At 59.1% G+C, this 57,671-nt stretch carries 52 protein-coding genes and 1 pseudogene (1 of these 53 running past the window's edge); 23 read left to right on the top strand and 30 right to left on the bottom strand.

The genetic code is table 11. The features are described 5' to 3' along the window. The 5 genes and pseudogenes from NKI61_RS16165 to NKI61_RS32910 form a co-directional block, all read left to right on the top strand. Positions 1 to 283, top strand: partial view of an ABC transporter substrate-binding protein gene (locus tag NKI61_RS16165; RefSeq protein WP_352840046.1) — the 3' end only. It extends 917 nt beyond the left edge of the window; 283 of the gene's 1,200 nt are visible here — the last part of the coding sequence; its start codon lies off the left edge, out of view; it ends in the stop codon at positions 281 to 283. Positions 284 to 296: 13 nt separating this feature from the next. Beyond that, complete coding sequence (locus NKI61_RS16160) at positions 297 to 1,010, top strand: thermonuclease family protein (protein WP_352840045.1); 714 nt, start codon at positions 297 to 299, stop codon at positions 1,008 to 1,010. Between the two features lie 165 nt (positions 1,011 to 1,175). Beyond that, complete coding sequence (locus tag NKI61_RS16155; RefSeq protein ID WP_352840044.1) at positions 1,176 to 1,928, top strand: GGDEF domain-containing protein; 753 nt, start codon at positions 1,176 to 1,178, stop codon at positions 1,926 to 1,928. A 418-nt stretch (positions 1,929 to 2,346) separates the two neighbouring features. Continuing rightward, positions 2,347 to 2,607: an SOS response-associated peptidase family protein gene (locus NKI61_RS16150; RefSeq protein WP_352840043.1), complete on the top strand. Its 261-nt coding sequence runs from the start codon at positions 2,347 to 2,349 to the stop codon at positions 2,605 to 2,607. Positions 2,608 to 3,298: 691 nt separating this feature from the next. Continuing rightward, a pseudogene (locus NKI61_RS32910) lies at positions 3,299 to 3,473 on the top strand (sunset domain-containing protein); the annotation flags it as partial. On the opposite strand, the gene NKI61_RS16145 reads toward NKI61_RS32910, so the two are convergent. From NKI61_RS16145 to NKI61_RS16130, 4 genes are all read right to left on the bottom strand, one after another. Beyond that, positions 3,401 to 3,592 (bottom strand): hypothetical protein, encoded by a 192-nt coding sequence (locus NKI61_RS16145; RefSeq protein WP_023670919.1) that lies wholly within the window; start codon positions 3,590 to 3,592, stop codon positions 3,401 to 3,403. The pseudogene NKI61_RS32910 and the gene NKI61_RS16145 sit on opposite strands and share 73 nt — an antisense overlap. Positions 3,593 to 4,739: 1,147 nt before the next feature. Then, positions 4,740 to 4,985: a hypothetical protein gene (locus NKI61_RS16140; protein ID WP_023714697.1), complete on the bottom strand. Its 246-nt coding sequence runs from the start codon at positions 4,983 to 4,985 to the stop codon at positions 4,740 to 4,742. Positions 4,986 to 5,022: 37 nt separating this feature from the next. After that, the gene (locus NKI61_RS16135) at positions 5,023 to 5,172 is read right to left on the bottom strand and encodes a hypothetical protein (RefSeq protein WP_023815062.1); all 150 of its coding nucleotides are present in this window, start codon (positions 5,170 to 5,172) and stop codon (positions 5,023 to 5,025) included. Between the two features lie 107 nt (positions 5,173 to 5,279). Beyond that, entirely contained in the window at positions 5,280 to 5,576 is a 297-nt protein-coding gene (locus tag NKI61_RS16130) for an ATP-dependent DNA ligase (protein WP_023701099.1), read from the bottom strand. Between the two features lie 179 nt (positions 5,577 to 5,755). Here NKI61_RS16130 and NKI61_RS16125 point away from each other — a divergent pair, with 179 nt between their 5' ends. After that, entirely contained in the window at positions 5,756 to 6,268 is a 513-nt protein-coding gene (locus NKI61_RS16125; RefSeq protein ID WP_023753040.1) for a response regulator, read from the top strand. 1,128 nt (positions 6,269 to 7,396) lie between these two features. Here NKI61_RS16125 and NKI61_RS16120 read toward each other — a convergent pair. Continuing rightward, the gene (locus NKI61_RS16120; protein WP_352667421.1) at positions 7,397 to 7,660 is read right to left on the bottom strand and encodes an aminotransferase class I/II-fold pyridoxal phosphate-dependent enzyme; all 264 of its coding nucleotides are present in this window, start codon (positions 7,658 to 7,660) and stop codon (positions 7,397 to 7,399) included. Between the two features lie 685 nt (positions 7,661 to 8,345). Between NKI61_RS16120 and NKI61_RS16115 the strand changes: the two genes are divergently transcribed. Then, entirely contained in the window at positions 8,346 to 9,776 is a 1,431-nt protein-coding gene (locus NKI61_RS16115; RefSeq protein WP_023744441.1) for a coiled-coil domain-containing protein, read from the top strand. Between the two features lie 289 nt (positions 9,777 to 10,065). Here NKI61_RS16115 and NKI61_RS16110 read toward each other — a convergent pair whose 3' ends face one another. The 9 genes from NKI61_RS16110 to NKI61_RS16070 form a co-directional block, all read right to left on the bottom strand. Beyond that, a complete protein-coding gene (locus tag NKI61_RS16110) occupies positions 10,066 to 11,403 on the bottom strand; it encodes an HlyD family type I secretion periplasmic adaptor subunit (protein WP_023701101.1) in 1,338 nt (445 codons plus the stop codon). 26 nt (positions 11,404 to 11,429) lie between these two features. Continuing rightward, on the bottom strand, positions 11,430 to 13,142 hold the full coding sequence (locus NKI61_RS16105) for a type I secretion system permease/ATPase (protein ID WP_023737037.1): 1,713 nt from the start codon (positions 13,140 to 13,142) through the stop codon (positions 11,430 to 11,432). 335 nt (positions 13,143 to 13,477) lie between these two features. After that, positions 13,478 to 14,392 carry a class I SAM-dependent methyltransferase gene (locus tag NKI61_RS16100; protein ID WP_023805942.1) on the bottom strand — a complete coding sequence of 305 codons (915 nt, stop codon included), beginning with the start codon at positions 14,390 to 14,392 and terminating at the stop codon, positions 13,478 to 13,480. A gap of 72 nt (positions 14,393 to 14,464) precedes the next feature. After that, positions 14,465 to 15,724 (bottom strand): polysaccharide biosynthesis/export family protein, encoded by a 1,260-nt coding sequence (locus tag NKI61_RS16095; RefSeq protein WP_023697137.1) that lies wholly within the window; start codon positions 15,722 to 15,724, stop codon positions 14,465 to 14,467. Then, the gene (locus NKI61_RS16090) at positions 15,711 to 16,988 is read right to left on the bottom strand and encodes a hypothetical protein (protein ID WP_023697136.1); all 1,278 of its coding nucleotides are present in this window, start codon (positions 16,986 to 16,988) and stop codon (positions 15,711 to 15,713) included. Before NKI61_RS16090 ends, NKI61_RS16095 begins: the two co-directional genes overlap by 14 nt. Continuing rightward, on the bottom strand, positions 16,985 to 17,989 hold the full coding sequence (locus NKI61_RS16085) for an SDR family NAD(P)-dependent oxidoreductase (RefSeq protein ID WP_352840042.1): 1,005 nt from the start codon (positions 17,987 to 17,989) through the stop codon (positions 16,985 to 16,987). Before NKI61_RS16085 ends, NKI61_RS16090 begins: the two co-directional genes overlap by 4 nt. Positions 17,990 to 18,033: 44 nt before the next feature. Beyond that, positions 18,034 to 18,708: a sugar transferase gene (locus tag NKI61_RS16080; RefSeq protein WP_023681043.1), complete on the bottom strand. Its 675-nt coding sequence runs from the start codon at positions 18,706 to 18,708 to the stop codon at positions 18,034 to 18,036. Beyond that, complete coding sequence (locus NKI61_RS16075) at positions 18,705 to 19,856, bottom strand: DegT/DnrJ/EryC1/StrS family aminotransferase (RefSeq protein ID WP_023670904.1); 1,152 nt, start codon at positions 19,854 to 19,856, stop codon at positions 18,705 to 18,707. The genes NKI61_RS16080 and NKI61_RS16075 overlap by 4 nt, the downstream gene beginning before the upstream one ends. 49 nt (positions 19,857 to 19,905) lie before the next feature. Next, entirely contained in the window at positions 19,906 to 20,634 is a 729-nt protein-coding gene (locus tag NKI61_RS16070) for a nucleotidyltransferase family protein (protein ID WP_352536730.1), read from the bottom strand. Between the two features lie 620 nt (positions 20,635 to 21,254). Here NKI61_RS16070 and NKI61_RS16065 point away from each other — a divergent pair. Beyond that, positions 21,255 to 21,932, top strand: coding sequence for a LuxR C-terminal-related transcriptional regulator (locus NKI61_RS16065; protein ID WP_023681040.1), 678 nt, complete (start codon positions 21,255 to 21,257; stop codon positions 21,930 to 21,932). A gap of 101 nt (positions 21,933 to 22,033) precedes the next feature. Here NKI61_RS16065 and NKI61_RS16060 read toward each other — a convergent pair whose 3' ends face one another. Next, a complete protein-coding gene (locus NKI61_RS16060) occupies positions 22,034 to 23,752 on the bottom strand; it encodes a sensor histidine kinase (RefSeq protein ID WP_352536729.1) in 1,719 nt (572 codons plus the stop codon). A gap of 193 nt (positions 23,753 to 23,945) precedes the next feature. Between NKI61_RS16060 and NKI61_RS16055 the strand changes: the two genes are divergently transcribed. Continuing rightward, positions 23,946 to 24,683 (top strand): helix-turn-helix transcriptional regulator, encoded by a 738-nt coding sequence (locus NKI61_RS16055; RefSeq protein WP_352536728.1) that lies wholly within the window; start codon positions 23,946 to 23,948, stop codon positions 24,681 to 24,683. Positions 24,684 to 24,843: 160 nt separating this feature from the next. Then, on the top strand, positions 24,844 to 25,980 hold the full coding sequence (locus NKI61_RS16050) for an NAD-dependent epimerase/dehydratase family protein (RefSeq protein ID WP_081725364.1): 1,137 nt from the start codon (positions 24,844 to 24,846) through the stop codon (positions 25,978 to 25,980). 49 nt (positions 25,981 to 26,029) lie between these two features. On the opposite strand, the gene NKI61_RS16045 is transcribed toward NKI61_RS16050, so the two are convergent. From NKI61_RS16045 to NKI61_RS16020, 6 genes are all read right to left on the bottom strand, one after another. Continuing rightward, complete coding sequence (locus tag NKI61_RS16045; RefSeq protein WP_352840041.1) at positions 26,030 to 27,235, bottom strand: acyltransferase family protein; 1,206 nt, start codon at positions 27,233 to 27,235, stop codon at positions 26,030 to 26,032. A gap of 215 nt (positions 27,236 to 27,450) precedes the next feature. Next, positions 27,451 to 29,622, bottom strand: a complete 2,172-nt coding sequence (locus tag NKI61_RS16040) for a polysaccharide biosynthesis C-terminal domain-containing protein (protein WP_352840040.1) — start codon at positions 29,620 to 29,622, stop codon at positions 27,451 to 27,453. Between the two features lie 69 nt (positions 29,623 to 29,691). Further along, complete coding sequence (locus NKI61_RS16035; RefSeq protein ID WP_023733255.1) at positions 29,692 to 31,893, bottom strand: GumC family protein; 2,202 nt, start codon at positions 31,891 to 31,893, stop codon at positions 29,692 to 29,694. Between the two features lies 1 nt (position 31,894). After that, positions 31,895 to 33,892: an asparagine synthase (glutamine-hydrolyzing) gene (gene asnB / locus NKI61_RS16030; protein ID WP_352840039.1), complete on the bottom strand. Its 1,998-nt coding sequence runs from the start codon at positions 33,890 to 33,892 to the stop codon at positions 31,895 to 31,897. A 1-nt stretch (position 33,893) separates the two neighbouring features. Then, positions 33,894 to 35,153, bottom strand: coding sequence for an O-antigen ligase family protein (locus tag NKI61_RS16025; protein ID WP_023681031.1), 1,260 nt, complete (start codon positions 35,151 to 35,153; stop codon positions 33,894 to 33,896). Then, a complete protein-coding gene (locus NKI61_RS16020; RefSeq protein WP_352840037.1) occupies positions 35,150 to 36,376 on the bottom strand; it encodes a glycosyltransferase family 4 protein in 1,227 nt (408 codons plus the stop codon). Before NKI61_RS16020 ends, NKI61_RS16025 begins: the two co-directional genes overlap by 4 nt. A 1,009-nt stretch (positions 36,377 to 37,385) precedes the next feature. Between NKI61_RS16020 and NKI61_RS16015 the strand changes: the two genes are divergently transcribed. Both NKI61_RS16015 and NKI61_RS16010 read left to right on the top strand, forming a co-directional pair. Beyond that, entirely contained in the window at positions 37,386 to 38,864 is a 1,479-nt protein-coding gene (locus NKI61_RS16015; protein ID WP_352667348.1) for a M10 family metallopeptidase C-terminal domain-containing protein, read from the top strand. 87 nt (positions 38,865 to 38,951) lie between these two features. Next, positions 38,952 to 39,164, top strand: a complete 213-nt coding sequence (locus NKI61_RS16010; protein ID WP_023670889.1) for a DUF768 domain-containing protein — start codon at positions 38,952 to 38,954, stop codon at positions 39,162 to 39,164. Between the two features lie 79 nt (positions 39,165 to 39,243). Here the strand turns inward: NKI61_RS16010 and NKI61_RS16005 are convergent, their stop codons facing one another. Then, positions 39,244 to 39,969: an AAA family ATPase gene (locus NKI61_RS16005; protein ID WP_352667344.1), complete on the bottom strand. Its 726-nt coding sequence runs from the start codon at positions 39,967 to 39,969 to the stop codon at positions 39,244 to 39,246. Positions 39,970 to 40,307: 338 nt separating this feature from the next. Between NKI61_RS16005 and NKI61_RS16000 the strand changes: the two genes are divergently transcribed. From NKI61_RS16000 to NKI61_RS15980, 5 genes are read left to right on the top strand one after another with little or no spacing between them, the layout of a single operon-like run. Then, the gene (locus NKI61_RS16000) at positions 40,308 to 43,058 is read left to right on the top strand and encodes an AMP-binding protein (RefSeq protein WP_502899898.1); all 2,751 of its coding nucleotides are present in this window, start codon (positions 40,308 to 40,310) and stop codon (positions 43,056 to 43,058) included. Continuing rightward, positions 43,055 to 44,035, top strand: coding sequence for an NAD(+) synthase (nadE, locus tag NKI61_RS15995; RefSeq protein ID WP_280790896.1), 981 nt, complete (start codon positions 43,055 to 43,057; stop codon positions 44,033 to 44,035). Before NKI61_RS16000 ends, nadE begins: the two co-directional genes overlap by 4 nt. 6 nt (positions 44,036 to 44,041) lie before the next feature. Next, the gene (asnB, locus tag NKI61_RS15990; RefSeq protein WP_352840034.1) at positions 44,042 to 46,069 is read left to right on the top strand and encodes an asparagine synthase (glutamine-hydrolyzing); all 2,028 of its coding nucleotides are present in this window, start codon (positions 44,042 to 44,044) and stop codon (positions 46,067 to 46,069) included. Next, complete coding sequence (locus NKI61_RS15985) at positions 46,059 to 47,615, top strand: class I adenylate-forming enzyme family protein (RefSeq protein ID WP_352840032.1); 1,557 nt, start codon at positions 46,059 to 46,061, stop codon at positions 47,613 to 47,615. The genes asnB (NKI61_RS15990) and NKI61_RS15985 overlap by 11 nt, the downstream gene beginning before the upstream one ends. Before the next feature lie 55 nt (positions 47,616 to 47,670). Then, positions 47,671 to 47,937: an acyl carrier protein gene (locus NKI61_RS15980; protein ID WP_023670883.1), complete on the top strand. Its 267-nt coding sequence runs from the start codon at positions 47,671 to 47,673 to the stop codon at positions 47,935 to 47,937. A gap of 54 nt (positions 47,938 to 47,991) precedes the next feature. Here NKI61_RS15980 and NKI61_RS15975 read toward each other — a convergent pair whose 3' ends face one another. Beyond that, positions 47,992 to 48,684 (bottom strand): N5-glutamine methyltransferase family protein, encoded by a 693-nt coding sequence (locus NKI61_RS15975; protein WP_023689767.1) that lies wholly within the window; start codon positions 48,682 to 48,684, stop codon positions 47,992 to 47,994. 486 nt (positions 48,685 to 49,170) lie between these two features. On the opposite strand from NKI61_RS15975, the gene NKI61_RS15970 reads away from it, so the two are divergent. Beyond that, positions 49,171 to 49,542: a response regulator gene (locus NKI61_RS15970; protein WP_023670881.1), complete on the top strand. Its 372-nt coding sequence runs from the start codon at positions 49,171 to 49,173 to the stop codon at positions 49,540 to 49,542. A gap of 748 nt (positions 49,543 to 50,290) precedes the next feature. On the opposite strand, the gene NKI61_RS15965 is transcribed toward NKI61_RS15970, so the two are convergent. Next, positions 50,291 to 50,476: a hypothetical protein gene (locus NKI61_RS15965; RefSeq protein ID WP_023681021.1), complete on the bottom strand. Its 186-nt coding sequence runs from the start codon at positions 50,474 to 50,476 to the stop codon at positions 50,291 to 50,293. A 638-nt stretch (positions 50,477 to 51,114) separates the two neighbouring features. Continuing rightward, positions 51,115 to 51,306 (bottom strand): hypothetical protein, encoded by a 192-nt coding sequence (locus NKI61_RS15960; RefSeq protein WP_352840030.1) that lies wholly within the window; start codon positions 51,304 to 51,306, stop codon positions 51,115 to 51,117. Positions 51,307 to 51,967: 661 nt separating this feature from the next. Between NKI61_RS15960 and NKI61_RS15955 the strand changes: the two genes are divergently transcribed. Continuing rightward, positions 51,968 to 52,132, top strand: a complete 165-nt coding sequence (locus NKI61_RS15955; protein WP_352840049.1) for a KTSC domain-containing protein — start codon at positions 51,968 to 51,970, stop codon at positions 52,130 to 52,132. A 450-nt stretch (positions 52,133 to 52,582) separates the two neighbouring features. Next, a complete protein-coding gene (locus NKI61_RS15950) occupies positions 52,583 to 52,741 on the top strand; it encodes a hypothetical protein (protein WP_023707392.1) in 159 nt (52 codons plus the stop codon). A 7-nt stretch (positions 52,742 to 52,748) separates the two neighbouring features. Here NKI61_RS15950 and NKI61_RS15945 read toward each other — a convergent pair whose 3' ends face one another. Continuing rightward, positions 52,749 to 52,880 carry a hypothetical protein gene (locus NKI61_RS15945; RefSeq protein WP_023707393.1) on the bottom strand — a complete coding sequence of 44 codons (132 nt, stop codon included), beginning with the start codon at positions 52,878 to 52,880 and terminating at the stop codon, positions 52,749 to 52,751. Positions 52,881 to 53,193: 313 nt separating this feature from the next. On the opposite strand from NKI61_RS15945, the gene NKI61_RS15940 reads away from it, so the two are divergent. Next, entirely contained in the window at positions 53,194 to 53,349 is a 156-nt protein-coding gene (locus tag NKI61_RS15940; RefSeq protein WP_023744425.1) for a hypothetical protein, read from the top strand. Positions 53,350 to 53,554: 205 nt separating this feature from the next. Here the strand turns inward: NKI61_RS15940 and NKI61_RS15935 are convergent, their stop codons facing one another. The 4 genes from NKI61_RS15935 to NKI61_RS15920 all read right to left on the bottom strand — a co-directional run bounded on the left by NKI61_RS15935 (position 53,555) and on the right by NKI61_RS15920 (position 55,082). Then, positions 53,555 to 53,779 carry a site-specific integrase gene (locus NKI61_RS15935; protein WP_023707394.1) on the bottom strand — a complete coding sequence of 75 codons (225 nt, stop codon included), beginning with the start codon at positions 53,777 to 53,779 and terminating at the stop codon, positions 53,555 to 53,557. Positions 53,780 to 53,797: 18 nt separating this feature from the next. Further along, a complete protein-coding gene (locus tag NKI61_RS15930) occupies positions 53,798 to 54,109 on the bottom strand; it encodes a hypothetical protein (protein WP_352519624.1) in 312 nt (103 codons plus the stop codon). A gap of 43 nt (positions 54,110 to 54,152) precedes the next feature. Continuing rightward, on the bottom strand, positions 54,153 to 54,314 hold the full coding sequence (locus tag NKI61_RS15925; RefSeq protein WP_352840029.1) for a hypothetical protein: 162 nt from the start codon (positions 54,312 to 54,314) through the stop codon (positions 54,153 to 54,155). 210 nt (positions 54,315 to 54,524) lie between these two features. After that, the gene (locus NKI61_RS15920) at positions 54,525 to 55,082 is read right to left on the bottom strand and encodes a hypothetical protein (protein WP_352840027.1); all 558 of its coding nucleotides are present in this window, start codon (positions 55,080 to 55,082) and stop codon (positions 54,525 to 54,527) included. Positions 55,083 to 55,712: 630 nt separating this feature from the next. Between NKI61_RS15920 and NKI61_RS15915 the strand changes: the two genes are divergently transcribed. Further along, a complete protein-coding gene (locus NKI61_RS15915; RefSeq protein WP_352840025.1) occupies positions 55,713 to 56,186 on the top strand; it encodes a hypothetical protein in 474 nt (157 codons plus the stop codon). A gap of 10 nt (positions 56,187 to 56,196) precedes the next feature. Beyond that, the coding region (locus NKI61_RS15910) for an Ig-like domain-containing protein (RefSeq protein ID WP_352840023.1) at positions 56,197 to 57,671 on the top strand (1,475 nt) is incomplete at its 3' end.

The following is a 57,671-nucleotide window of genomic DNA, read 5'->3' as shown; positions in this document are numbered from 1 at the left end:
CGAAACCGGCCCGATCGCCGACCGCTTCAAGACGACCTACAATTATCCAGCCGACGCCAATGTCGCCTACGCCTATGATATGGTCGCCCTGACAGCAGGAATTGCAAGTTCGGCCGGGCCGGACGGCTTCAGCAAGCAGGTGCTCGAAAATCGGAGCGGATTTCGCGGATCGACCGGCCTGTTCCGGTTTCGGGCGGATGGCTCCAGTGAGCGATCCATGCCCTTCTACCAGGTTCGAAAAGGTGCACTCAAGCTGGTCGCCAAATCGACATCGGGGTATTGAGGGGCAAGGAACCTTGCTTGAGTTGATGGGCTGGCTGAGGCACAATCGCTTGATATTGCTCGGAAGCCTGCTGCTCCTGTCCGGGGTCTTGTTGATCATCCGGGCCGCCGATCTGCTTCCCATCGATCGGCCGATACCAGCGCCGCGTCAATCCATCGACGATAGCCAGCCAATGCGACCAGTTGCGACCGTCGCCAATACGCCATGGCGAGGACGGGCACGCAAGATTGCTCAGGACCTTATCGCGCCGCCACAGCTTGATCCGGCGCAAATCGAACGGGTCGAGCCGCGCCTGCCGCTCAGCGACCTTGGTCTGGCTTCGCCTGCAGGGATGCGGATGCCAAAGGATTGGAAAGAGGTCCTGCTGTACCAACCGGTTGCCACCTCGTCGGCAACCTTCGAATCGATGGGGCGCAAGGTAGCCATCAGCGGGATCCAAGGCATTGACCTGGATGAGACCTGTTCGTTTCGTGGCATCGCCTGGCCTTGCGGCCAGCGTGCGCGCGCGACGTTCAATTCCTGGCTGCGCGGCCGGGCGCTGAAATGCGTCGTGCCGCCGGAAATCGATCGTTTTGCCATTGCGGCACCGTGCAGCTTGAGCAAGCAGGATGTCGGCGCCTGGCTTGTTTCCAATGGCTGGGCGACGGCCCTGGCGAGTGGCATCTATGGCAAGGCGGAGGCAGTGGCCAGAGACGCGCAGATGGGGATATTCGGCCCGCCGCAATAGCCGATAATTCGGTGTCGTTGCTTTTGCCGCCGTAGCCTTGCTTTTGAAGGGCTGATTTCGGGCCGATGGTAGGTGATTGCGCCATTACTAAAATTGTATGTTTCCTCGAAACTGAAAGTGCAGCACCTTGGCCTTATGACAGCCGATCAGGCGGGAGATTGGCTAATGATGACACCAATGGCGAATAGCTCGCCCCGGCAATGGAAAGATATCGCATGGCTGACTGCCCTGGGATCGGCGGGAATTCTGCTCCTCTCGGTTGGCCTAAATTATCTGCTTCTGTTCTCGGAAGCCTTGACGCCGTTCGGCCGCAGCATGGTCACAGCGATCCTGTTGCCGGTCATCGTCGGTGGCCCGCTTTTGCTGTTCATTGGCCTGCAGCGGACCGAGCTCGTCCGTTATCGAAGAGAACTCAACAAGTCGGCGACCTTTGACAGCCTGACAGGCTGCCTCAACCGGACAGTCTTCACGTCGATGGTCGAAAGGAGAGCAACCAGGCCGGAATCGTCTGGTCCAAGATCTGGCGCCTTCCTGGTCATTCATCCCGAACACATCAGGTCCATCAATCTGCGCTTCGGCCTTGGCTGGGGTGACGAAGCCTTGCGGCTCATAGCCTCGACCATCCAGTCATCGGTACGCAAGGAAGATCTGGCGGGCCGGATCGGAACCTCCATGTTCGGGGTCTTTCTGCCCGGCGCGACAGAAGAAGACGCCAGGGAGATCGGCGAGCGTATCCGGGCGCGCGTGGCCCAAGCCTATTTCGCGCCAAAAGGAACCGCGGACACGCTGACCATCAGCGTCGGCGGCGTGGTGTTTGAAAACGAGTTGGAATTCGAGGACATGTTCCGATCGGCGGAATCGCTGTTATCCGGCATGGAGCACCAGCCTGGACTTCAACTGTCGCACCTCCACAACTAGCTGAGACGACTCGTTGCCGGAGGAACACCGCCGCAAATATGTCTTGCCGCGCGGCTGCGACAGCGATCATCTTGCCCTTGTTGCCAAACCGGACGATTGGCCCATGGGGCGGTTTCAACCCGTGGGAGGTCTGGCTCCTGACGGTGCTGATGGCATCGGCCGCGCATCGCTGGCAGTATTGCCGGACCGATCAAGTTCTGGTTGCCGCTGGTTGCAGCAACCTTGATCGCCTTGATGGCCGGCTATGGGACCATGCTCCTGCCGCCGAACTCCTGACAGGCCGAGACACCCGCCGCGCGAGTAGCATCAGGTTCGGCGCTCAGGGTACGAGCTTGCCGGCCGAGCACCCGCCGCGTGAACGTGCTGCTCAGGGAGAACAATAGCGAACGCGCTCATTGCCTCTCCTTCGCTGCGCGTTTTGCCCCAGCCAGGCCACGCGCCTTTCTCGTTCGCCGGACTTTGGGCTTACAATTCCAATCTCGACACAACCAGCTGCACCATCATCACAAAGCCTGCCGCAGAACCGATGAAGCAGTTGCATGATCAACAGCCTCTCATTCTCTACCAGGCATACTATGACGCCTGGCTGGACCAGGGGACCAAAGGACCAGCCTCAAGGACATTCTCAGCCACGACATCGACGGTCAGCTGCAGTTCAACCGCGTTGGACGTGAGGTGAACACGAGCGCCGTCAACAAATTTCCCAACGACCATCCCGGCCTGGTCGGGCGGAGCCGGCGACTTTTTCTGTTCGCCGAAATCGTCAAGCACGCCCCTGCTGGGGCGAAGCTTTCTAAAGCACGCTCCGACCACATATTTTAGGAGGGCGGGATGACAGAGCGTCAGCAAGAGATCGTCGCGAATGCATGGGCACTGGCTACGGGCGCACAACAAATCCTAGAGGCGCTTCTCATCATGCTGAAAAAGTCGGGAACGTCGCGCGACCTTCGATTGCCGGGTAGCCGGGAAGTGGACCATCAGTTAGGGGTCCGTAGCTAGAGCGTGATAAAGCAGCAAACACACTATCATAGAAACGGCGCTGCCTAGCAGCTGGTCTGCCGTCAGGCCGGAAAAATAGACAAGATGAAACGCCACCAACGCTCTACCAATCACGGTTCGGAACACTGCCGAACTAACCGTTAGTCGGCGCTAATGTTCCGGTCGGGACTCGCTACCGCTTTGGAAGCATTCTGCACTCGGGGGAGAGGGCGTGGGCAAAGTCCAGCGTCATCAAGGTGCGGATCAGGCCGACCGCTGGCGCAAGAACGCAAAGGGGCGGTGGATGTGGCGACGGCAATATCTGCCGGCGCTGGTGATGGTTCCCTGACCGGCTCATCCCAGCTGGCTGGCTGAGTGGCACCCGCACGGCCGGCGCGGGGAGCTGCGATATCAAGGGCAACATTTCCACCAGTACCGATGAGCGATTTATCACGTTCCAGGGCATGAGCATTACTGGAAGACGACGATCAGTTTCAGTACAGCGAGCGCTGGCTGTGCAGCGAGGCAGAGGCATGGGCCGCCGGCTGGCGCAAAGCAAGGCGGTAGCGCGGTAGCCACCACCATGTGCAGGCCCGCCAGCCCGTCATCATGGTCCGAACCTGATCGCACCCGCCGACCTTGGTCTCAACGTCGTTGATTGGCACTGCCACGCGGCTTTCCTTCATTCGCATGGTTCGCAGAGATTAGCACGATCGCATACTCTCATCATCCGGCGTCGTCTCCCTCACAAAGCAGCGCCGGTAAGGCTCGGCGCCCTTCTTGTTTGTCCCCGTGTGCCAAAGGAGGTCGCCGGGCCTGCCGTTGCTCATCTTTGCGGGTTGCTCCTGATGGCTCCGCTTGGCGCCGTGGCCCTGCGTCTTCCTTCGGGTAAGGCCGGCGAGGCGCTTGTCAGACGGCCTGGCATGTAGAATTATGGTCCTCGTTGCGGCGACGCCCTCAATGGAGAGCGCCAATGGCCAGAACAAACCTTCCGAACAGCTTTCCCGGGCTGAAATCGAGCGCTTCCTGGCGGCAGCCGAAGCGCTGCACAAGAGCATCGCCGGGCCGCTCCTGGCGTACCACAGGGAGCACTGCCAAGCTCTACCTGAGGCCCATGGACCCCTGTTGAAGTCGATTGAGACGGTCACCGGTCAGAAGGCGCAGTTCATCCGCTGGAACGGGACAGGACCGGCACAGCCCCGGAGAAGCCTCCGGGCTGGTTCTCCTCGCGCAACTCTCGCGCCGCATCACCTCTAAGAGCAGTTCGAAGACGCTTTCGATTTCGCCGTTGATTTGGTCGGCAGGGATGCCAGGCTTCTCGGCCGCTGTCGTCAATTGGTCTGCTAAGTCGCTGGCGGCGATCGGATCGCCCTGCGTCACAATCGCGGCGCGGAGGGGTTTTATTAGCTCCCCCTCATCTTGACGCCGGCGCCGGCTGCTCCAAAGTCTTGGGCATGGCTCGGGGAAGTATCAAAGTTGGCGACGAGGTCGCAGTCACGGCGATTGTGCGCGGCCGGGTGACGCCCGATCGCATAAGCGTGACGATCCCCTCCTACGACTTCCCGCATTCTGTTGTCGATTCGACTTGGAAGGCTGTGATTGGCCAGCATATGGAATTGATCGGCCCTGTCACACGCATCGACGGGGACAAGGTAACCGTCAGCCTCCGGCCATTGGTGACTGTCGACGCCGAGCACGTGCGCCTGGTCGAAAGCAACGTGGCGCTTCCGCGAGCGCGAAAAAGGCCGCTCGTTGACAAAGTTTAACTTGCCTGCCCACCCAAGGAACGGCCAGTGAAACTTTCCCCATCACATCGGCTCTGGTCGCCTCCCGCTAGCTGCCGGCGCGTTGCGATATCGGCGCAGTAGACGGGTCGGCATTTTCCGAACTTTCCGACATCTCGTCGCGATGACGTTGGCGAAGGCGCTTCAGCAGTTCGCGTGAGGCTTGGATCGCCCTGCGCGATTGATCCATGTTCTGGCGAAACGTGGCGCGTTCCTCCATGGACTTCTGCCACTTCAGCAAGGTAGCCGTAGTCGCAGTGGCCGCTTGAGCGATATCTATGGGCGTTGCAACCATCGCATCCTCCCAAAAAAGGCAATGGTAAACGCAATCTTTATAGGCCCGCCGAAACCCTTTCTTCAATCAAAAACGACCGTACAGATTCATACACCAAATGGTATTCGTCGGGGCGCTCGACGGCGGCTTCGTCGACCTCGGCCTCCATCTCGTCGTTGACGGTTTTGGTCTTGCCAAAACCGTCCATCGCCACACCGTCAAGCCCTGCAGCCAGCTGGCACCTCACGCTCCTTGCCATCCTTGCGCGCTTGGGCGCCGTACATCCAAGCGTAGGTGGCGCGTTCCTGATCTTTCTTAGGCATGGCCATTTGCATCATCCTCCCGGAAATCCAGCAGCCTTGCGTGCCCCAGCTTCTCTTCGCCTTTGAGGGTCTTGACCCAGCCAACCAGTCCGGGCTTCAGCCACTCGGCCTTGTCCTTTTTATGCCCCTTCGGGACCGGGCCGCCAACCTTGCCCTGGACGCGATCCCAAAGCGCTTGCCGCTCATCGGCACTGAAGTTGACGAGTGCGCCGCCTTTATAGAGGCCCTTTTCAGCGATGATCACCTGGGTAGCTTTGCCGCGCTCGCGCTGTGCACCGATGATTTGCATTTCCTTTTCCTCAAAGCACTTGATCTTGCGCCAAGCGCTCGTTTGCCGCTGCGATATGGGCTGCCCTTGAGCTTCGAGACCATGTCTTCTAGCCCGTCTCGTCGACCAGGTGGTAGACGGCGTCACCAGTGCGGCATCGCTCCGCTGAATTGAATGCGCCCGCCGGCAGGGATCATTTCGTGCAGGATCTCGCCGCGATCTTCGGTCGGCATCCCGCGCAGGTCATGATGCGTGGAACCCTGCCGGTTGCTGACCGTTCTCCGTCAATGGAAGCCCCGAACCAACAGAGCCAAACGATCCTCGTGGTTGACGGCGACGTCATCGCCCGATGCGTCATCGCGGACTATCTCCGCCACTGTGGCTACAGGGTGATTGAGGCCCATTTCGCACGTGAGGCGCAACAAGCGTTGAACTATGCGGAGTTCGGTGTCGACACCGTCTTGTGTGACGTTGACCTGCCGGGCAACATGAACGGGTTCCAACTGTCGAAGTGGGTTCGCGAGAACAAGCCCGAGGTCAAAATAGTGCTTTCCGCCGCAGTAGAACGAACTGCGATCGCGGCGGGCGACCTTTGTCAGGAAGGCCCGCACCTTGCGAAGCCGTATGAGCCGGCCAACGTAGTGGACCATATCAGGCGACTGCAGCGTGTTTGGAGCTTACGATCCAGGAACCCTGGTGCAAAGCGCAATTGATCTCTGTCCAGACGCCGAGAGGCTCGTCTGCATACCAATGGTGATTTAGCCCTGCGAACTGGACGCCGCTCAAAGGAAGAACGGCGTATAAGCCGCAGTCCTGCGTGCGGCCGCAACAGTGGACGGTTGTCGCGCGCAGGACGGAGGAAATTCGCCCTCCTGCGCGGGCGGTGAACGGGATACCGTAGGAGCGTCAGCATAGCGCCGGCCACAGGTGGGACGCGGCACCGACTGTCCCCGTCCGGTAGTCCGCATGTTTTGGTCGAAGCCGACCGGCTGAGATCGTGCGCATTTTGGTTCTCGACGGTACGGCCGCTGATCGGCGATGATGCGAGGACCGAGTTGCCTGGAAGAAATCGATCTGGTCTTGCACCTTTTTTGCTTCCTCATTCGCGGGGCAGCTTGTGATTTTCCAGCCTGACAGACCCTCCCCTGTCTATAAGAAATTTCCCGACGCATGAGCGCACGTCCAACACAGTGCGGGCTCCAATGCTCACCGGCTGCGCGAGAATGGTAACCACCTACCTTGAGGGGAGCGCCACGTGCGTAGTCAACGATGCAGGCGCTGCCAACCTCGGCATCCCCGGGAATAGCAGGCTTATAAATGAATATATCGTTGATCAACGCTATCGGCGCAGCCGCCGGGAGATGGACAGACCGCGTTCCAGCTAGGGGTATCGATGTTCCAGGCTAAAGGCATTGGCATGCCCGAATTAGAAAAAAGACCTGAATCCCGTAAAGCAGCAACAAAATGCCGAAAGCTATCCAGAAGCCGGGTCGCGTAAGCAATGCCAGATCTTTTCTTAGCTGCTCCATTCACATCAACTAACATGGCCAAGCGTCGTTCCCGTCCGCTGGGGACAAATTTCAACTAAGCTGATCGTCGCATAATGGCCGCGCCACTGCGGATCGAGACACCTCAGCGCCCCGCATGAGCACGCGCAACTCGATCGGAGGCGCAAGGAGAAAGTTCGGAACGGTTCCAAGAACCCCAAGCAAATTGAGCGCCGCAGCGGACGATAAGGTTCACGCATATCCCCGGCGAACATCCGCACAGCATTGGTCAACATCAACGGCAGAAGGGCGTCCGAAAAGAAACGCATCTCTGCGTCACCGCCTCATCGAGAGTCACCGCTGCGGCATCCTGAATACGGTCGGCGATCCGAAGAGCATGCATTGCGCAAGATTTTCCAGATGAACTGATGCCGAGACCGGCCCAAGCGTCCACCCTAGCCTCCAGCCGGTCATTGCATGAGACTTCGACAGGCTGTTCACAATTATCGTCCGCTCTCTCATTCCGGGGATGGATGCTATTGAGAGGAACTCGCCGTTGAATATTGTGCTGCGGTAAACCTCATCGCTGATGATCCATAGATTGTGCCGCTCGGCAATGTCGCAATGGTTTCCAGATCCTCCTTGCCGAACACATATACGCCGGGATTGTTTGGGAGTTCAGCAAGATCGCCCGCCTTCGATCTCATACCGCTGATTGGACAATATTCTCGGATATCTCTGCCGCGCATTTTGCAGCGCTAGTTTGACGGGTCGGGCCACTGCTCCGCCGGCGCGTATTGCCGCTTCGTATGTAGATACCAAGGCTCAAGGCAAAGCACCTCGTCGCCAGCTCCGGCAACGGAAGCTTAGTGTGATTGGGCGGCCAGGCGGCCGGTCCCCAATTCGTTCGAATGATGCGCTTGCCTCGCCAAGGTCGCATGGTGAGTCAGCCGGCAAACCAAAACACTCAACCGCCGGTTAGGCCCGGCCGCCTGATGCGCCCCACAAGAGGCTGTGCCGGGCCGTTCGTCGGGGCTTCTGCACCTGAGCGTTAATGTGCCCAGGCAACACACCATCGACGCCAAGACGATGGCAAGAAGGGGAGTCGCGCAGTCCTCAAGAATAAGTCAGCAGGCACCTAGACCGATGTAGGGCCTTCCAATCGCAGCTCTCGGCTCCTCGCGGCGCCGGCGCCCTGGCATCGTTTGATTGAACGAAGACGCTGAGTTGAGCTCTCGATACAAAAGCATCTCAGTCCTCGTGCCTCAATGGTTCCGGGCATGCGGCTGCAGGGGATGAAGTCATGAAGTTCAGGGATTTGATCAGACGCGCCGAGGACAATGTGGAGAGGTCGTTCGACGATCTCGAAGCTGACTTGGCTAACGCTGTCGACCAGTGCCTCGATTTGGAGGATGTCGCCGACGTGCCAAACATGGCAGGCGACAACAACGAACAGGATGACAGCGTACGGAGTGAGGGCGGTGCCGGCGACGACGATGATAGCTCGCCGATACCAGCGCATCGGCTGACCTCACACACGCAGAGCCGAATTGCTGCCGTGAGCTCGTTTAACGGCTTGTTCCACGATGCCAAGCTCCATTTCGAGGACATCAACGCAAAAATCTCCGAAATTACAGGCACATGTCAACTGACGTTCGAGTTTTTTCACATCCTTCACGCGGACATTCTCCGTGCGAACGAACTGGAGCTGGCGAATCAAAATCTGATCGCAGATCAAAGGAACTTGTCGGAAACACTCAATGACCTGAACAGACGGTACTGTGAGCGTCAAGGCACCGTCGAGACATTGCAGCAGCGCCAGGCAAGCCTTGTTCAGGAGTGTGAAGTGCTCCGTGGCGCGTTGGCCGCGGCAAGGCTGGAGCTGGTCGAAGCGGCGAACACCACCACAAAGAACGAAGCGGAATTTGGCGACCTCACGAACATGCTTGCCGCCGCAAATGTCGAGGCCGACAGGCGCTCCCGAGAGAACAAACAGCTGCGTGAAAAGAATGTGAGCCTGTCTATTGACCTGGAAAAGGCCATGAAGCGGGAGGAAGAGGCACGGCATAGGCTGGATGCCTTCTCCACGATCCATGCCAACGAAGCTGCGCGAAATTCCGAAATGCTGAGTGCGCTCGGCAAGAGCGAAAAAGAGGCAATCAAATTGCACACCTCACTCGAGGTTGCGCAGGCGAAGCTATGGGAGGTGACCGAAGCAGCCAGGATTATGCAGGCGGACATGGATGGCGAGCTTAAACGCTGCCAGGCTGAGAACCGAGGATTGCGCTCAGAAATTCAAAGTCTCCAATCGCGCCTCGAACTCGCCTCAAACGCAAACAACGAGGCCGCGGCCGAGATCGCCAGGCTCCAGCTACAATGGAGCGACGCCCTGGCCGAAAAACAGGTGACCGACGAAAGGTTGGCCGCACTCACCGAGGAGGCCGAAACCAACAAGGTGAACCTTTCCAAGATCGCCGCAGATTTTGCACAGCTGTCCATGCAGCAGGCGTCCGATCAGATTGAACTCGATGTGAGACGGCAGGAATGCGAGGACTTGCGGGTCGAGATTGCCTCGGTCAATGCTCGGGTCAGGGAATTGCTGCCCTACAAGAGGTCGCATGGAAGCGCGAACGCCTTGCCGCATACATCTGACGTGGCAAATGTAGCGGTGACTGCAGACCGAACGGTGCATGCCGCACGCCGTGTCCGCCGCAGGGCCCTCGCCGCGTCGTAGGAGCAAAGAACCTCTCCTCGTGAGGCAATTGCCCATGTCGATGATCGTGGAACGGTATGCGCTGTTTGTTGCGCAAAAGATGACAGGACACTAACGCTGTTGTCGGGGCAGGACTTGGTGAGGCGGCCAGGAAAATCCTGTTGGGGCATCCTTGTAGCCGGGACAATGTCCCAGACGAGCCTCGCGCGTCGGCCGCAGGCGTCACCCCTGTGGCATCACGTCGCCTACCCTAATATGTCAGCAAGCACGCCTGCCGTGTTCCCGCGGTCGACCGCTCACAGCCGCCATGTCATTCCCGGAAAGCCCTCGACATCTGGTCGGTAAGCGGCTTCAGCAGATAAGACCAGACGCTGTGTTCGTCCGTACTTATGTGAACCTCCGCTGGCATACCGGGTTTGAGCACTTTGGCATCGGTCAGACAGGTGGACTTGTCTTCGACATTGATGCGCGCCGAGAAATAAGAAAGCTGGCGCTGTTGATCTTTTATCAGGTCCGCCGAGATGCGCTTGACAGACCCTTGGCAGGCAGGCGTAGTGCCGGCGTCGAAAGCCGGAAACCGGATCGAGACCCGCTGACCTGGACGAACGTCATCTATGCGCGACGGCGCAATCAGCGCGTCGACGACAAGGTTGCCGGTGTCAGGGACAATCATCATGAGAACCTCGCCCGCGGCAATCACGCCGCCGATCGTGTGAATGGAAGATTCCTGTACGGTTCCCGATTGCGGCGCGCGGATGGTGGTTTTGGCCAGTTCGTCCTGTGCCACAACCTTGCGCTCGCTGAGTTCGGTTTGCTTGGCTTCCGTTTCACGAAGTTCGCTCGTTACGTCACTACGCCTTTGTTCATCGAGCTGAAGAATCTGCAATTCGGTCTCGCTGATCCGGGCCTGCGCCTCGGCAACTGCCGCCGCGAGGCGCCCTGATTCTCCGTGCGCCCGGGTGGCATCCAGTCTGATGTTGCTAAGTCGCTCTTTGGACACCAGTTTCTTTGTAAAAAGCGCCTGTACATCGACAAGATCGCCATCCAGCAGGACCACGGATTGTTCTTCCGCGGTCTGTTGCGCCTTGAGGCCCTCAACTTGGCGTTCGAGTTGCTTTGAGCGGCTTTGCAATTGTGCCTTCTGCCCGTTGAGGGCCGTAGCGCGGCTGTCGAACAGCGTGCGCTCGCCGTTCACCAGCGCAGCCAGCTCCGGCTCGCCCATTCGCGCTTGAAGGCTGAACGGAAGCTGCATCTCCGACAGGCCTTGCCGCTCTGCCTCCAGCCGCACAAGCCGAACCGTTGCCCGATCAAGATCCTTGCTAATTATCTGCAGATTGGCTCGTGTCAGTGTGTCGTCCAACCGTGCCATCACATCGCCGGCCCGTACATGATCCCCGTCTTGCGCGAAGATGCCACCTATCGTGCCGCCCGTCAGATGCTGCACCTTCTTTATGTTGCTCTCGACCACCACGGTCGCCGGCGCAATTACCGCGCCAGCAATCTTGGTCAGACCGAGCCAGAGCCCGCCGCCGGCAAGCAACATAACCGTGACCGCCGCACCCAGGATCAGGTTGGCCCCGATTCCATCGCGCGTGCCCGAAATCGCGTTGCGCCGGCTCCCATTGCCGATCGGGGCCGATGGAGCCATCGTCGCCTCAGACAAAAAAATATTCCTCATGCGTGACCGCTCACCCCTTTGTGCATCGCGACGGCCGCTGCCGGGCGTTCAACCGGCGCAGCAAAGGGGCGGATGACGTTGGCCAGGACCTCCTCGCGTGAGCCGAAGGCGTGAAGCATCCCATTGGACATTACGAGTACCCTGTCGATGTTGGTAAGGGCAGAAGGACGGTGCGCAACTACGATGACGATGCCTCCACGTCTGCGCACTGCCAGGATCGCGCCGGCCAAGGCGGTATCGCCATCGACGTCCAGATTTGAATTCGGCTCGTCCAGAACGACAAGAAACGGATCGCCGTAAAGTGCCCTTGCAAGCCCTACGAGTTGCCGCTGTCCAGCCGACAAGGCTGTTCCTCCCTCGCCCATGCGTGTTTGAAAACCGTTCGGCAATCGCATTATCATTTTGTCGACGCCCGCTGCCTTGGCAGCTGCCAGCACGCCCTTGGCGTCGCCCTTCCCGCCAAATCGCGAAATGTTATCGGCAACCGTTCCATCAAACAGTTCGACGTCCTGGGGCAGGTAGCCAATATGTGCTCCAAGGTGTTCTTGGTCCCATTGGTCAAGCGAGGCGTCGTCCAGCCTCACCGTGCCGCGAAGTGGCTGCCAGACGCCCACCAGCGCGCGCACAAGCGTGCTTTTGCCAGAGCCGCTCGGGCCGACAACGGCCATTCCCGTCCCTGCAGCCAGGCGGAAGTTGACATTGGCTACCGTCGGTTTTTGCTGGCCCGGTGGCGCTATGGTCAGGTCCTCGACCGCAAGCTCCGCTTGGGGGCGCGGAAGTTCCATATGTTCGTCCCGGTCAGGAAAAGCGGCCAGCGCCGTTGCCAGTTGCGAATAGCTTTGCCGGAACGCGGCGAAGCCTCGCCAGTTCGCGATAGCGGCGTCAACAGGAGCCAATGAGCGGCCCAGCAAGATGGAGGATGCGATGATCACACCTGGCGAGGCTTCGCCTCCTATCACCAGGTAGGCACCCAGTCCAAGAACGCAGGACTGCAAGGCCAAACGCAGTGCCCTAGAGAGTGCCCCGGTGGCGCCGACGACGTCGGAAAGCCTCTCTTGGTGCCGCAGATATGCGTTATTGATCTCGCCCCAGCGGTGGGCAAGCCGTGCGGAAAGGCCCATCGCGCGTACGACTTCCGCGTTGCGGCGTCCGGATTCGGCGAGATTGCGTTGCGACACCAGCGTCTCGGACGCGCGTGTCACCGATGTGCGGCCAAGAACTTCCGCCATGACCGTGAGCAGCACGACAATGATCGCACCGCTTGTGGACAACAGACCGAGCGCAGGATGCAGGAAATAGATGATCAGCAGGTAAAATGGAATCCACGGAGCGTCGAATATAACAGTCGGCCCCATTCCGGAAAGGAAGCCGCGTAACTGATCGAGATCACGGAGGGGCTGTATCCGGTTCGCATCCTGCCCGCCAATGAGCGGCAAGGACAGCGAGAGGCCGAACACCCTCTGCTTCAAATTCCTATGGACACGATTGCCCACTCGAACCAGCAGGCGCAGCCGCACGAAATCCAGCAGCCCGTAGACAGCGTAAAGACCCAGCATTCCGATGGTGAACCCGACAAGCGTCGGAACGCTCTGCGAAGGTAAAACGCGATCGTAAATTTGCAGCATATAGACCGAGCCGGTCAGGGCGAGAAGGTTTATGACTGCCGAGAAGATGCCGACGCCTACCAGGCCAGGCACGGTCCCAAGCATTGCGCCTCGCAGATCCGACGAACTCCTTCCACCAGGGTTCATAGGCTTCGACCTCCCGTGAGAGATCGTTGCGCAAGCTCACTGGCCCCACTGGGCACCGACAATCTCTTGCTGTTCAGGAGCGTATCCCCTTAGCCTTCTAATATTACGCCCCACTAACATGCTTGGACTTTAGTCAAAATGTAGCAAAATCGTGGCGCTGCCCTCAGAAACCCGGAACCCACATGTCAAATCGGGGGAAAACTGCCGTTCCATGGTATTTGGGCGGGGCTTCATGCCGGGCGGAGCGGCCCAAGAAAACCACCCCCTGCCCTTTTTCGGGACATTTTCGCGCTTTAGCGCTTCCTCGCAACAACCAGGAAGTGTTGCGCCAGCTGGCCAGGAACGCAAAGCCTTCTGCAGGCCTTCTCGACAGGCTGCATCATCATTTCACAGAACCCTGGCAACAGGTTTCCCGGCCGAGGCAGGTAACCGTACGGTATCGTCTGCTCGACGGTGAATCCCGAGGCAGTCAGGAGGGCCTTGAACCTCGCCGCGCTCAGCGTGTGGCGAATTGTCCGTCCAGACACTCGATTGAGCAGCCGGCACGCCAGGCCGACGGGCGACGTCGCATTCATGTGAACGTTGCACACAAGCCGCCCGCCATCTTTCAGGTGCTCATTGATCGCTTTCAGTGCATGCCATTTCAGTTCATCCTCTGCGTTCAGGAAAAAACGAAATGCGGTTACCACATCGAACGTCATACCCAACTTCTCCCTTGTCACGTCGACGTGACGCAAACTCACATTGGGCGGTACTTGAGCGCTGTCGAGCATAGTTCTGGAAACGTCGGCGCCAACCACCTCGCTGAAGAGGCCGGCGGCTACCTCGGCGATGCGACCTGTTCCGCATGCGAAATCGAGGCAGTTTCGGCTCGCTCCGCTCAAGGGGCGAAGAACGTTGAGGATCAGGGGCTTTTCGATGTTCTCCCAAAGCGCGCCATAATAGCCGGAACTGTGCGTTTTGTTGTAATGTAGGCCGTAGCCGGGCGCGCAATGGCTGGTCCTATAGCCGTCCGACACCCAGCCGCCCTGCGCATTGCTCTCCTTGCTGGACGTAAATTCCTGCCAATTTCCGGACTCACCGGCGCGCGACCTGGACCGCACGATTCGCGCTGACGGCATATGGGAAGCATAACTTGCAGACTGCGTCATCTGATCCGCGTTCGTTGAGGGTGTCAGGGTCGCTCCCTGGTTGAAAATGCGCCTCACCTTGGATCTCCGTTCAGTTGGGTTCGCCCCCCCGATAGAACAGTAAGCTCCGCACGGACTGCGGCTGACGCCCTATTGGACCGCCACACTTTGCAGTTCACTGCTGAATCTGGCTTCGACAGTATCCCCCGGCAGCACAATCGCATCTTCGTCAACCAACAGCTTGCGCCATTCATTGCCGATCTTGCGCACGATGGTCACCTGGGCCCGTACCGTTTCGCCGGCAATCGGCAATGGCTGTGTGGATGCTCCAGTCGGCTGCAGCTTCTCGCTGGCGGCATGGAGCCTGGCGGTGACATCCGCCAGCCGAGCGTTGGTGTCCTTCAGATCCGTCAGCAAGCCAATCCTTCTTTGATTGTCGTTGCGTTCGTGCTGTCTGACAAAGTCCTCCTGCTGGCGCCGCGCCCTCATCAGCTCGACCGAGGTTTGAAGCGCGCCGCTTGAAGACAGAAGCAACGCGCGCCTGACATCCGCGAGCCGGGTGTTGGTCAGATTGCCTGCATCGAATGCCTTCGTCACTCGCGCCAAATCTTGCTCATCCGCCTTCACGCTCTCGCCCTCGACTTGCTCGCGTTTCTGCAAAACGTCAATTTGCTCGGCAGCGTCCGTCCGGCCCTTCTCCAGAAAATCCTGTTCCTGCCGGAAATCACTCAGCGCAACCTTCAGCGCCTCTGCTTCAGCCTGTGCCATCGCGGCTACAACGCTCGGCGAAAGAGGTGATCCCTGTGGTGTCTTCTTGTCGAAATCCGCCTGGCCCTGAAGCTCGGCGCGAATGCGGGCGGCGTGAAGGTATTCTTTCGTGTAATCTCCCCAGAGCATTTCGTAATCGCGCTTGAGATCAACCGGATCAGGCCCGGCCTGGCCTGCCCGTGATCGCAAAAGACTGAAGCCGCCGGAAACGGCCAGCGCCTGCCGTACAGTCATGAGCGGACGGTAGGCCTGTTGTCCTGGGGTGAGCACATCGCCCGTTACATAGATCGGGCGATAGTCCGCTATGATTGCTGTGACATCGTCGGGCTCGACAGTAACTGTCTGCTCCCGCCCGTCAGTCAGACGCACGTGAAAAATCTTGCTTGGCAAGAGCTCTTGCATTCGCCTTTGCAATTGAGACGCCGTCAGGCCTGCGACCATGATCATCCCCGCCTCCGGAAGGGCGATATTGCCATCCATCTGGACTACGGCGCGCTGCGTCCGATCAGGGATCGGCGCTATTCCTATCTCGACCGTATCGCCAGGTGAGAGTTGATAGGGCTCGACCTCGCCTGCGCAAGCCATCGAGGTTAGCGACATCATCACGACTGCGCCAAGAACGTATCGTCTACTGAAGGTCATTTGCGACAATCTCCTTCCGGTCGAACACCGGCTTCAAAGGCCATTCAACACGAGTAACGAAATCGTATACCGGGCCACCGGGCACGCCCCAGTTGCTGGACCAGACCACCTGGGTGCCGTCTGGAGACGGAGAGGCATGCGTCTCGCTCCAGTAGTCGAAGGGCGCGTTGTGCGTGTCTGCGACACGGCGGACCTCTCCACTGCCGTCTAGACACAGCGCAATGACTTGCTGAGCGTAAGGCGCCCAATCCGGGTGCTGCGATAGTTCGGCTGGCGCGCCGCCATAACTCAGAAACACCCAGCCGGGCCTGCCGAGCGACCTGAGTGACGCATGCATGGCCTCGCCATATTTCATCAGCGAGGTAGCCTTGCCATCAGCCAAGCGGCGCTTGATCACCTGATATTTGTCAGGATCCGATTTGCTGATCCCGACATAGATTTCGCTTCCGTCGGAATCGACCGTCATGTCGCCATGGCCTGGTCGATGGTGCTCCATCCACTTCTGGCGCAATATGCCGTCTATGGAGAAGACGAAACTCGCTTCGATTCCGTCCGGTAATTGCTGGGAACACAATATGTTGATTCCGAGTGGTGAGATCGAGCAGGAGCCGGTTGTTCCCGGGAATTCGGCAAGATCGATATCGGGGAATTTCTGCCGTAGCTTTAGATCGTAGCCAAAGACCACCGCTCTGCCGTCATTGTTCGTTGCACGCACCGCAATCCGGCTGCCGTCGCGGCTCGGATTGCCTTTGTTGGGTCCAAATTTGAGGTTGGAGTACGCTGCGGAGGCAAACACGACGTCCTCATGATCGGTACGTGGCGCCCATGTCGCAATCTGCCGGCCCCCGACGCAGATCATCAACTCGGGATCAGTGGGATGCCATTCGCATTCGGTAGCGCGGTTGCGGTGGAACAAAGGCAAGTAGGTTTGTCCGTCGAGAAAGCACAGGCCACCGCAACCATTGGCGATCAGGAGCAGGCTCTGGTCGGCATTCCAAGCCTGTGCGCTTGAGTAACGGTGGGTGCAGTACTTCTTCCCGCATACACCTGCCCGGCCGAGAACGCCCGGTCTGGTGATCCGTGCGAAAACCATGCCAGACCAAGGATCCCTTGTTTCGTGCACATAGCCCGGCAGGTTGTCCACAACCGCTGTGGCCGCCGCCTCCGCTGCCTTGCTTTGACGGCCGCCGGCAACGTAGATGTTGGGAGATATGGCACCGGCAGCCAGCAACAGCGCCAACGCATGACGGCCGCCCAGGGTCATGTCATGTAACCCACTTCGCGCCGTACCCGGCCTTCACTAAGGCGCTCGCGCCACCACGTGATTGTTCGCTCCAGCCCATCGCGCAGGCTGGTCTGTGTCCGCCATCCAGTCTCACGTTCAAAGCGCGAGGAATCGGCGAGCAAGGCGCGAACTTCGGAATTTTGCGGCCTCAGGCGGCTTTCATCACGACGGACCGGCTTTTTGCAATCGGTCAACTCAAGAACAATGGCCAATACGTCCGAGACGGTCGCAGCGCGTTGGCTGCCAGCGTTGTACGCGTGGCCGAACTCGAGCTGGGCGAGACCTGCGGTCAGGAACGCTGTCGCGGTGTCTTCGACATAGGTCAGGTCGCGGATCGGGCTGGTATCCCCTACCATGATTGCAGGACATTTCGGGTCGAGGACCTGCCGGATAATGGTCGGCACGATGGCGCGTTCACTCTGGCGCGGGCCATACGTGTTGAAGGGTCGCATGATCACCACAGGGACATCGAACGACCTGGCGTAAGACTCCGCCATCATGTCGGCGCCGATTTTGGATGCCGAATATGGTGACTGTCCCTGCAGGGGGTGTGTTTCGACGATCGGCATGGTTTGGGCAGTTCCGTAGACCTCGCTCGTGGAGGTATGGATCACCCGCTCCGTCTCCCATAGGCGCGCCGCTTCGAGGACGTTCACCGTGCCTAGGATGTTGGTTTCCACATAGGACTGGGCAGCGGCGTAGGAATATGGAATCGCAATAAGCGCCGCCAGATGAAAAACCGCGACTTGGCCGCGCATGATCCGGTTAAGGAACGCACTGTCGCGGACGTCACCACGGACGAGCCTCAACTGGCTGCGGATGGTGTCCGGCAGATCGTCTAGCCATCCATGGCTGTCGAAGGAATTGTAAAGGGCAAGGGCTGTGACATCTGCCCCGTTGCGAACAAGCGCCTCCGTGACATGCGAACCGATGAATCCGTCCGCGCCGGTCACCAGGACTTTCTTTCCATTGTAGCTCATCACTGCGCATTCCCTTGGCTGTTTGGAACGCTTCCCTTGGATATTCAAACGTCGATCGGCGGTACCGGAACCCAACCGACCACTGCCAGCACTCCCCGCACCATCCACGCGAGGTCGGAGACGATGGTGCGTCGCGGATAATATGAGAGGTCCAGTGTTGCCTTGGCGGGGAACATGACTTCCCGGTAGAACACGATCGGATCTACGGATTGGGGGAAGTAATGCGCTTCGTGCCGAAAAACGACCTGGGCTGGTCCCAGCAGGCCTGGCTTGTATTGCAGCACGGCCCTAAGCTCGCCCCGGAAACAATCGGCGAAAGCCAGGCTCTCGGGCCGTGGGCCGACGATCGCCATTTCGCCTTTGAGGACATTCCACAGCTGCGGTAGTTCGTCCAGCTTCGTCGCTGCGAGAAAGCGGCCAACGGTGGTCATGCGTGTATCGCCCACGACCGTCAGCGCAAGGCCTTGAGAGCCGCAGTTCACACCGAATTTGCGAAATTTGTACATGCGGAAGGTTCGGCCGCCGGCCCCGATGCGGGTCTGAGCGAACAAGATCGAGCCACCGCCCTCGAGCAGAAGCGCTCCGGCGATCAGCAGCATCAATGGCGCCAATGCGACGGTAGCGATGCCCGCCACCGCAAGATCGATTGCGCGTCTCGCAAAGCCGTGATCAGGATTCGGAACGAACATCCGGTGAAAGGCAGGGTCTAACGCATTCATGCAGCAGTTCCTCTTTGGGCGCCTGCTTTGAGCGCGCCTGTTTTGAGCGCGGCTGCCAGGGCAGCCACGACTGATTCGGCGGCGGCGGAAGTGATCTGGGGGTGCAGCGGAATTGTGAGCTCTCGCTCAGCGAAATCCTCTGTTCGGGGCAAACTCACGCCGGGAAAGCGCTCGCGGTAGAACGTCATTTGGTGCACCGGCGGGTAGTGGATGGTGGTCTGTATGCCCTGTGTCCGCAGCTCGTCGATGACATCCTGCCGGCTCGCGTAGCGCGGCAGGACGATCGGCATGATGTGGTAAGCCGACGTCCGGGGTTCGCTAAATGGAATGACAATGGCTGGGCAACGGTCCGCGATCAGGCGTCGGTACAAGACAGCTATGATACGCCTGATTTCGTTCCACTCTTGCAGGTTCTGCAACTGAACCAGCCCTATTGCCGCTCGCATCTCGTCCATTCGGTAGTTGAACCCGAGCATCGTGACATCATATTGCGGCGTACGACTGTTCAGCCGCTGATGCGTCCCCGTGGTCATTCCGTGCCCGCGGGCCAGGCGAACCCTGTCGAGCAGATCGGGGTCACGTGCAATCACGGCGCCCCCTTCGGCCGTTGTCATGTTCTTGTTGCCATAGAAGCTGAACGCGGCCGCGGCGCCGAAGGTCCCGACTTCCCTAAGCCCGGGCGCGTGCGCAGCGTCCTCGATGATATGCAGCCCGCGAAGCCGGGCGAACCGCTGCCATTGTTCCCGATCGGCGAGATACCCGGCGAAGTGAACGAGAATGACCGCTTTCGTGCGCGTCGTGCACCGCGCTTCGGCTTCCGCAACCGAGATCAACGGCACGTCGACGGACTCGATATCGACGAAGACCGGCGTCGCCCCTACATACAGCACCGCATTCGCCGTCGCCACGAACGTCAGCGAAGGAACCAGTACTTCGTCGCCAGGGCCGATGCCCAAAGCATGGAGGAGAAGATGGAGCGCTGCGGTGCAGGAACCAACCGCAACGCAATCTCGCGCGCCATGCATGCTGGCAAAGGCCTGTTCGAACTCTCGTACCCTGTCCCCCATCGTAAGCCAGCCGCTATCAATCACCTGCGACAGGGCTGCCTTCTCTGGCACGCCTAGGATCGGGGCGCTCACCAAGAGCATCTTGACCTCCTGAAAGCCTTGTTAGTGGCTAGACCTCTGCATCAGACTTTCATGCGGCTGCGGCGGCAGCCGCGACCTCGATTGAGGACGACTGATCTTCCCAGGCAATTGCCTGTGCATTCTGGAAGTCATCGACACGACCGATGTCGAGCCAAAGACCGTCATGCTTGTAAACATGCACGGTCGTGCCGCCCTGCATCATCTGCAGCATCAGGTCATCGAACCCAAATGGGATCCCGGACGGAATGAACCGCAGGACATCTGGGTTCATGCAGTAAATCCCCATGCTGACGAGATGGGAAAGCGTCGGCTTTTCCCGGAAGAGCTGGACGGTATTGTCGATCTCGTCGATGACCCCGAAGTCCATCTTGATATGACGGCACGCCGTGGCAATCGTAACGGGATCCCTATGCAAGCGGTGCGCGGTTACAAACCGGCTCAGGCTTAGATCTGTGAGGACATCGCCGTTCAGAACGACAAATGTTTCGTTCAGTTCATCCCTAATCAGAGAGAGAGGTCCGACGGTGCCGAGTGGCTCCATTTCCTGGGTATATTTGATCTTCAAGTTCCATTGCGATCCGTCGCCGCAGACGCTACGGATCAAATGCCCTAGATACCCTGTCGTAATATACACGTCTTCAATGCCGTTGCGCCGCAGCCACTTCAAAAGCAACTCAAGAACAGGCCGGGCCCCTATCGGCATTAATGGTTTCGGCAGGACCGATGTAAACGGTCGAAGGCGCGTACCCATCCCACCACATTGAATCACCGCTTTCATTCGATCCTCCTGATCTGCAGTTGGCTTTGTTCGGGATCGGTGTTCCATTGTCCGGCCAGGGCATACCCTCAAATCCGGCCAAACCTCGGCGGCAATCCGAACATCATATGTGAAAAGGTATGTGACAGCCGGGGCGGCTGTCGTCGTGCATTCGAATGGTAGGGATTCAAAACGTTCAAGGTATTAGATGGCCACGAGATCAACAGCCGATAGAAGCGCGATTGGGCACTGATCATGACGGCGATAAAACGAAAGCAGTTGCTTTCAAAAAAGCTGCGATCCGCCCGGGCCGGGCCGGCCTACAGGTCCAGCGACAGCGGGTGGCGACATAACAGAAATGGTCCTGAACAGCTGGCTTTGGACCCACAAATGGGGAACCGGCATCGTTTTGCGGACAGGCACCGCACGCCAGGGTTAAAAATCTATGGATGAGCTTCGCAATTTAGTATTATATTAGACGTTCTGGATGTGCGTGGATGGGACGCTGCGGACATCACTGTGATGCGTTGACCAGTGGATGGCCGCCATTTTAGGACCACCACGGATTGTCGATCATAGGCGAATGGGAGGTTCCAGCGGGTTTTCTCGTCGGGAACCGAGTAACGCGTTGGGGTAGTTGCATGGCTCGGATCGTCATTGCCGACGATCACGGCTTATATCGGCGTGGTCTCCGGCTGGCACTCATGGCTGGAATTCCAAGCGCCGAAATATTCGAAGCTTCGTGTTTCGATGCCGCGGTCAATCTTCTAGAGGAGCAGGCGTCCATCGATCTTGCGATCCTCGATCTGAACATGCCTGGGCTGTTCCATCAGGAAGTGCTCAGCGACTTTATGGCTGCCTATCCTGACACTCGCTTTGCGATCGTTTCCGGGGATGATTCCCGCTCGGAGATACTGACCGCGCTTTCGATCGGACTTCACGGGTATATCGTCAAATCGCAGAGCGACGAAGAAGTCGTGCTGGCTGTAAACGAAATCCTCGCTGGCCGGATCTATGTGCCATCTCTCCTATCTCGAACGTCTGCCGACCAGAGATCGCATGCCCCCCCACCTCCGGTACAAAATGCCAGCCGCCGGCACGAGGGCTCGGGCGACGTCGCTAGGCTGACATCTAGACAGAAGGACGTCCTCAAGCTGATGGCAGAGGGGTACTCGAATAAGGAGATTGCCCGCAATCTGGACATTGCCGAGGCGACAACGAAAATCCATGCCGCAGCCGTGCTGCGTGAGCTTGGGGTTAGAAACCGTACCGAAGCAGCTGTGTTGCTCCAAAGCTGGCTGACGAGACAGGCGAGTTGACGTATGCCCCTCGAACCGGCCCGAGTTTGCTTGCAGGAAATCGCAGCAAAGGGCCCACACCATCCGTTAATTGGCCAATTCGGCTTCGACTTGGAGGGGCTCTATTGCAATCCAAATTCCTCAATTTCTTTGCGCGATACACGCAGCGAATATCGAAGGCCATCTTCGGTTATTTCCATATTCGGGGAATGACCGACAAGCGGCGTGCTGTCCACACCGATTATCAGTGACCCGAACCCGCGGCGTACGACTTTTGAACTCTTCCGTCGGCCCGATTCCACCCAATCGAACACGAGGTCGTCACCTTCGTCCTCGGATGCAAATCGCCACTTAACTTCGACCCTGCCATTCGGGTCACCCAGCGCACCATGTTTCACCGAGTTTGTCGTCAACTCGTGAAGGATCATCGCCAAGCCTTCGGCGGCGCCGCTTGGCACAGTGAGGGAAGGTCCACTGATCGTTATGTCGCGTGTCTCCTTGAAGGGCTGCAATTCCCGGTCCACGAGCTCATGGAGCATCCCTGACAGGTTGGCGTGACGAGAAAGGATGCGATGGGTCGCCTCCAGCGTTCGAATCCAATCGATCAACATCTCCTTGTATTTGGCAACGTCATTGTCGGGAATATCGATCATGTTGACCAGAGCTCTGATCACTGGAAACACATTGCTGAACCGATGGCGCTCTTCGCGCATTATGCGCTCGCGTCTCTTTACGGCGGCGCGAAGCAAAGTTGTTTGTCGACGTTCGGTCAGATCCGCCGCCACCCCGATGCGCATTTTGCGGTCGCCGTGCTCTTCCTGCCGTCCACGCAAAGCAATCCAGCGTGTGTGACCATCCACTTGCCGGACACGGATCTCGACGTCATAGTTCAATGCCGATGAAGGCTTTGCCGAGGCGGACAGCTTCGGCCAGTCGACGGGATGGATTACAGCCGAGAGTTCTTCCAAGCCGCGGACTGGGGCCGGAGGCAGACCAAGAATGTCCCAGAACTTGCTCGAGCCGGCGACTGTCCCATCGTCAATGTCTATTTGCCATGTTCCCAGGCGCCCGGCAGACACGGCGAGATCAAGCCATTCCTTCTGAGCCCGAAGGGCCTCGCGTGCCGCTTGTCGCTCGGAAATATCGTCAACCACCACGAATACGCTCTCATTTGGCGCCTCGTCCGGCCGCGACGAAGACAGGGCCAGGTGAGCCCAGAATGCCGTGCCATCCTTGCGCAAAACGCGGATATCCGTCGCAGACGCGGTCCCATTGCCCAAATCTTCCAAAAGTTTCCGCACAGTACCTCGATCGTCGGGGACAATGAGTTCCTGCAACTTGAGTTGGGCAAGTTCCTTGTGCGCGTAGCCGGTCATCTCCAAAAGCCGTCTGTTCGACTGCAGCAGTTCGCCATGGCGATTGGTATTAGCAAAGCCCAAGGCGGCAGCGTCGATGGCAGCGAGCCTCGCTTCTGCCACCCTGAGCGCACCGTGCAGATCTTGTCGCAGGCGGTGGAACACAGCTGCGATCAGGCTACCCGAACCCAGGAGGAAGACGGCCCCGGTCCAGTCTCCACCAGTGAGGTGACCGTCCAGCAGGTGTCGCATCCACAAGCCGGCGACCGCCATCAGAAGCGTTGCTGCGATGGCAACAAAACGGCCCTCAAGATACACGATGACAACGGTTATGGGGATAAACGCAACAAGCGGCAACGGCTGGCCGCCATATACCGTACTTATCGCCTCGAATGCTATCGATGCTGCAAACACCAACAGCGAAGCTAGATGAGCCAACGTAGTGCTCGACACATTCGATTTGAGCCAGCGCAGGTCCGAACCCATGCGCAAAGACTACAACTTTCGGTCTAGTCCGTCGAGACTAGGCCGAAGGGGTGGCACCTAATCCCAATGCCCGATTGCCATGACTTTGCCGGCGAATAAAATCATGTGTCAGGAGCGCTCTTCAGAAAGGTATATCCAAGAGACGCTGCGGAAAAACCATTCGCAGATTTCTCGCAGTATGTGGAAATTCAAGTTGAAGCAGCAACTTCAACCGATTTTATTTGCGTCAGTAGCAATGGGTTGGGTGGAAGCGATGACACTGATTGAAACGCGAAACGATACGCTCGCAGGCAGGCAATACATTGTATTGAACGATACCCGCCACGAACGGCCGATAAGCCTTGTGGACCGACCGGACGCAAGGGTCGGCGGATCTCGACGACGCAGCCTGGAATCCATCACCGGCATGCTTGATCGTATGGGTTGCGGCTATCTCGTCCTGGACCGAGACAAGAAAGTAATAGAATGGAACGCTGCCGCTCGGGACACCCTCGCACGCCAGGGCGAAGCAACTGATACAGCCGTCGAGCTTGCCGCCGGGTTGAGGCGGCTGGTCGCGAATGTTCCGGTCCACCTCCAGCCGGGCTCACTCTCATGGGTAGTGATCCACAGCAGAGGCGACAGGCCGGTGACCATGAACGAGACGGGCGTCGTTACACCGGACGGGACAACCGTCGTCGCATTGCTGGACCGGGATAACAAATCGGCGGCCAACCCTCGCACGTTGCAAAGGATGTTCGGTTTGACCAGCGCGGAAACGCAGTTGGCGCTACGCCTCGCCCATGGCGACGCGCCCCTGGAGATCGCCCGCAGTTGGCATCTCAGTCGCACGACTATCCGCTCTCAGCTTGCCTCACTATTCGCCAAGACCGACACGAGGCGTCAGGCGGAACTAGTGGCTCTTTTGGGGCGCATTTCGGTTTTGCCATGAGAAATCGACTGCTGTCTGCATCCGCTTTGATTCAGACAGCGGCGGCCCGCATTGAGCGCGCTGTCGCGTAGATCACAAGGCCGGCGGCGCCATTTCCGATCGTTCAAGGCGCTGCCGAGATAGCGCAGAACGCGGAACCTGGAAACGGGAGTGACTTGCCATGGCCGAAGCAGATTCGAAGGTCAACAAGCTGGCGGATATCGTTCACGCGCTGCAGGATGGTGCTGCGTCGAACCTTACGCACACGGGGCCGATCATCGTCACGGGCGCCGCTGGGTTCATCGGATTTCATGTTGCGTCACGCCTTTTGCGGCTCGGCGCCGAGGTCATCGGCGTCGACAACTTCACGCCTTACTACGACCTGAAGCTGAAGGAGGCGCGATTTACACGGCTCTGCGCCGAGCCGAGGTTCACGCCGATGCGCTTCGACCTGGCGGACCGGTCGCTGGTGAAAGCGCTGTTCTGCGAATTCCAGCCATCGCACTTCGTGCATCTGGCCGCCCAGGCCGGGGTGCGTCATTCGCTCGTCGACCCGCATGCCTATGTGGAGTCAAACATTGTCGCATTTCTCAACGTTCTGGAGGGCTGCCGACACGCCGGCGTCAGCCATCTCGTTTATGCCTCGTCGAGCTCCGTATATGGCGCCAATCGACGCATACCCTTCTCCGAACATCATGGTGCCAATCATCCGGTGAGCTTCTACGCCGCCACCAAGGCCGCCAACGAATGCATGGCGCATTCCTACAGCCATCTGTTCGGCTTGCCCGTAACCGGATTGCGCTTCTTCACCGTCTATGGTCCCTGGGGCAGGCCCGACATGGCAGTATACACGTTCACCCATGCCATCGCCGAGGGCCGAACGATCGAAATCGCCAATGCCGGGCGCGTATGGCGGGATTTCACCTATATCGACGACATCGTAGAGGGGGTTGTTCGCGTGCTCGCCAAACCACCGTGTCAGGATCCCGGTTGGGACGGTCGCGCTGCCGATCCTGCCACCAGTTCGGCGCCATATAGGCTCTACAATATCGGCAATGATCGGCCGGAAGAAATCAACCATCTGATCGCGCTCATCGAGACGGCCCTTGGTCGCCGCGCCGTTCGCGTCAACGTACCTTTACCGCCAGGTGACGTCCTGGAAACCCGCGCCGATGTCAGGGACCTGCGCCGCGCCGTTGGCTTCGCACCGGCGACAACACTGGAGGACGGCGTGCAACGTTTCGTGGAATGGTATCGGGAATTCCATGCACGCCCTGTCGGACAGGTGCGACCAGCTGGCCTTCCGGCAACGGCATAGTGAGCACAACGCCGCCGTTTCCCAGGTGTGGCAGGGTCGCGGCTCGCCTTCAATCTGTCTTGGGATACGCCGGCACTGGAAGGGACCCAAGCTGCCGTCCTGTGCCGTGCCCGACCCCCAAAAGGCGCCGCGCATAGCGGGTGAGCGGCTTCTCGAACAGACGGTGGGTGATAAATGCCACGCCCAGGGTTATCGCCAAGGCCGAACCGATGAAAGCCCACGGGCCGAGCACAAAGATCAAGCCTGTACGCCAGAAAATTATGCGCATGGCGCGGATCACGAATGGATGCATGAGGTAAAGAGCGTATGACGCATCGCCAACGCCAGCGGCCCACCTCGCCGCCAGGCTGTCATGCCTCAGTTTACCCGGCGGTGCCAAGGCAGCACTCCAAACTATTAGAGACGCCGGAATGCCATACACGACGGGGCGACCAAGGCCGGCCGAGGTATCGGGAAACGCCGCCGCAAGCATCAGGGCACCCAGTCCCGTTGCGGCGACACAGGCCCTGATTGGGCCGGAAGGCCGCAGGCCCGAGGCGCAAATGACCCCGATCATCGCGCCGAAAGCAAGTTCGAGGATGATCGGATTGGTCCAGAAACCCCAGGGCTCTGGCAAAGGAGCCGCAAGAGCGCCCGAGAGCACCATCCCAACCAGGATCGTGAGCAGGACCGTAACTGCCCACCGCATGGGCAGCACGATCGTCGCCGTGAACAACACGTAAAACAGCATCTCATAATTGAGCGTCCAACCCAACTCGTAGACCGGCTGAACGACGCCGTCAGGGCGACTGGCCGGAACGAATAAATAGGATTCGACTACAAACCTGAAATCGACGTAGCTCTGGTTGAGAAAATTTGGGGCGGCCACCGCTACCGCAATGTAGAGCGAGGTGAGCGCCCAATATAGCGGGACAATTCGCGCGATCCGGCGGGAAATGAAGAGACGCGCGCCCCCGGGCTTTGCGAACAGCTGTCGCGACGTATGCACCATGATAAGGCCGGAAATCACGAAGAAAATATCGACTCCAGCGCTCCATGGTATCGGATTCCAGCTCTGAAAGGTGCGGCCGGCCTGTAATTCCAGGGTGGCCGCATCATGCTGGGCGTGTCGCAGCGCGACCGAACTAGCCGCGAGGGCGCGCAGGACCTGAACTTGGGTGAGGGTTTCGCGTTGGCTGCGCTCGACAGGCGTCGACCTCTCCGAGCGACGGCGCACTGCAGGCGCCGAGGCGCTCGCCATTCGGGCTTGTTCCATGAATGCTCCGCAGATTGTGAGCACACCCTGGGGCGCCTCCGAAACTGATGCATCCTTCAAATGACGGACACAGCCCGCGAAGTATCGGCTGCCCGCGCGGGTGTCCGGAACAGAGATACGCCGAAGCGTCTGTGCAGCCCTATGGCCTTTGTGCGATCCGGGCTTCGTGACTTCCTGCCCGAACGACGGCAATCACCGTAGCCAAAACAGTGCTCTCATTTGCTCGCCCTCAAGAACCAATGCCATTGACGGGCATCGACCGCGCTCGGCCTGATCGACAGCAAGGCAAAAACCAAGCCTGGCATGATTTTCAGTCGCTTGCGGATATAGACGGCCATGGCAATGCTCCAGATGCTCAGTGCAAGTGCGACACCCACCGCAGCGCCAAGCAGGCCGTACACCGCAACTCCGGCTGCACAGGCAATGATATTGGCCACAGCACCCGCTATCATCGTCGTTGCCGCAGCCCATTCATTTCCAGTCATGGTCAGGAGATTCTGTTGGGGCCCGCACAGCGCGACAAAGACATATCCCAAAATCAGAACCCGTGCGATCGGCGCTCCCGCGCTATAACCCTCACCGAAATAGCTCAAGAACGGCTCGACGATCACCATCATCGGGACGGCCACCAGGATGGCACCGCCAGCAGAAAGCAGGGTTGCGCGCGCGAACAGCTGTTGTAGGCCTCTGCGATCGCCTCTGACGTAGAGATCGGCTGCTGTTGGCGAAAACATGGTTGCCACGGCGATACGGGACAGGCCCACGAGCATCGCGACATTCAAGGCCAGCGCGAAAATACCCGCTTCAGCAATATGGCTTGTCCAGCCCAAAACCAGGACTCCTGCCCGACTGACGAAAACATCGAGCCCGGTGATGAGCATGAGCGGGGGGACGGCAAGCCACCATTCCCTCGAGGCATAACTTGGCTTGGCGTGTCCCAGGTCGGGTGGTTCAAACCTCCTCGCGATGATGAACACCAGGGCCGCTGTGAAAGCGGAACTCACAAGCACCGCCAGCGTCACCGAGGGCGCATCCACTGTTCGAAATCCCGACAATGCCAGGAGGGCTACCAACACGAGCAGGAGCCCGTCTCGCATGATGCGCTCCGGCAACAACGCCGAGACAACGCCGCCGAAAGCACGCACAAGCGTGGCTCCGAGAGCATAGGCGGTAACCAAGGGCACAGCCATCATGCCGAGCACGATGCTTGTCTCAAGCCCTCTTTCCGTTGGATCTGAAAGGAACAGGACTGACGCAGCGCCGATCATCCCGAACAAGGTTGCCGCTATCAGCGATCTCTGCAGCGCAAATCTTATCACCCCGCGGGCCAGATCAAGCCTGCCACTGGCCCTATAGGCCGGGAGGAAACGCAACAATGATACATTAAAGCCAAGCGTTGCCAGATAGGCGAGCACTGACGTCCAAGCCTGAACGTAGGAATAGATGCCGTAGTTGTGAGGTCCGATAAGGCGTGCAATTGCCAACTGGGCAAGACTGGTCAAACCAGCGCCACCAATATAGATCAACAAGGCGAAGATGCTTGCCCAAGCGAGCCGCGATCCCATGTCCTTGTTGCGCGGCGGTGTGGTTGCTGAACCAGTTGTTACGTCTGCGCGATGAGATGGCAACTCAATTTGCTTTTCGCCGACCGCCCTATCGAAGCGCGACAATGCAGAAAGTATTTGTCTCTCAATCCGACAAATACTTTTAAAGGTCGATGGACCATCGGTGTATTCGACGGAGATGATTTCCCGGCCAGATGTTGTCAGGAGGTCATGCATCGCTTCAAAAACGGCGAACGAGCGCATGTTCACGTTCAAGTCGGCCTCGAAAATCCGTTCCGCCGGCGGCTCAAGCTCCATCCGCCTACGAAGGCGACTTTCCACGACCGCAGCTGGCACCAAGAGCCTGACGGTGAGATCGGCCGCCGGTGCGAGGCTGAGCGCCTTTTCCAGCGTTCTGGGGTTGGTGCTCCCATTGAACATCGCAAGCGAACCAATCGCTTGAACATATCCTTGATCGAAAATCGTAATTTCGGGCGATTGCTCCGCAGACTTCCAGCAACGCGAAAGGTGCAGGATGTATCGCCAGATTCGCGCGCGCCATATTCGGTTTTTTGGCGGTATCATCCTCACCATTGCAAAGGAATTGGAAATATCATCGGCTCGCCCTGCCGAAAAAAGCAATATTCTGGCTGTTGAAAATATCGCCGATACGATCCGTGATATGAACAGAAAGATTCCGAGATCATATTTGGCGGCCCTGGTGCTTGGCTTGTAGCTGAGGGCGACCTTGGCGTGATAGCCTTTCCCGCGCAGCTGCTGCGCAAGCGCATGTGCGAAGGTTGTTTTGCCGGATCCTGGAGGTCCGAAAAATTCAATGATCATCGTGTAGCTGGCTCGATTTAGGGGCGCGATCGCTCCCTGGAGATTCTGTTGAAGATCGCAGACGCATCTTCAAACCCTCTCCAACAGAAGATCGGCGTTGTCTCCGAGCCTGGAGCCGGCTAGCCTCTTCAGGTTCACCCGGGTGAGCACACTCCCTACTGGAACGGTGGCGGATCCGCCGGCCCCTATTGCATCCAGAGCACCACGGGCAATGCTGCGCCTCGTCCTTGCCCAGCGAACGGCAAAAAGCACCGAATCGGCCCAGCGCTTAAGCAGCCTGGTTTCAGGCCCCCCGAGGCCCAGGGGACCGTTCATGATGACCACGTCGTAGGCCGAACGCAGCTCCTCGGTGAACTGGCATTTGTCGACGGTGGACAGAAGCGTCAGGAGATCATCGGAAGGTGCTGGAGCGGCCATGAGGTCGATACCGATTTCCGGCATCCTCGTGATTGCATCCTTCAGCACGCAACGTTCATTCACATAGTCGCCGAAGGAGTTCCGGGCCTTGTCGGTGCTGAATTCACCACGAAACCCGTTCGTGAGCCGTACATCCTTGCGATCGAGATCGAGGAAAAGCACTCTTCCTCCCAGCCGCGTTGCCGCCAGCGCCAGGCTCCATGCCAACTCGGTCTTGGCATCGTCCTGGATGCTGGACGTCACGAGAATGATATGCGGCGGCTGCCCCTTCCCCTGAGTTGGCGCCGCAGTGACGAGCAGCGAAGTCACGGCGCGGCTGAACGGCAAGTTCTGCTGGCTCAGAACCAGATGCCGTAGCTTTCTGGCGTTAAGTCCCGCAACCCTGGGAAGCAGTCCTACGCACGGGACCCCAAGCTCGGCTTCGGCTTCGGCTTCACTGCGCAAGGTTTGGTTGAAACCGTTGCGGACCAGGACAATGACCGCCCCCATGAGACCAAAGACGACCATGCCGGGGGGAATCAGGAAAATTGGCGACAATGTCATGGGGGTCGACGGCGGCCAGGCGGTCGAAAGGACCGCTACGCCTGGCGAAGGAGCGGCGATGCGACGTGTCAAGTCCTGCTGCCGGCTCAGGAGTTCGTTGTAATGCTGCGTCACGATGGCTACCCGAGGCTCAAGGGAACGCAGCCCCGAAAGTTGGCTCGCCGTGTCGGCCACGGCCGCGTCGAGCATCGCTTTGCGACTTTCAAGAGCCGTAGCCTGGGACCGGTAAACATTTGCCTCGGCAGCGATTCGGGCAACGCTTTGCTCCATTTCGCGGGCGATCGCGTTGCGCAGATCGCCGTCGGCGGCGGCACCCGACTGGCGTGTCACCAGGTCCGTCAACACGGGCGACCCGATTTCTTCAGCGATGGCCGTGACCGGGGCGCCCGCCTTGCGCAGGTCCTCAATACGGCGAAGGCGCGCTTCCGACGCGGAAAGACTGGCTTTCGATAGGAATATCTGCCGGCCGAGTTCCGCTGTCTCACTGGCTGCGTTGTTGGCCGCAGTCTGATCGACGGCGCCATGCGTGAGCCGGTATGTCTCCAGCCGATCTGTCGCTTCGACAAGATCCCTTTGTACTTGCGGAAGGCTGGCGACTATCGAATCCAGATGAACCTGATCCGATGCTCGGCTTTTTTGTACCAGATCTTGAATGTAGACTTGGGCGAACGTGTTCGCGACAAGTGCCGCACGCGCCGGACTTGGATCGGTGAACCCGATGGTGATGACGCGCGATCGCAGCTCTTGTCCGACCCTCATTCCCTTGCGTAGCGCCTTCAGCTCGGGCGCGTCCGCTGCGTCCGGATTTTCCGCCACTGTCTTATCCTGTCTCCAGGCCCTGTTCAGGAGGTCGATGAGGAACGAGCCAGCCGCGGGCGGGACGGCATTGACGACGCTCTTTCCGTTACCGTCGACTGGTTGGGCTTTGCGCAGTGCTGCCAGGACCCGACGCAGGTGGCCTTGCGAGGAGAGCATCGTCAGATGATCATCGATGTTCGATTCCAGCGAGTCCTGGGCGGATGCCACGCCACCCGAAGCACTGCTGCTCGGGGCGTCGATAATGACCTGCGTCGTTGCCTCGAACAGCACCGGGCGGGTGAAGCCTGCCAGTCCGGCCAGGATGCCGCCCAGAAGGGCCATGGCAAGCAAGAACCATTTTCGCGTCGTCAGGATGATGACGAGCTGGTGGAAGGGTGACGATTGCGTTGGCTCGCGTGGCGGCCGCATCAAGCGCAGATTGGTTTCAAGTGTCCCAGCTTCCATCTGCTTGGCGCGCGGACGCCGGGCGCGGTTGGCTATGGAACCTTCCATCTCAATCCCCTGTCAGTTCGATATGGTAAGAAGGGTGCGTGGCGACCGTCGATGGCCGCATGGCTTCGTTGCGCCACGCCTGAAACATGAGCACCGGCCACAGGTCGCGGAAATTATCTTGGCTTCCATGCAGATGATTGCGCCAGCATGCGTCGACCTTCTCACGGTCGATGACCCCGTCCCCGGAGCGGCCGATCGTAGCAATGATATCGGTTGCCCAGCCGCGCAAGGGCCCTTTCAACCAAGTCCCGACCGGAACGTCGAAACCTTGCTTGGGCCGGTCAACCAGTCGGCGTGGTACATAACGATCAAGCAGTCGGCGAAGCAACCATTTGCCCTTCCCGTTTCGGACTTTGGCACGGGCTGGCAAGCGCCAGGCGAACTCAACGACGCGATGGTCCAGGATCGGGCATCGCCCCTCGAGGCTGTTGGCCATAGTGGCTCGATCGAGCTTCACCAAAATGTCGCCCGGTAGGTAGCCTGTCATGTCGGCGAATAGGAGACGCGCGAGCAGGCCGTCGAGCTTTGTCGTGTCGGTAGGTGCTGTCGACGGCTTGCGATGAACAAGGTCGTTGGCTGAAGATTTGGTCAGTTGCAGAAGGAGTTCGTCCTCATCTCGCGCCGCGAGCAGGCGGGCAAGGCGAGCCAGGCGGTCACCGCGCAAGCCATGCCGCATATTCGATGAAAGCGGCAGATTGCCGAAGATATCTTTCTGAGAGGCTTGGGCCAGCAACCCAGCCCCCGATGCCAACAGCCGGCGAAATGACAATGGCAGCTCATGCTGCTTTGTGAGGCGGGCTGCCAGGAAGTGTCGAGAATAGCCTGCGAAGCACTCGTCGCCACCATCGCCTGAAAGCGCCACGGTTACATGTTGCCGCGCGAGCCGCGACACCAGCAGCGTCGGTATCTGCGATTCATCGGCAAACGGCTCGTCCCAAATCCGGGGCAGCTCCGGAATGACCTCAAGCGCGGCGGCCGGCGAGAGATGAAGTTCCGTATGATCGGTGCCCAGATGCCGAGCCACCGCGGCCGCATGGGGAGCTTCATCAAACCCACCTTCGCCGAACGCTATGGTGAACGTACGAACGGGGTTTCGGGACTGTGCCTGCATCAGCGCGACGACAGTCGAGCTGTCGATTCCGCCCGACAGAAAGGCGCCCAGCGGCACATCTGCAATCATTCGTTCCTTGACGGCCAGGCGGAGCAGGCTGTCGAGCTCGGTTGCGAGGTCCTCGTCGCTGGCAGCTATCGGATCGCGCTGTCCCTTGCAGGCGACATCGGCCAGCGACCACCAAGGGTGAATGCGATGCGCAAGCGAACCGGTGTCTCGGGCGTTGGCGAATTGCGCCGCAGTGACCGACAGTACTGAACCAGGCGGCAGCTTGAACACGCCCTGCCAAATGCAACGGTCATCCGGCACCCAGCCTTTGGAAACCATTGTCGTCGCCGCATCGACATCGAGTTTCGGGGTGAAGCCTGGGAAGCAAGTGATCGCCTTCAACTCCGAGGCGAAGACGAGCGCATCACGTGTCAAGGCGACATAGAGTGGCTTCTTCCCAATTCGGTCGCGGGCAAGCTGAAGCGTTCGGTTCTTCAGGTCCCACAGCCCAAAAGCAAACATGCCAGCGAAGCGCGCGAGGGCTGCATCAAGGCCCCAGCTTTCAATCGCGCACAGCATGACCTCCGTGTCACTGGCGCCGCGGAAATGATGGCCCGCCCCTTCCAGTTCACGGCGCAGATCGCGAAAATTGTATATCTCGCCATTGAAGGTGATGACATACCGACCGCTCGCGGAGAGCATTGGCTGGCGACCCGCTTCGGACAGGTCGACGATGGCCAGTCGCCGGTGGCCGAAGGCTACCCCCCCTTCACGGCTCACCCAGAAGGCCTCACCGTCAGGTCCGCGATGACGAAGCGCCGTCGCCATCGGTCCGATGGCCCTGAGCGCACTTGCGTTGGCTGCATCGGGCGCCAACAAAATTCCGGCGATCCCACACATTCTAGCATCTCCTCTGGCGAACAATCGCGGGGATCGCTTCCGGCGTCCCAGCGGCAAGGCAGAGGGTCAGACAGAACCACACGATCGGATGGCGGATGACCAAATGCGGAGCACTGAAAACGGCGATCGATGCCACGAGCGCCACCAGAGCGTCCAGCTTCGCCCGCCAGGCGGACAACGCAGCCGAGCCGAAGATCCACATCAGGGCTAGAACCGAAATCAGGCCGCCCTGAGTGTAGAGATCCAGGATGGTGCTGTGCGCCTCGAAGGGCCGCGGCAAAAACTGTTGATTGACCACGGGCGGACTATCTAGGTGCGGGCCCGGACCCAGTCCAAGCGATCCCGATCGTGCCCCCTTCTCCAAGGCTGCATTCCAGAGGTAGAGGCGAAGCGCCGCGGTTTGGGCAGTCGCTTCCCCGCCCTTGTCTTTGGTCAGGCTCTTGGCGAAGTCTTCGGCGCTGGAGGCCTCGCTGAGGGCATAGGGCGCTATAGACAGGGCCAGCGGCAGGAAGCCAACGGCCATCAGGACGGCAAGCTGCCTTGAAAGGCTCGCCTTATTGCCGTCGCTCGTCAGCCAGGCCCGGACCCGCAGCCCGAGAAGGATCAGACAAGCCAGGACCGTGGTATAAAGGTAGGTATCGCTTTTTGTCAGCCTTCCGACGTAAACGGTGAATATGAGGCTGCATAGGGCAAGGCATCTTCCCCATTTATTGCTGGTGGTTGTGGCAAGATGCAAGGCCAGTGGACCGAGTAGGGCGCAGTAGAGCGCAAGCTGGTTCGGATTGTCGGACCATCCGCAGAAGCGGTCCCAGTACCAGGGCTCGACCCCAGCCTGATGGAGCCAGCCGAAGCCAAGCCCTACCTGGATGATGAAGCCCGCATTCGCGATAGCAACCATCCACCAGGCGATACGACGCAAACGGAAAGACGCGTTGGGCTCCGCAGCGGCCAGACAGGTGACGCACGCCAACAGCACATAGGCCAGCGTGTCGTGCAACAACGGATCCAGGAACAACGTGGTTGTCAGAAAACCGATGATGTAACCCACGCCCATGGCAAGCGCCAGGATCAGCCAGAAAAGCCCAAGCTTGGCCAGGGCCGGCGTAACCTCCAGTTGGCCGCCAGCAAGGATTCGCGTCATCGACAGCATTATCCAGAGCGTGAGGCATAGTTCGCTGTAGCCGAAGGGCAGCCCTGGGATGCTGAGTTGCGCCGCGTAGGACATCGCGACGCCGAAGGCCAGAAGCGCATCACGCATCATTGCCGCGCCTCGCCCAGTCGATGGGGGCTCGGCACCGCCTCTTCCCTCGGATTCGCCTGCGCAGCTTGAACAAGCCTGCTGCGATATCTGCCACCCAGGATTGTCTTGTACAGGTCGCAATACTGGTCGATGACCCACGACAACGAGAACCGCTCCCGCACGAATCCGACGGAACGGCTCCCCATGGTCTTGCCACGGGCGGGGTCGGAAAGAATATCGACTATCCGGGAGGCCAAGCCATCCGCATCGCGCGGCGCCACGAGATAGCCGTTCCAGCCATCCTCAACCACATCGTTGCAGCCCGGCATATTCGAGGCGACGATCGGCAATCCGGACAATCCCGCCTCCAGCAGGACACGCGGAATTCCCTCGCGATATTGCGTCGGAAACGCAAAGATATCCGCCATGCCAAGGAGGGCTGGAATGTCGCGCCTTGGCCCCAATGCGACAACGTGGGGAACATGGCGCTCGATATCGGCTCTGCTGACGGCAAACGGACCTTCGGAGTCTTGCGGGCCGACAAGTACGAAACGCGCGTTGGGCCTCTCGCGGATAACGCGAGGAACCGCCTCGATGAGGGTTGGAATCCCCTTCTGCCGCGTGAGCCGACCGACAAATATTATGACCTGGGCCGATTGTAGGCCAAGTTCCTCGCGCATCGTGGCAGCCGAAGGACCACGATACCTTGCCATCGAGAATGCATCGGGGTCGATGCCAGAACTCCGGATCAGTCGCCCTTTGCCGCAAGCCACCAGCCGATAGCGCTCGAAGAAGGCCTGATCATCACTATTCTGGAAGACGGTCATGGCTGTCCAACGAGACGCCACCCCCTGAAGGCCGCAAAAGAAAGGACGCAATGCCAGGGCCCGCGGCTCCCGCGACGAGAATGTCCAACCAAGCCCGTTGATGGTGCGAACGACGGGAACGTGCCCGCGCACCGCCAGTGGAGTTAGGAGATTGGGCTTGGTGTCGAAACTTTGAATGATGTCCGGACGCAGTTCGGACATCAGTTCACGGATCGCGCCGACAGCACCCCATTCTGCACCGCCGCTGCCAAAGCGGTCGAACCCGAATCGGCGATGGGCAATGCCATGGGGTGAAAAGGCGGCTCCGAGATCACTCGAAACGGCAGTGACTTGAAAACCCCTTTCGCGAAGCGCCAAAAGAAACGGGATTCTTAGTCTATGATCCTCGCCTCCAACGCAAACCAGATGCGGACTCATCCTGTCGCTCCTGGATGCGATACCAATCGCGTAAAACAGCTGATCCTATCCGCGGTTTCCATGGCCGGTTTCATCGCCCCTGAACACACAACAGCCAGTCCCACGCTAGGAGCACGCTTTCGTGCTGTCCTCGTCTGTTTGCATGAAGCAAGCTGATCAACGATGCGGCAATGCAGCCACAACCGCTGTCGCCTCGGTCAGTGAGTTGGGTTCATCCGGTCTGACGGTGCAAGGACGACATCTTCGCGTACGACACGGCGGGCCGGATATAAAAAAGGGCTGTGTTCGAAAGGTCCGCGCGCCGCGTTCAAAGCAACTTCCGCCCGCCTTCTCTCGCCGGATCAACATCGCGACCAGGCGGTGTGATGACTCGCACCGCCAATTCTCCCGATCGCTTCGTCTGGAAACAGGCTTTCACCCGGTCTCTGGATATGGTCGGACCCACCAGCCGCATCTTCCCGCGGCTAGGCGACCGCGTTGCCATGCTCGCCGTCATCCGGACCGGCACGCCCGCCTTTCCGTTGAACCCGGTGGGATCCAGTTCAGTGCCTCTCCGCAATTGCCAGCGGCGCGCGCCTCGCATGACCTTGTGGAGTACTGCCTTGCTCATTTTGGCGCCGAGGCTTTTTACGAGGAGCATTGAGCGGCTGCAATGGGAGGGCTTCGCCAGGACGCGGTTCCTTTTGCGGTCTGAGCTCGAATAAATCCTGCGGAAGCGCGCATTTGGCGGTGGCTCGCGCAACCGAAGCGCGCATTGGCCGATTGCCGCCACTGCAAATGCGCAGGCGCTCCGGCAGACTTCGCTGCAATGCTTTCGTTGCAGGCTTGAGCGCCCGACATACTTGGATCATCTACATACCTCTGAGGCAAGCGTAGCATCGAGGCTGTTGTGTTTTTCGGACGCTGATCAAAGATTCTATCAAGGGGCGCCGGTATTTGATTTGTCGCTAATGGATCCTTTCCCTAGGCAGGTGTGGGGCGCCTACCGAATCGGACGAAGGGTATGTCAATGACAACACTCCATTACGCCTCGGGCGGGTCGGCCTCCGAGGTCGCGAAAGCCGGATTCAATCTTGTTGATGTATCTTCCTTGGACCAGCTCAACGCCTTGCCGGCCGGCCAGAAAGGCCTGGTGTGGCTCAATGAAGCAGATGGTGCAACCTCCTCCTTTATCCAGAAGGTCACGCCCTTCATCGGCAATCCGAAAGTGTTTGGCTTCTTCCTCGTCGATGAGCCGGACCCGACCGGCAAATGGGGAACTTATGCCACCGCCGCTGATCTGAAGGCGGAGTCAGACTGGATCCACAGCCACCTGCCCGGCGCCAAGACCTTCATAACAATGATGAACATGGGGTCTTCCGCTAACCCCGACTTTTCAAACACCTTCAATCCTGCCAACACGCATATCGACTATTACGGCTTGGATCCCTACCCGGTACGGACCGGAACAAGCACGATTGATTACAACATGATCGACAGGACTGTGGCGGCGGCCGTCGCCTCGGGCATCCCGCTCAGTCAGGTCGTTCCCGTGTATCAGACCTTCGGCGGCGGCGACTGGACGACCGACACGGGCGGTCGCTATGTCCTGCCCAGCGTTGCTCAGGAAAAGACCATGTTGGACCACTGGGCCAAGGTAGCGCCTTCGCCGGCCTTCGACTATGCCTATGCTTGGGGTTCTCAACAGGGCGACACGGCGCTTGAGAGCTCGCCGACGCTGCAGGCTCTGTTCCTTCAACACAACCAGGGCACCGCAAGCGGTCCTTCGGCCAGCGAACCGACGCCGCCGCCTACCAGCACAGCGCCTCCGCCCACAAGTGTCCCTCCGACCAGCACCGGCGATCACATTTTCTACGGCACGGGTAGCGCGGATGTGCTTCGCGGCACCGCTGGCGCGGACACGATGATGGGCCGCGGCTACAACGACACCTACTATGTCAACAACGCCGGCGATAAGGTGGTGGAACTGCGGCACAGCGGCAACGACAGCGTGCTGGCATCGGTGAGCTACGCGCTGTCGGCCGGCTCGCAGGTCGAGCATCTTGCGACCACCAGCAAATTGGGAACTGCCGCTATCAAGCTCACGGGAAACGAATTCGCCCAAACCATCGATGGCAATTCCGGGAGCAACACTATCAACGGCAGTGGCGGGAGAGACGTTCTGACCGGACATGGCGGCAACGACGTCTTTGTCTTCGATTCGGCTCTCAAGGTCGGCAATATCGACAAGGTCGCCGATTTCAAAGTGGGCCACGACAAGATCCAACTCGACCACACCGTGTTTGCCGGCCTGCATACAGGCGCCCTTCCCTCTTCGGCGTTTTACGCCGGCAGGGCCGCGCACGACAGCGGCGATCACATCGTCTATAACAGCACGACCGGCGCGCTTTCCTTTGACAGCGACGGCTCGGGCGGCGCACATCAGATCCAATTTGCCACTCTATCGCCACATCTGGCTCTGACGGCGTCCTCGTTCATCGTGACGTGACCGTGGGACGTCAGCCTGAGCAAGATGGTCTGACGTTCTTGAATATGGCTGACGGAACCAAGAAGCCCCGCCGAGCTTGTACTTGGTATGAGCGCGCGCGGCATCGAATTCCTGCAGAAATGGGTAGAGGATAAGATCCCACTCTACACCAAGGCCGATCCGGCTCTTGCGGCGAAACTTGCGGACCAAGCAACGGCGGATGCCATCAGAGCGGGAATCCGCCCCGAGGAAATCTCTGAGGAAGTCGGAAGCATGTTGACGACCATGCTCGAAGTGCTCGATCAGCACGATTCGACATGATTGCACGCTTGGCGGCAGATGCTGCCCGGCTTGGCGCCAAATGCATAAATGTGTCATGGATCATAGGTCATGGGCCAGCCTAGGCAGCATGACCAACATGCTCTCCCAGAACGCGCGCGACGACCCCGTCCACCTCGTGAGGTTCAGCACCATTGACTTGTATCAACGGCCATCGGTCCTGGCGCAGGCACTCGCCGACCTCTCTTGAGATTTCGGCCTGCCTTAATCCTTTGTCCACGCCAAGTTCGAACAGCATAACCTCGAGGAGCGGTTGCTGCGCATGCCTATCCACAAGACGGCGGCGTAACGTTTCCTGGGGCGCGTCGAGTTGCACAACGAGATCCGGCCGCGGCAGAAACGCCAGGCACTCGCGGACCGCGTCGAGGCTTGGAGTTCTAGCCAGCACACCCAGCGCACACAAAGCCTGAATCATGCCCTCTTCGAAGATGAAGCAACCGGGCGACTCCCGCGCTTGGCGCCAGGACTGGCACAGTTGGGCGATGTCGACCTTCATTCGCCATGACCACACGCGGCTTCGAAGAGGGATCGATGCCAGAAGCCGGGCCGCGACACTGTCCTTTGGCAAGGTCGACAGCAAGATAGGACCGGATGTGGCAATCTTTTTGCCAATTCTTCCTATGCCATGGCGGATTTCCGGAGCGTCATCCTGAGCCGATCCAGGTTCAATCAGGCGATACCCATTTACTGTCTTCACATTGATGCCGTGTCTCGCCAGCCCTTGGCAGAGGCCGCGAAGCAGCGTGGTTTTACCCGCGCCAGGCGGCCCAAACAACTCGATGATCATATGCTCAAGCGTCTCCGAACGAGCAGTCATTCCCCTACGGATCAAGCTTAGCCGGATTTCAGATCACACCAACGTTCATTTGAATGATTGTTCCAGTCAGTGAATCTACCGAGCCCGGATTCTAGCGGAGATGCCGATCGCATCCGTTCGCCTGGGCAAGCCGTCTTGCGCTCCACGGAGCTTGCAAGGAAAAACGACCGGTGCTGGACACAAATGGCAAAACTTCTGAAGGACGCTCGGGAAGCGCTGGCTAGGCAAGATCGAGGCATCATCCGAATGATTGATGAAAAGATCTCCGCGGCGAGCGATGTTCGACCGACAGCTTGGCGGGGCCCTGAATGTCCTCAGTGTGTTTGCATTCGGAAGTGGCAAATCAAAACCTACAGGTGGATCTGCGACCCACCCGAAGGTGGTCAGTCGTTCCCGAATATGACCTTGACCAAGGGGGGCCAGTCTGGCGCCGTTACCGACAGATGGGTGCCAAATTTGCAGACATTCCAATCTTCGACCACCTTGGAGATGTCGCCAGGGGGCATCCTGACAAGCTCGCAATCAGCGACGGCGCGAACCGCCTGACTTTTTCTGAGCTTTTCCGTGCGGTCGAGACGCTGGCAACTCATATCGCTGCCGTCGTCCCCGAAGGGCAGGCCATCGGCATCCTGCAAGCAAACTCCGCTTGGTATCCTGTGGCGATGTTGGCGACCATGGCGGCGGGACGGCCTTCGGTTCCGCTCAACACAAGAGATCCCGCCTCTCGCATTTTCGATATAGTCAGTGCCGCGGGGCTCGGCGCGATTATAGGCGCCGAAGATGTTCGCCCGGTCGAATTGGCCCAAGAGATCATCTGGATCGAAATTGCGGCCGCCCTGGCGTCCAACGATCAACACCCAGAACAGCAGCATAAGCCCCCTATGGTTTCGGTCGATGCGCCCGCATTGGTGCTTTACACTTCGGGCAGCACCGGGCGCCCCAAGGGAATCGTCAACAGCCAACGCAGCCTGCTATGGCGGGTCCGGCAATATGTCGATGCGTGCCATATCAGCGCGGATGACGTTTTCCTGCCGCTGACCGGGCCAGCCACGATCGCCGGTTGCCGGGAGATCTTTGCGGCGCTGCTGACGGGCGCCACGTTGCATCTTCTCGAGGTGGAGGCTGTCGGCCTGCGCGCTACGCGCGCTCGATTGCAGTCCGAAGGTGTGACGATCGCCTATCTTGTGCCGGCACTGCTTCGAGCCCTCCTGGCTGAGGCGCCCGCCGACGCTTCCTGGCCGCTCAGAGTGGCGCGGATCGGTGGGGAGAAAGTGTCATGGACGGACATCGCTTTGCTGCGCAAAGCCGTTTCGGACCAGTGTCTGATCCAGATCGGCTACTCATCGACTGAAACCATCGGTTCGCAATGGTTCTTGCCGCCTGACTGGCCCGAGCAAGACGCGTCGGTTCCCGTCGGCAGGCTGCTCCCTGGTATGACATTCGCTATCGTCGACGAAGCGGAGCGCAATGTAGGGCCAGGCGAAAGTGGAGAGCTTCTTATCAAAAGCCGCTATGTCCTGCTTGGTCATTGGGAGAACGGTGTGGTCGTTCCCGCGCAGCCGGACCCCGACGATCCCGAGGCTCGGCTTTTTTCGACCGGGGACCTCGTTCGGCTCGACGATGATGGCATCTTGAGGATCGTCGGCCGCAAAGGGCGCCAGATCAAGATCAATGGTCGACGCATCGAGCCCGCCGAACTCGAACGGGTCTTGCGTTGCGCGCCTTCGGTGGCGGATGCCGTAGTGATGGTAACGGCCGCGCAGGAACTCATCGCCTTCGTGGTTCCCCAGCGCTTCGCAGGCGGCGCTTTTGCGGACGACCTTCGCCAGCTCCTCAGGATGACCTTGCCGGCACCATTGCGTCCCTTGCGATTGCACACCGTTGACGCAATCCCACGCCTGTCGGGAGGTAAGGTCGATTTGGCAACACTGGCCGAGATAGATCGTTCGCACGGAAGGAGGGCGCAAGCCGCCCGGTCGTCCACTCTCGATGCTCCGCCAGCCGGAGGAGCAAAGGACACGCGTCAAATAGTGCAGCACGCGTGGACGCAGGTTCTCAACACAGGCACTGCCGCGGGAAACTGGGATGATGCTGGAGGAGATTCGCTGCAGCTGCTGCACTGCGTGATGGCGATCGAAAACGCCATCGGGCAAGAGCTAGGCCTCGAGGCATTCACCGTCGGCATGAGCTTGGACGAGATGGTTGAGGCGGTCGTCTCTGCACGGTCGGGCGAAGGGCGCGAAAAGAAGCACCACCCCCCGGTTCTTTTCCTGTTTCCAGGGTCCGTTGGCTATGGTCCGAGCCTGGCTGCGTTCGCAGCCGCCATGGGAAAAGTCGCCCGTGTAAACCCGATCCGATATCCGAGCCTTGCGGCGATACTGGACGGACACAACACCCTCAGCGCCATGGCTGGCGCCGCACTCGAGCAGATAAGCCGCATCCAACCTGCGGGCCCCGTGCGACTTCTCGGCCATTCTCTGGGTGGCGCGGTTGCATTCGAGGTTGCCGCACGGCTCATGAAGGCCGGGCGAACGGTGCGGTTCCTGGGCATCCTCGACACGAGCCTTCTGGACGAGCCGAGCAACCATTGGGAGACAGCTACCCGTACGTTCTATCGTATTCGCACCAATCGCATATCCGCGCACCGGATGGCTTGCAGAGCCCTTGCGAAGATCACCGTCGCGGTGGGCGGCGAAGCGCGTCTGGCCAGGATACTGGACAGATTTGCCAATGGAGAGTTCAACCCGACGATCTTCAGGACCAAACTGGAACTGCAGGAGGTTTTAAGGGCGAAGTCATTCTTCCAGTGGCTTGAGGCACCGAAACCGGCTCTGCCCCTCTCCGGTACCTTGTTCCGATGTCGCAGGGTGGGAATGCCGCGGGCCTTGGGCTGGGACAGCGTCTTGGCACACCTGGACGTCATTTCGATCAAGGGCAGCCACATCGACCTTGTCGTCGAACCAAACCTTGCCACCAACCGTCCGCTTATCGAGATGGCCATCGTGCAGACCTATTCCCCCGCCGAATCTCGCAAAAGGGAGGACTTGTCATCGACATAATTCCGGAATTCAGCAAGGACATGCTGACGCTCGATGCCCGCGCGGAGGTCGATCGCATCGTTGACACCTTGCGCACTCAGGTTCTCGGCACCCTGCATCGTCGCGGCGTGGTTGTCGGTCTTTCCGGCGGTATCGACAGCTCCGTCGTCGCGACCTTGTGCATGCGCGCGTTCGGGAAAGACAAGGTCCTGGGACTGTTCATGCCGGAGCGGGATTCTTCCGGCGACTCCCTGAGACTTGGCCGCCGCGTCGCGGCACAGCTTGGCATTGAAAGCGTCCTTGAGGACATAGCACCGGCACTGGAGGCCATCGGCGCCTACCGCCGGCAGATCGATGCGATCCAGACCGTCGTTCCCGACTATGGGGAAGGGTGGAAATGCAAGCTGGTGATCGCGTCGGTTCTGGAGAGCAGCGGGCTCAATATAACCCGCCTCACGGTCCAGGATCCGCAGGGTAAAGTAGATACCGTGCGTCTGCCGCCAGCTGCCTATCTGCAGATCGTTGCTGCGACAAACTACAAGCAGCGCCTGCGCAAAATGACGGAATACTATCACGCCGATCGCCTCAAATACGCGGTTGTCGGCACTCCAAATCGCCTCGAGTACGACCAGGGCTTTTTTGTCAAGCAGGGCGACGGAGCCGCCGACGTGATGCCGATCGTTCACCTTTACAAAACCCAGGTTTATCAACTCGCGGAATATCTCGAGGTGGATGATGAAATCCGGCGGCGGCCACCGACCACCGACACTTTTTCCATGGCCCAAAGCCAGGAAGAATTCTATTTCGCGCTGCCCTATCACCTGATGGATCTATGCCTCTACGGCCTGAACCACGGGGTCGCCAGCAATGAGCTCGCGGCGGTTGCTGGCCTCACCGAGCCCCAGCTTCAGAAAGTGTTCAAGGACATCGAAGCGAAACGAAGGGCGGCCCACTATCTCCACGCGCGGCCTTTGCTGTCCGCCGAAGGCGGAGATTGACCGAGCATGTGCGGCATCGCTGGAATCGTGGCGCTGAATGCCACAGCGGCTTCTCCTTCGCGGCAGGCGCTGATGCAGATGATGGGCGCGCTGGCGCATCGCGGTCCCGACGGGCGCGGTCTCTACCGGGACAGACGCGCGGGGCTGGCGCATGTGCGCCTGTCCATCGTCGATCTCTCCAGTGGCCAGCAGCCGATGGCGGATACAGGCGATACGACGTGGATCGTGTTCAACGGCGAGATCTTCAACTACGTCGAATTGCGTGAAAAACTCACGGCGCTCGGCCACCGCTTCCGAACCCGCAGCGACACGGAGGTCGCGCTGCACGCCTATCGTGAGTGGGGAGAAACGGCCTTCGAGCGGATGAACGGCCAATGGGCAATTGCGATCTGGGATTCAGTGGCCAATCGTCTCATATTGTCGCGCGACCGCTTCGGCATTTGCCCGCTGTATTTCAGCGAGCATGCGCACCGGCTTTATTTCGCCAGCGAAGTGAAAGCCATTTTCGCAGCCGATCGAACCATACCTCGCGCCTTTGATCCCGCCGGCATCGATCAGACGTTCACGCTCTGGACGGTCGTTCCGCCGCAAGGAGTTTTCCACGGAATCAACGAACTCGAGCCGGGTCGTGTCCGCATCTATCAGGATGGCACCGTTCGTGAGCGGATTTTTTGGCAGCCTTCCTATCCCGACAATTTCGGATCGCAGCAGGGCGAGTTCCCCGGGTCCTCCAACGACGCGGTGGACCGCGTGTCTAGCGCTCTTGAGGCCGCGACGGCGCTCAGAATGGTGCGCGCCGACGTGCCTGTCGGGTGCTACCTCTCCGGAGGGCTGGACAGTTCGCTTGTGGCTGCGCTCGCAAGGCGCTTCGCGGGCGAGCGCTTCCAAACCTTCTCCTTACGTTTTGCCGACGCCGAATATGACGAGACCCGCTTCCAGCGAATGGTTGCCAAGACGATCGGCAGTGAGCACCATGAAGTGGTCGTTTCGCGCAGAGATATAGCCGGAATCTTTCCGGAGGTAATCCAACACACCGAACGCCCGATCCTGAGGACTGCCCCGGCGCCACTCTTCCTGCTCTCGCACCTGGTGCGCGAGCGTGGCATCAAGGTCGTGCTGACCGGCGAAGGCGCTGACGAAATGTTCGCCGGCTACGACCTGTTCCGCGAAGGCAAGGTCCGCCGCTTCTGGGGGCGCCACCCGACTTCGGCACGACGCTCTCGGCTCCTGGAACGCCTTTACCCCTATCTCACCCGCTCGCCGGTGCAACAGCAGGCGATGGCGCGTCAGTTCTTCGGGCGAAATATTCACGCTTACGACGCGCCGGGCTTTGCTCATGAAACACGCTGGCGAACCACCAGTGCCATCAAGCGCTTGTTTACGGCCGATATGCGGGCTCGAACGCAGGGCCGCGACGCCGTGTCCGAGTTGCTCGCCCGTCTGCCCGCGCAGTTTGCCCGTTGGAGCCCTCTTGCGCAGGACCAGTATCTCGAGGTGCAAACACTGATGTCGGGCTATCTGCTCTCCTCGCAAGGCGACAGGATGCTGATGGCTCACTCCGTCGAGGGGCGCTTCCCGTTCCTGGACGATGAACTTGTGAGGCTCGCGAATTCGCTGCCACCCTCCTTCAAACTCCGCGGCCTCGACGAGAAGCACGTGCTGAAGCGCATGGCGGCACCCATCCTGCCCTCCGAGATCATAGCCCGCAAGAAGCAGCCCTTCCGTGCGCCCAACGCGCTTTGCTTCGTCGGCGCAGACGCTCCGGATTACGCACGCGAGGCGGTTTCGCAGGCGGCCCTGCGCGAGGCGAATGTCTTCGATCCAAAGGCGGTCACGCACCTGCTTGCCAAATGCCAGGCCAGAACTGGCGATGGCGACCTGTCCAATGCCGACAACATGGCGCTGGTCGGCGTGTTGTCGACCCAACTTCTTCATCAGCAGTTCGTCGCGGGTTGTCCCAGTGCAACGCTCGAATGCACACTCAGCGTCGACGTCGACTGCGAACATCGGGAAGAGCGCCTGCATGTTGCATGATGCCGTACCATTGCTGCATGACTACCTCGCCCATTCAGCCGTCCGACACGGAAGTAAGGTGGCGCTGGTGTGCAACAGGCAGCGTGTCACCTACCTCGAACTCGAAACGCGAGCCAACGCGATCGCCCGGGACCTGGCCGCATCCGGCGTCGTTCGCGGTGATCGCGTGATGATCTTCGCCGACAACACCGTCGAGACGGTGGTTAGCTTCTGGGCGGTGCTAAAGGCGAATGCGGTGGTGTGCATCGTCAACCCGCTCACCAAGAGCGACAAGCTCGATTATCTGCTCAACGACTGCCGGCCGACGGCGCTCATCACGGACGGCCATCTGCACGCGATCTTCCGCGAGCCGGCGCGCGGCTGCCCGTCACTTCTGCGAGTGATCGTATCGGGACCGATCGACGACGTCGAACTCGCCCAGCTGCCGTTTGCCGTGCGCTGGGACGCCGCCCTCGCCAATGGCGCGGATACGCCGCCGGCACGGCAGTGCATCGATGTTGATCTGGCAGCCATCATCTACACGTCTGGGTCGACGGGCGAACCCAAGGGCGTGATGCTGACGCACAGAAACATGATGGCCGCGTGCGCGTCTGTCGCTTCCTACCTGGCAATTGCCGAGGACGAGGTGATCCTCAATGTCCTACCCCTCGCCTTCGATTATGGACTGTACCAGATGATCATGGCTTTTCGTACCGGCGCCCGGCTGGTGCTCGAACGCTCGTTCGCTTTCCCGGCACAGATCCTCGGGTTGATCAGGCAGGAGGGGGTTACGGGCTTTCCTGGCGTGCCCACAATCTTTGCCGCACTCTCCGAACTCAGGTCCCTCAAAGACCAGGATTTCTCGAGCATCCGCTACGTCACAAACACTGCGGCAGCCCTACCCCTCAAGCATATTTTCATGCTTCGCGAGCTGTTTTCGGGTGCACGCATCTATTCGATGTACGGTCTCACCGAATGCAAACGTTGCACCTATTTGCCGCCAGCGGACCTCGAGCGAAAGCCATTGAGCGTAGGGATCGCAATCCCGAATACGGAGATGTGGATCGTTGACGAGCATGACAGGCGGATAGGCCCAGGCGTTGTCGGCCAACTCGTCATTCGCGGCGCAACGGTGATGAACGGGTATTGGGGCAAGCCCGAGGCAACGGCCAGGAAACTCAAACCCGGCCCGCTGCCCGGCGAGCAGGTCCTATACACCGGCGACTACTGCCGGATGGATACGGAGGGTTACCTCTACTTCGTTGGCCGTGGGGATGAGATCATAAAGTCGCGAGGCGAGAAGGTGGCGCCAAGGGAAGTGGAAAATGTACTGATGGACATTCCAGGAGTCCGAGAAGCGGCTGTCATAGGTGTTCCCGACGAGCTCCTCGGGCAAGCGGTGAAAGCTTTTGTGGTGATGGAGCATGGAAGAGCCATTGGCGAAAGGGAACTGCAGAAGGAGTGCCAGAAGCGTCTGGAAAACTTCATGGTCCCGAAATCCATCGTCGTTGTGGCGAACCTGCCGATGACGGACACGGGAAAACTCAAGAAAACGGCGCTGTCATGATACGGGGCCAGAACCAAGTCGCTGATTTAATGGTGACGCCACGGAGGACGAATTCATGTTGACCATCAAGGAACGCACCGGAATCTACAGCGAGCAGATTCGTAGTTTCTTGGTTTCGAATTTCTACGTCAGCGACGTCAAGGCATTGCTGGATGACGCATCCTTGCTCGATCAAGGCATTGTCGACTCGACGGGTGTGCTTGAGATTATCGGCTTCATCGAGGAGACCTTTGGCATTACCGTCGAGGATAGCGAACTTCTGCCTGAAAACCTCGATTCCATCCAGGGGATCGAGCAATACATCATCCGCAAAATGAACTGATGGGTAAGCGTAACGCCCAGAGCAGCCCCGTATTTGGTCTGATTGTCGCAGGATTCATGCCTGCGTCTTGACTTGCCCCAGAACCACCCGGCCCTCGCCCGCTTCGTTCGAGACCGAACGGATGTTCTCGAATGCCTTGCTGCGTTCCAGCAGACCCGCTACCTGTCGGTCTTGGCCAAGCCCGACCTCGAAGAGCAGGATGCCGCCACGCCGCAGGTATCGCGGTGCGTCTTTCAGTACGCGCATATGAATGCTCAGGCCGTAAGGGCCGGCTGCAAACGCCTCGCGCGGCTCAAGCTCGATCAGATGGGCGCGGTCGCCCTCGAGCCGCTTTTCAGAAATGTAAGGCGGATTGCAGACGATTACGTCGATAGTTCCGTCTAACCCAAGGCCGATGAGAGAGTCGAACAAGTCGCCCTGAAGCACCGAAAGACGCTCAGCCATGCCGTGATGTGAGGTGTTGCGGCGTGCCGTTTCGACGCATTCATCGGTGAGATCGCTTGCCCAGACAAGGGCGCTGGGCACATGGTAGGCGATCGCGCACGCCAGATTCCCAGTGCCGCAGCACATATCAACTATGCGCGGAGCCGGCAGGTTCATCTGATGCAACACACCAAGCGCGGTCTTGCCGAGCAACTCGGTCTCAGGTCTGGGGACGAGCGCACCGGGCGAAACCAGCAGTTCAAGTCCCATGAACATGGCGCGGCCGGCGCCATAGGCATCAGCTACACTGAACTCTTTGCTCATGGCCGACCCCATCGCTTGATCTCCCCAGTATAGATCTGCGGCGCTCATGCGCCAGCCAAACCTGCTCCGAAATCATGAATTCTCAAGCCTTTCCTTCGAAAAACTGCAGGCACAAACTCGGTGCATCGCACTTCTGACGCTCATTGACCGATTGCAATCTCAGGTCGCCAAAGATGGAGAGAGAGGTGCTGCTCATGCTTTGAAGAGCCAATGGCGCGGTACGGCGGCTTTTAGATTTTGTGGATCGTGGAGAGGGGTAAACGCCTATCCAACTCTGATGGAGCGGAGGCGCGGACCGCAGCTCCATTGACGCGCTAATCTTCGGCTCCGGTAATTCAGCAAGTGGTCGGTGGAAGCGCCTCCGCTCCAGCATCAGCCTCACCTTGCTGCATGGAGAGGTTACCTATAGGTTTGCGGACATGTCGAAACAACTGTCCGAAGGTCTCGGATCGACATCTCATTTCCGGTCAATCGCAGAGAGGGGCCGTGAGCGAAAGCGTGAGTGTTCTGATTGTTGAGGATCAATGGCTAGTCGCGCAGGACACTGCCGCGCGGCTGCGTCGCGCCGGTTATCAGGTGGTCGGACCTGTGCCGTCGGTATCCGCCGCTCTGCGTCTTGTCGAATCGGACAAGATTGACGTGGCGTTGCTAGACATCCAGCTGAACGGTGAAACGGGTCTGCCGGTGGCGAGGATATTGCAGGCGCGAGGCATCCCCTTTGCCTTCTTGTCGGGATTTGGCCCCGCCGACGTTCCCGCGGCTTTCCGCGACTGCAGATTCCTGCCGAAGCCGGCAACCGATGCTGTCATCCTTGCTGCTGTCAGCGAGTTGGCGTCCCTGCGCACAGCTTCGCGCTGACATTCGCTCCGCCGCATTATTACCGGAGTTGCGCCCTGGCGACCTGGTAGGCCGGACGAGGTCAGTCTCACAAAGGGCAACATTGGCGCTTTGGCCATGAGGACGGCGGACTACGACCGGCGAGGACGGAAATTCAGCGTTCAAAAAGCATCCGCCGGGGTTCCACTTCTCGGCCTGTTGGCGGCGATTTGGACTTAGGTCCGATCCCGGTCGCCAGAGGTCGGATTGCGGAACATCTGCCAAGGACCCACGTTCGGGGTTTGAGCACGGAGGTGCCGGCCGATCTCGAAGCGCAAGTTTCACGGGCAACTGTTGGGGAGTGTCGTAGTGCCGATTTCAAACGATATGGGGGACGAGTACCTGGAACTGGAATGTCCAAACTGTTCTCATGTCATCATAAAAAAGGGATCGTGGTTGAAGGTGATATCCAACTTCAACTGCACCCAATGCCATGCAAAAATCAGAATTGGTTATATGACCAAGCTCGCGCTTTTCGAGAAAAAAAGGCAAAGCATGAACCCGGCTGCGCAGTGAGAGTCCTAGCGGCCCGACAGTCGTTTGGGGTGGTGCGTTGAACCGTCGGGCCTGACCGGCCCGATGGCGGGGGAGCCAGGCCGGCTGGGTGAATCGTATACATTAGATCGTGCTTATCAAGCCCAAATACGCGGCGCGACATCGCCTGGTGACGCAACGGTGAACCCCGCGCCCGTATACGCGCTAGCAGGAACGTCGGCGGTCAACATGCCGCTCATTCGTAGAGAGTGCGAACAGCTTCATCAAACAACTCCACCTCGGCTTCAACCTTTTCAGCCGCTTTATCGACCTTGTCGAAACGCTTCAGCATTCGATTGTGGAGCATGGACAAGCGTGCCGCATGGTAGACCACGCTGCGCTTGTAACCTTCAGAGTCGAGTGGTTCGAACAACATTGTCATGGCAGAAATCCTCAATGTTTTTCGTCCTGCAATCCTTCCCTAGTAAACCGCCAGTTAACTCTTTCGTTCCGCTGGTGATGCGAAGGCGCCCGAATGAATAACTCGTTGCGCTGTCTCCAGACTGCACGAGCGTGCTTCGTCTGTCTGAGGTTGGGCCCCAAGGCTTGCGCTTGCCTCGCCTGTTCGGCTCATGCTGCGTCAGTCACGACATCGACGGCCAGCTTCAGTTCAATCGCTTTGGGCGTGAGTTGAATACCGGCGCTGCCAAAAATTGCCGAATGATCATCCTGCTGTGGTGGGACCGCCGAACCCGTCAGGAGCGACGAACCGAGCCGGCTTGGATAGTCGCCCCGCCGCAAGGACGCGAGCGATCGAAGATCACGTCGGCAGGTGCTCTGCCCTCTCTAGGAAGCCGGCGCCGCGCGCACTTACTGAAAAAACCCAAACAGAATAAGAGCGAGAAAGGCAAACAGCAGCGCTGCAGCCGCTAGCAACACACCTTTGTTGGAGCCGCGCCGAGGTTGAGGGTCAGGCACGAGTTTTTTCCGGTTTGGGAGTTCATTCATTGGACATTAATTTGCGGCTGCAAATTAGGTTCCGCTCATGCTTGAATGCCTACAATGCCGCCCCACAGCGCCCTACAGGCGCACGACCTTCGCTAGCCATAGGCGTATCCGCTGGCCTTCTGCAAAGGACAACGCGAACGATTCCTGATTGAATGACCGGGCAATTTCCTGATCTTTCTCAACCACGCGGACGAACCATTCGCCGCAGGTTTCTGTCACTTCGACGCAAGGGACGGCCTTGCGGAATGGAGCCGCGTTATCCATCACAGCCGACCTACGAGCAATGGCAACATCAGTTTTATAAGGCCACCGAATTCGGGATTTCAATGCAAAAGTCGATACGTGATCATGTAATTTACGGGATCAAGTAATTAGTGAGCAGCGGATCGCATTTGAAGTGCGCTAACGATCACCTATGTGCTCACCGAAGCATTGGGGCTCGGCCGACACGGTGATTTTGAACGCCTACGGCAATTCCTTCTCTGAGAAAGTCGCTGACCGGCATGATGGCGCACTGAACCAAGATGGCGGGCATGGGGCCCGGCTGCAAGCTGCATGGACTTCGGAAGACGCTGGGGAAGTACCTGGCCAAGGAGGGCGCGACCTCGAAACAATCGGCAGGCATTCTCGGCCACGACGTCCTGGACCACGTAGAGCTTTACAGCAAGGACGGAGCAGGAGCGGCTCGCCGTGGATGGCATGGCGAAGCTTCTGAAGCGGTTTGTCTAACCCACTGTCTAACCAGGTTGTCTACCCTCGACGCAAAGCCTTGTGCATGAAGGCGACTGGTGGCCCGGAGGGTGTCTAAAAATCGTTGATTTTGTTAGTTTTTTCTTGGGCCAAAATCAGAAATCTTCCCGTATCGTTCCGTATGTTTCCCGTGACGCTATGAAGTCCACTCCAGCTAACCTCGTTTGAGAACGTTCTGAGGCATGCTCTAGAACGGCCGCAGTGGTGCGGGAAGCATTACGAGTTTTTGGACGTACCTGCTGAGGCCGTTGCTGCGTTCAAAGCTGCCTTTGCCAAGGGCGTCTATTTTAACAGGCACATCCGCAATCGTTATGCAGTCCGGCTCGCGCCAGGGCGCTGACATCTGGAGACGCCGGGCTTGTGCAGGGATGGCCCGCGCCTGCTTCCGAGCGCGGGCCGACCATGATGAGTGAGGGGCCATCTTGGTCACCGGCAGGGACCGCTGAGAACGAGCCGGGTGTGACCGAACAGCCTCGGAGCGGGGATGTTCCCGGCTGACCCAAAAAGGCCAAAGGGCGCAATTAGCACCGACTTAATTAGGTCCGGAAAATTTTAACGAATCGTTGACCGCGCTGTCCCAGAATAGGACGGCGCGGTCAAACCCCAACCTTGGCTGCGCAGGCGGCTTCGGCACTCAGTTCCACCCCCGAGCTGTCGGAGCCGCCACCCACCCACACTTATACCAGCAATGGTTGAATCAACCGTTACTGCACGTGCTTTCATGGCGCTTCCCTGATCGTTAGACTTTGACGGATCAAACAGAGGATTCACAGATTCGGAGACTCGACCGATGGAAACGATCTTCGATGACGTCGGCAACGGCCTCAGAGCGCCCGCACAGACGCATGGCGCCCTGTATGCGCCTTCGCGCATCGACATGGCCGGCAAGCTGTTCCTTGGCGTCGCAATCGGCCTGGGCCTTGGCTTTGGAATGGCGAACGCGGGTTAGACCCGACCTATCGGTTCGGGCGGTCCGTAGCCAAAACGTTGTAGAGCACCAAACACGCCAGCAACGAAATGACGCTGCCCAGCAGGTCGCCTAGGGTCAGGCCGGAAAAATAGACAAGATCGAACGCCAGTACCGCCATCGCTCCAGCCAATCATGATTCGGGACACTGCCGACATTAACCGTTAGTCGGCACTGTTCCGGTCTGGATAACCTGTTCAATCTTTTCGTTGAACTTGCGCCATTCGCCAACAATCCAAAGTTAGGCGAAGCAATCAAGCTTGCGAATGAATACGCCTCCGGAGACGTCCCCATCGGCCAAGAGGTTTTCGAGGCCATCGGAGCGTCGCGGAAAGAAATGATAGAGAGTTGGCGAAAGAGGCGGAACGCTATCCGGTCTGGCAAGCTCGCTCCCACACCACGCAACCTAATCCAAAGTACCGCGAGGAATAGGAATGGCTAAAGTCCGCAAGCGCACCCTGCCCTCCGGTGAAGTTCGCTGGCCGGCAGACTACTTCGATGCCGGCTGCAATCGCCGCGCCAAGCAGTTCGACAAGCGCAAGGATGCCGACGGCTATCCGGTAAAGGTGCGACGTGACCTGCAGCTATGATTCGAATCCAGGTTCCCCAGAAAGCGATTTTTCCGTTTGATCATTAGAACATTTCGTGTCAGTCGGACGCACGGTCGGTAATTTTTGTTCCCGTTTCGAGCTTGCGGATGGCGCTTTCGCCGAGCGCCGGATCTCGGTTGAGGAAGGCTGTGGCCGGTGATCGTTGCGATTTCCGGCCCCCAGGCCTCGACGAGCGCCAGGCGCGTTACAGCAGTCCCGCGAATGTATTTAGGGTCACTCCGACCACCCCGGCCGAGGCGCAGGCCTTGCGCCACGATGATCGAAAGCCATCTGAGGTCCATGGCACGCCGTCGCTGTTCAAAAGTATCTGCCCGACCTTGTCGCGCAACGCCTCGAGCGCAGCCTTGAGCGGCCCTCCGACGGGAATGACCACACGAGTTCCGGTCTTGGATTGCTGCAGGCGGATCACCTTGCCGTCATACTGCTGTCAAGTGAGCCGCAGCAGGTCGCCCTGGCGCCGGCCGGTCCACAAGGCCAGTGTGAGCGGCAGATGCAGGTGCGCGGGAGCGCTGGCATAGAATGCGGCCTCGTAGGCGGCAGACCAGACGTTAGCCACCCTGGTGCCGCGATAGAGGCGCCCGCCCTTCTCGCAAGGATTGGCTGACACAAGGCCGCGACCGTGTCCCCAGGACAGGATCCTCGCCAGCACCTGCCAGCCATAGTCTGCCTGTTGGCGCGATGCCTTGGCGCGCTCGTCGCGCCACTCCATGAAGATGCCGCGCGTGCGGCGGTCGCTCATGCCCGACAGCGGGAAGTCACCGAATTTCTTTTCGATACCTTGATCAGCTTGACATAATCGGCTTGCGTGCCAGGTCATCCAAATCCGAGCTGGCCTGAAATGCATTCAGCACGGACAGCAGCACGCCCTGGCGCGGCTTGGCCTTGGTCGCGGCGGCAGCTTTGTAGGCTGCGATGAATTCGGGATCTCCAGGCTTGCCAGGCAAGGTGGCCCGCCCTTCCAAGCCCACTAGTAGGTGACGAGGCTGCCGTCGGCGAGTTGTTTGGCGCGGCTGTTCAGCCCCTTAAGACGAACGCGCATGATTTTTTATATACTGGTCGACGGGGTTTTCCGGTTCGCTCGTATGTGTAGCGGCGATGACCACGATCTTGCCCGTCGCCGGATCTATTTCTACCCTGCCAGGCTCCATGTTGCCTTAGCGTGCGCTCTTGATCCGCGCGCAATATCGGCAATTTTGAAGGAGATCAGTGTGCCGGCCATTTTGGATTGCTCCCGCCTTTTCAGCCGCCGCGTTTTCCAAAAGATTCGTGAGGTTTTGGATAACTGCTTGGAGCAGATCCTTGACGGGCAGCCTCATCACCTTCTCGATGCCAATTAAGACTTCCAGGACAATTCGAGCCGGCCTGAGAATGATCGAAACCGGATATTGCTCGCGCCTAATTACCTCTCCTACCGGAGACGATGCATCGAAATCAGACCATCCCTGCCCTTCCTGATCGAAAGACAAGGCCAACACAGGATCACTTCCCATCAACGGGCTGCCCGTCTCCCAAGCCGCGCGATACATAGGCAAAAGTGCCATCGCGGCGGAGACCGCACGAGATGCAGCCATGCCAGCACTAGTCAGAACGACCACAGTGCGCGCAGTCGTGATTTCAGCTCCAGAATAGGTGTTCCACTTACGGTCAGCGTTGGTCCAAGGGAAAAGCCCGTTTCGCTTTCGCCACGCGTTGAAAGTGACATTGGATACCAATGCCGCCTCCAACAACGTGGATTGAGGGAAGCGATGCGGTTTCCGCTTTTGGTCCATAATCATACAACTGTATTATTCGAACTTCGATGCACCTGTATTATTTTGCTCCGACATGAGGCGAGGTGCGGAAATTCGGACTCTTGGGACCTTCTCAGATGGTTACAGCAACCGACACCGTGAAACGCAAATGTCCATGAGATCGGCGGTTGCTGCTACACATTCCCCTCGCTGGGGCATGCGTTTCTGGAAGGCGGTCCGCAGCCGGTTCCGTGCACGTTTTATTTTGACTGTTAACTGTCACGCTAGTCGAATGTTGACGACTCCCCCTCGGAAGAGTTAATAATCTCCTAATATAAGCATTTTCTTAAAAACATGATCGGCAGCCGACGAGTTTGCCGACGCAATGGGGAGACGCAGCGCGGCGACCAATCTCGTCGCAACATCATCATCATCATCAACATCGAGCCGCCATCCGTAAACGGTACTGCTGAGTCAGCCGTTCGCAAGGCGTAACATAGCGGCGGTTGGGTGCGCTTACGAAGTCTATGAGTTTTGATAGCAAGTGCTTTGTCTTTTAAGTGCGGTCGGCAAACGGATGTGGGGGCATCTGTGTATGAGTAAGGGGTTATAATGGCTGCTTCTCAAATCATACACGCCGACGGAATGTCGACGTTGCTTTCTGATACGCCACAGGGCGGAGACTATACCTACCGCTTAGCCGAAAATGCGCCCGTCCCTATTTCCACCGTTCTGACCATTATATCTCTCAATGGGTCGAGTAGCGATCTGGCCGAAATCGCACTTTGCTCTCCGAATGATGAGTTTTCCGCCTCGACCGATCCGAAGAAGGCCGCTGCTGCCTACGAAGATCTAGCAGGCATCAAGCTGTGTTTGCCAGACTCCGGGGGGTGGGCGTTTGGCATCGGTACACATGCCATTGGTCTGAATGCGAACTCATTTGGTCCGGCGCTCTCTCCCAGGATCAGGCCGTTAGTGGGCGAAGGCGAACTTGCCCTCACCGGTTCACAATTTTTGAGCGACGCCGCTGCAAGCGGCAGGTCAATGTCGACACTTCTTGATCGACAAGAACAACTAGCGAGATAGGGGACGGGGTATGGGAACGGCAACTGGTACAAGCGGCAACGACAATCTGGTCGGCGGTAGTGGAGACGACGTGCTTTTGGGCGGTGCCGGAAGCGATCGCCTGAATGGCGGTTCAGGCGCCGATACGCTCGATGGAGGCAGTGGTTTCGATACGGTCCTGGGCGGATCGGGAGCGGACACGCTCATCTATCGCGCGTGGGAAAATCAGTACAAGTTTGGTAGCCAAGTCTACGGCACAGGGACAACCGTCGGACAAACAGCCTTTTCCGGCTACGACACCTACGACGGCGGTAACGGCAATGCTGCGAAAGGCACTGCCGAGATCGATACGCTCGCTATCTATCTAAGCAATGTTCAACTAGCCAATACGTCATTCATGACGGCGTTTAACACCGAACTTGCTCAGTTTCGTGCCTTCATTGCCGCGAACTCGAACACGAATACCGGCCAAGCAGGTCAGGCAGAATTTACATTCGCCACGATCAACCTCAAGGTCTCCGCGATCGAGCGGGTTGTCGTTCTCGATAGCGCCGGGCAGGTTCCTGTCTCCGTGAATATTGTCGACTCTTCTTTAAATGATGGTGACAACAACTCGGTCGTGACGTTCACCTTCACTGGTCCAGTGACTGGCTTCACTTTAGACGATGTGACGGCAACCCACGGAACGCTGTCTAATTTTGTGATGATCGATGCTTCGCACTATACGGCGAAGTTCACGGCAGCAGACGGTTTTAATGGCGATGGCTCCGTTTCGGTAACGGCCGGCGGTTACACCGACGCTGCCGGCAACGCTGGTGCTGGGGGCGGTGACACCGTCGCGGTGGACACTGCGAACCCCACTGTGACGTTGGTCACCTACGGACCCAATGACGGTACCCTGAAGGCGGGGGACTCAGTCACCCTGACACTCAATTTGAGTGAAGCGGTTACGGTAGCTGGCGGAGTCCCCACTCTGACGCTAAACGATGGCGGCACCGCGACATATGTAGGCGGATCTGGCACTGCCGCGCTAACCTTCAAGTATACGGTCGCAAGCGGAGAAAACACAGCTGACCTATCCGTGACGGGATTCAGCCTGAACGGCTCTTCGATCAGGGACGCGGCAGCCAACGATGCCGTCCTCAGCGGGGCGGTAACCAATCCCGCCGGGGTACTGGTCGTGGACACCGTGATTGCGACCCCGACGGTGGCGCTGACCAACGACAGCGGCAGCTCGGGCAGCGATCTTCTGACCAATGACGCGGCGCTGACGGTGAGCGCGGCGGCCCCCGACGTGACGCGGAGCTATTCCGTGGACGGCGGGCTGGGGTCGGCAACCTATACGGCGCCGACCGGCCAGGGCAGCCACACGGTGGTGGTGACCGACACCGACGCCGCCGGCAACACCGCCAATGCCAGCATCACCTTCAATCTGGACACCGTGATTGCGACCCCGACGGTGGCGCTGACCAACGACAGCGGCAGCTCGGGCAGCGATCTTCTGAC

This window comes from Mesorhizobium sp. M0514, from assembly GCF_040321145.1.
Lineage (GTDB): Bacteria > Pseudomonadota > Alphaproteobacteria > Rhizobiales > Rhizobiaceae > Mesorhizobium.
The sequence above is the reverse complement of the archived record's forward strand: the minus strand, read 5'-3'. Positions and strand labels throughout refer to the sequence as shown.

Excerpts from the sequence above, each read along its gene's own strand:
- NKI61_RS15965 (WP_023681021.1), bottom strand. The coding sequence starts at position 50,476 with ATGACAATGTTGTTCGAACCACTCGACTCTGAAGGTTACAAGCGCAGC.
- NKI61_RS16095 (WP_023697137.1), bottom strand. The coding sequence starts at position 15,724 with ATGACCTTCAGTAGACGATACGTTCTTGGCGCAGTCGTGATGATGTCG.
- NKI61_RS16070 (WP_352536730.1), bottom strand. The coding sequence starts at position 20,634 with ATGAAAGCGGTGATTCAATGTGGTGGGATGGGTACGCGCCTTCGACCG.
- NKI61_RS15960 (WP_352840030.1), bottom strand. The coding sequence starts at position 51,306 with ATGGATAACGCGGCTCCATTCCGCAAGGCCGTCCCTTGCGTCGAAGTG.
- NKI61_RS16035 (WP_023733255.1), bottom strand. The coding sequence starts at position 31,893 with ATGGAAGGTTCCATAGCCAACCGCGCCCGGCGTCCGCGCGCCAAGCAG.
- asnB (WP_352840039.1), bottom strand. The coding sequence starts at position 33,892 with ATGTGTGGGATCGCCGGAATTTTGTTGGCGCCCGATGCAGCCAACGCA.
- NKI61_RS16015 (WP_352667348.1), top strand. The coding sequence starts at position 37,386 with ATGACAACACTCCATTACGCCTCGGGCGGGTCGGCCTCCGAGGTCGCG.
- NKI61_RS16045 (WP_352840041.1), bottom strand. The coding sequence starts at position 27,235 with ATGGAACAAGCCCGAATGGCGAGCGCCTCGGCGCCTGCAGTGCGCCGT.
- NKI61_RS15930 (WP_352519624.1), bottom strand. The coding sequence starts at position 54,109 with ATGAGCGACCGCCGCACGCGCGGCATCTTCATGGAGTGGCGCGACGAG.
- NKI61_RS15945 (WP_023707393.1), bottom strand. The coding sequence starts at position 52,880 with ATGGCGGTACTGGCGTTCGATCTTGTCTATTTTTCCGGCCTGACCCTA.
- NKI61_RS15915 (WP_352840025.1), top strand. The coding sequence starts at position 55,713 with ATGGCTGCTTCTCAAATCATACACGCCGACGGAATGTCGACGTTGCTT.
- NKI61_RS16060 (WP_352536729.1), bottom strand. The coding sequence starts at position 23,752 with ATGGGTTCGGACCTGCGCTGGCTCAAATCGAATGTGTCGAGCACTACG.
- NKI61_RS16155 (WP_352840044.1), top strand. The coding sequence starts at position 1,176 with ATGATGACACCAATGGCGAATAGCTCGCCCCGGCAATGGAAAGATATC.
- NKI61_RS16010 (WP_023670889.1), top strand. The coding sequence starts at position 38,952 with ATGAGCGCGCGCGGCATCGAATTCCTGCAGAAATGGGTAGAGGATAAG.
- NKI61_RS16080 (WP_023681043.1), bottom strand. The coding sequence starts at position 18,708 with ATGAATGCGTTAGACCCTGCCTTTCACCGGATGTTCGTTCCGAATCCT.
- NKI61_RS15980 (WP_023670883.1), top strand. The coding sequence starts at position 47,671 with ATGTTGACCATCAAGGAACGCACCGGAATCTACAGCGAGCAGATTCGT.
- NKI61_RS15985 (WP_352840032.1), top strand. The coding sequence starts at position 46,059 with ATGTTGCATGATGCCGTACCATTGCTGCATGACTACCTCGCCCATTCA.
- NKI61_RS16085 (WP_352840042.1), bottom strand. The coding sequence starts at position 17,989 with ATGAGCTACAATGGAAAGAAAGTCCTGGTGACCGGCGCGGACGGATTC.
- NKI61_RS16140 (WP_023714697.1), bottom strand. The coding sequence starts at position 4,985 with ATGGTTGCAACGCCCATAGATATCGCTCAAGCGGCCACTGCGACTACG.
- NKI61_RS16025 (WP_023681031.1), bottom strand. The coding sequence starts at position 35,153 with ATGATGCGTGATGCGCTTCTGGCCTTCGGCGTCGCGATGTCCTACGCG.
- NKI61_RS15975 (WP_023689767.1), bottom strand. The coding sequence starts at position 48,684 with ATGAGCAAAGAGTTCAGTGTAGCTGATGCCTATGGCGCCGGCCGCGCC.
- NKI61_RS16130 (WP_023701099.1), bottom strand. The coding sequence starts at position 5,576 with ATGCAAATCATCGGTGCACAGCGCGAGCGCGGCAAAGCTACCCAGGTG.
- NKI61_RS16135 (WP_023815062.1), bottom strand. The coding sequence starts at position 5,172 with ATGGACGGTTTTGGCAAGACCAAAACCGTCAACGACGAGATGGAGGCC.
- NKI61_RS16090 (WP_023697136.1), bottom strand. The coding sequence starts at position 16,988 with ATGACCCTGGGCGGCCGTCATGCGTTGGCGCTGTTGCTGGCTGCCGGT.
- NKI61_RS16005 (WP_352667344.1), bottom strand. The coding sequence starts at position 39,969 with ATGATCATCGAGTTGTTTGGGCCGCCTGGCGCGGGTAAAACCACGCTG.
- NKI61_RS16105 (WP_023737037.1), bottom strand. The coding sequence starts at position 13,142 with ATGCTTGGGACCGTGCCTGGCCTGGTAGGCGTCGGCATCTTCTCGGCA.
- NKI61_RS16000 (WP_502899898.1), top strand. The coding sequence starts at position 40,308 with ATGTCCTCAGTGTGTTTGCATTCGGAAGTGGCAAATCAAAACCTACAG.
- NKI61_RS16020 (WP_352840037.1), bottom strand. The coding sequence starts at position 36,376 with ATGAGTCCGCATCTGGTTTGCGTTGGAGGCGAGGATCATAGACTAAGA.
- NKI61_RS16040 (WP_352840040.1), bottom strand. The coding sequence starts at position 29,622 with ATGATCATTGAATTTTTCGGACCTCCAGGATCCGGCAAAACAACCTTC.
- asnB (WP_352840034.1), top strand. The coding sequence starts at position 44,042 with ATGTGCGGCATCGCTGGAATCGTGGCGCTGAATGCCACAGCGGCTTCT.
- NKI61_RS16065 (WP_023681040.1), top strand. The coding sequence starts at position 21,255 with ATGGCTCGGATCGTCATTGCCGACGATCACGGCTTATATCGGCGTGGT.
- NKI61_RS16115 (WP_023744441.1), top strand. The coding sequence starts at position 8,346 with ATGAAGTTCAGGGATTTGATCAGACGCGCCGAGGACAATGTGGAGAGG.
- NKI61_RS16110 (WP_023701101.1), bottom strand. The coding sequence starts at position 11,403 with ATGGCTCCATCGGCCCCGATCGGCAATGGGAGCCGGCGCAACGCGATT.
- NKI61_RS16075 (WP_023670904.1), bottom strand. The coding sequence starts at position 19,856 with ATGCTCTTGGTGAGCGCCCCGATCCTAGGCGTGCCAGAGAAGGCAGCC.
- NKI61_RS15950 (WP_023707392.1), top strand. The coding sequence starts at position 52,583 with ATGGAAACGATCTTCGATGACGTCGGCAACGGCCTCAGAGCGCCCGCA.
- NKI61_RS16145 (WP_023670919.1), bottom strand. The coding sequence starts at position 3,592 with ATGAAGGAAAGCCGCGTGGCAGTGCCAATCAACGACGTTGAGACCAAG.
- NKI61_RS15940 (WP_023744425.1), top strand. The coding sequence starts at position 53,194 with ATGGCTAAAGTCCGCAAGCGCACCCTGCCCTCCGGTGAAGTTCGCTGG.
- NKI61_RS16050 (WP_081725364.1), top strand. The coding sequence starts at position 24,844 with ATGGCCGAAGCAGATTCGAAGGTCAACAAGCTGGCGGATATCGTTCAC.